The 52,867-nt window shown below is 62.2% G+C and carries 49 protein-coding genes and 1 pseudogene (1 of these 50 running past the window's edge); 37 read left to right on the forward strand and 13 right to left on the reverse strand.

Going from position 1 to position 52,867, the window contains the following annotated elements:
- The 4 genes from RY831_RS08750 to RY831_RS08765 all read left to right on the forward strand — a co-directional run.
- Positions 1–275: the 3' end of a ribonucleotide-diphosphate reductase subunit beta gene (locus RY831_RS08750; protein ID WP_326505942.1), read on the forward strand. Its footprint begins 901 nt before the window's first position; only the last 275 of its 1,176 coding nucleotides appear in the window; its start codon lies beyond the left edge, outside the window; the stop codon is at positions 273–275.
- A 110-nt stretch (positions 276–385) separates the two neighbouring features.
- Positions 386–568 carry a hypothetical protein gene (locus RY831_RS08755; protein ID WP_326505943.1) on the forward strand — a complete coding sequence of 61 codons (183 nt, stop codon included), beginning with the start codon at positions 386–388 and terminating at the stop codon, positions 566–568.
- Between the two features lie 233 nt (positions 569–801).
- Positions 802–1,356 carry a histone H1-like repetitive region-containing protein gene (locus RY831_RS08760; protein ID WP_326505944.1) on the forward strand — a complete coding sequence of 185 codons (555 nt, stop codon included), beginning with the start codon at positions 802–804 and terminating at the stop codon, positions 1,354–1,356.
- Between the two features lie 96 nt (positions 1,357–1,452).
- A complete protein-coding gene (locus RY831_RS08765) occupies positions 1,453–1,995 on the forward strand; it encodes a YggT family protein (protein ID WP_326505945.1) in 543 nt (180 codons plus the stop codon).
- 283 nt (positions 1,996–2,278) lie between these two features.
- Here RY831_RS08765 and RY831_RS08770 read toward each other — a convergent pair whose 3' ends face one another.
- The 9 genes from RY831_RS08770 to RY831_RS08810 form a co-directional block, all read right to left on the reverse strand.
- On the reverse strand, positions 2,279–2,734 hold the full coding sequence (locus tag RY831_RS08770; RefSeq protein ID WP_326505946.1) for an outer membrane lipoprotein: 456 nt from the start codon (positions 2,732–2,734) through the stop codon (positions 2,279–2,281).
- 29 nt (positions 2,735–2,763) lie between these two features.
- Positions 2,764–3,699, reverse strand: a complete 936-nt coding sequence (locus tag RY831_RS08775) for a carbohydrate kinase family protein (protein WP_326505947.1) — start codon at positions 3,697–3,699, stop codon at positions 2,764–2,766.
- 54 nt (positions 3,700–3,753) lie between these two features.
- Positions 3,754–4,968: a DUF3426 domain-containing protein gene (locus RY831_RS08780; protein ID WP_326505948.1), complete on the reverse strand. Its 1,215-nt coding sequence runs from the start codon at positions 4,966–4,968 to the stop codon at positions 3,754–3,756.
- 12 nt (positions 4,969–4,980) lie between these two features.
- Positions 4,981–5,895: a 50S ribosomal protein L11 methyltransferase gene (prmA, locus tag RY831_RS08785; protein ID WP_326505949.1), complete on the reverse strand. Its 915-nt coding sequence runs from the start codon at positions 5,893–5,895 to the stop codon at positions 4,981–4,983.
- A 30-nt stretch (positions 5,896–5,925) separates the two neighbouring features.
- Positions 5,926–7,305 carry an acetyl-CoA carboxylase biotin carboxylase subunit gene (gene accC, locus RY831_RS08790; protein WP_326505998.1) on the reverse strand — a complete coding sequence of 460 codons (1,380 nt, stop codon included), beginning with the start codon at positions 7,303–7,305 and terminating at the stop codon, positions 5,926–5,928.
- Between the two features lie 101 nt (positions 7,306–7,406).
- Entirely contained in the window at positions 7,407–7,880 is a 474-nt protein-coding gene (accB, locus tag RY831_RS08795; protein ID WP_326505950.1) for an acetyl-CoA carboxylase biotin carboxyl carrier protein, read from the reverse strand.
- A gap of 79 nt (positions 7,881–7,959) precedes the next feature.
- On the reverse strand, positions 7,960–8,397 hold the full coding sequence (gene aroQ / locus RY831_RS08800; protein ID WP_326505951.1) for a type II 3-dehydroquinate dehydratase: 438 nt from the start codon (positions 8,395–8,397) through the stop codon (positions 7,960–7,962).
- Positions 8,398–8,478: 81 nt separating this feature from the next.
- On the reverse strand, positions 8,479–9,003 hold the full coding sequence (locus RY831_RS08805) for a TlpA family protein disulfide reductase (RefSeq protein WP_326505952.1): 525 nt from the start codon (positions 9,001–9,003) through the stop codon (positions 8,479–8,481).
- A complete protein-coding gene (locus RY831_RS08810) occupies positions 9,000–9,614 on the reverse strand; it encodes a hypothetical protein (RefSeq protein WP_326505953.1) in 615 nt (204 codons plus the stop codon). Before RY831_RS08810 ends, RY831_RS08805 begins: the two co-directional genes overlap by 4 nt.
- A 202-nt stretch (positions 9,615–9,816) precedes the next feature.
- On the opposite strand from RY831_RS08810, the gene mpl reads away from it, so the two are divergent.
- The 8 genes from mpl (at position 9,817) to corA (ending at position 18,397) form a co-directional block, all read left to right on the forward strand.
- Entirely contained in the window at positions 9,817–11,208 is a 1,392-nt protein-coding gene (gene mpl, locus RY831_RS08815) for a UDP-N-acetylmuramate:L-alanyl-gamma-D-glutamyl-meso-diaminopimelate ligase (RefSeq protein WP_326505954.1), read from the forward strand.
- Positions 11,205–11,789, forward strand: a complete 585-nt coding sequence (locus tag RY831_RS08820) for a YqiA/YcfP family alpha/beta fold hydrolase (RefSeq protein ID WP_326505955.1) — start codon at positions 11,205–11,207, stop codon at positions 11,787–11,789. Before mpl ends, RY831_RS08820 begins: the two co-directional genes overlap by 4 nt.
- Positions 11,786–12,388, forward strand: a complete 603-nt coding sequence (locus RY831_RS08825) for a chorismate--pyruvate lyase family protein (protein WP_326505956.1) — start codon at positions 11,786–11,788, stop codon at positions 12,386–12,388. The genes RY831_RS08820 and RY831_RS08825 overlap by 4 nt, the downstream gene beginning before the upstream one ends.
- A gap of 15 nt (positions 12,389–12,403) precedes the next feature.
- Positions 12,404–14,392 (forward strand): ribonuclease catalytic domain-containing protein, encoded by a 1,989-nt coding sequence (locus RY831_RS08830; RefSeq protein WP_326505957.1) that lies wholly within the window; start codon positions 12,404–12,406, stop codon positions 14,390–14,392.
- 101 nt (positions 14,393–14,493) lie between these two features.
- On the forward strand, positions 14,494–15,366 hold the full coding sequence (locus RY831_RS08835) for a TonB C-terminal domain-containing protein (RefSeq protein WP_326505958.1): 873 nt from the start codon (positions 14,494–14,496) through the stop codon (positions 15,364–15,366).
- Complete coding sequence (gene aroE, locus RY831_RS08840) at positions 15,363–16,184, forward strand: shikimate dehydrogenase (protein ID WP_326505959.1); 822 nt, start codon at positions 15,363–15,365, stop codon at positions 16,182–16,184. The genes RY831_RS08835 and aroE overlap by 4 nt, the downstream gene beginning before the upstream one ends.
- A 5-nt stretch (positions 16,185–16,189) precedes the next feature.
- Positions 16,190–16,885 (forward strand): monofunctional biosynthetic peptidoglycan transglycosylase, encoded by a 696-nt coding sequence (gene mtgA, locus RY831_RS08845; RefSeq protein WP_326505960.1) that lies wholly within the window; start codon positions 16,190–16,192, stop codon positions 16,883–16,885.
- 546 nt (positions 16,886–17,431) lie between these two features.
- The gene (corA, locus tag RY831_RS08850) at positions 17,432–18,397 is read left to right on the forward strand and encodes a magnesium/cobalt transporter CorA (RefSeq protein ID WP_326505961.1); all 966 of its coding nucleotides are present in this window, start codon (positions 17,432–17,434) and stop codon (positions 18,395–18,397) included.
- A 54-nt stretch (positions 18,398–18,451) separates the two neighbouring features.
- Here the strand turns inward: corA and hemL are convergent, their stop codons facing one another.
- Both hemL and thiD read right to left on the reverse strand, forming a co-directional pair.
- Positions 18,452–19,735 (reverse strand): glutamate-1-semialdehyde 2,1-aminomutase, encoded by a 1,284-nt coding sequence (gene hemL, locus RY831_RS08855; RefSeq protein ID WP_326505962.1) that lies wholly within the window; start codon positions 19,733–19,735, stop codon positions 18,452–18,454.
- Positions 19,736–19,748: 13 nt separating this feature from the next.
- Positions 19,749–20,600, reverse strand: a complete 852-nt coding sequence (gene thiD / locus RY831_RS08860; protein ID WP_326505963.1) for a bifunctional hydroxymethylpyrimidine kinase/phosphomethylpyrimidine kinase — start codon at positions 20,598–20,600, stop codon at positions 19,749–19,751.
- Positions 20,601–20,696: 96 nt separating this feature from the next.
- On the opposite strand from thiD, the gene RY831_RS08865 reads away from it, so the two are divergent.
- The 6 genes from RY831_RS08865 to RY831_RS08890 all read left to right on the forward strand — a co-directional run bounded on the left by RY831_RS08865 (position 20,697) and on the right by RY831_RS08890 (position 31,363).
- Complete coding sequence (locus tag RY831_RS08865; protein ID WP_119767731.1) at positions 20,697–20,849, forward strand: rubredoxin; 153 nt, start codon at positions 20,697–20,699, stop codon at positions 20,847–20,849.
- A gap of 191 nt (positions 20,850–21,040) precedes the next feature.
- On the forward strand, positions 21,041–21,442 hold the full coding sequence (locus tag RY831_RS08870) for a response regulator (RefSeq protein ID WP_326505964.1): 402 nt from the start codon (positions 21,041–21,043) through the stop codon (positions 21,440–21,442).
- 24 nt (positions 21,443–21,466) lie between these two features.
- Positions 21,467–21,832, forward strand: a complete 366-nt coding sequence (locus tag RY831_RS08875; RefSeq protein WP_326505965.1) for a response regulator transcription factor — start codon at positions 21,467–21,469, stop codon at positions 21,830–21,832.
- Positions 21,833–21,839: 7 nt separating this feature from the next.
- Entirely contained in the window at positions 21,840–22,415 is a 576-nt protein-coding gene (locus tag RY831_RS08880) for a chemotaxis protein CheW (protein WP_326505966.1), read from the forward strand.
- A 63-nt stretch (positions 22,416–22,478) separates the two neighbouring features.
- A complete protein-coding gene (locus RY831_RS08885; protein ID WP_437126238.1) occupies positions 22,479–24,869 on the forward strand; it encodes a methyl-accepting chemotaxis protein in 2,391 nt (796 codons plus the stop codon).
- A 170-nt stretch (positions 24,870–25,039) separates the two neighbouring features.
- A complete protein-coding gene (locus tag RY831_RS08890; protein ID WP_326505967.1) occupies positions 25,040–31,363 on the forward strand; it encodes a hybrid sensor histidine kinase/response regulator in 6,324 nt (2,107 codons plus the stop codon).
- 102 nt (positions 31,364–31,465) lie between these two features.
- Here the strand turns inward: RY831_RS08890 and RY831_RS08895 are convergent, their stop codons facing one another.
- Entirely contained in the window at positions 31,466–33,001 is a 1,536-nt protein-coding gene (locus tag RY831_RS08895) for a cryptochrome/photolyase family protein (protein ID WP_326505968.1), read from the reverse strand.
- 86 nt (positions 33,002–33,087) lie between these two features.
- Here RY831_RS08895 and RY831_RS08900 point away from each other — a divergent pair, with 86 nt between their 5' ends.
- From RY831_RS08900 to RY831_RS08925, 6 genes are read left to right on the forward strand one after another with little or no spacing between them, the layout of a single operon-like run.
- Positions 33,088–33,753: a YqgE/AlgH family protein gene (locus RY831_RS08900; protein WP_326505969.1), complete on the forward strand. Its 666-nt coding sequence runs from the start codon at positions 33,088–33,090 to the stop codon at positions 33,751–33,753.
- 2 nt (positions 33,754–33,755) lie between these two features.
- The gene (gene ruvX, locus RY831_RS08905) at positions 33,756–34,145 is read left to right on the forward strand and encodes a Holliday junction resolvase RuvX (protein ID WP_326505970.1); all 390 of its coding nucleotides are present in this window, start codon (positions 33,756–33,758) and stop codon (positions 34,143–34,145) included.
- The gene (gene pyrR / locus RY831_RS08910) at positions 34,132–34,638 is read left to right on the forward strand and encodes a bifunctional pyr operon transcriptional regulator/uracil phosphoribosyltransferase PyrR (RefSeq protein ID WP_326505971.1); all 507 of its coding nucleotides are present in this window, start codon (positions 34,132–34,134) and stop codon (positions 34,636–34,638) included. The genes ruvX and pyrR overlap by 14 nt, the downstream gene beginning before the upstream one ends.
- Positions 34,631–35,590, forward strand: coding sequence for an aspartate carbamoyltransferase catalytic subunit (locus tag RY831_RS08915; protein ID WP_326505972.1), 960 nt, complete (start codon positions 34,631–34,633; stop codon positions 35,588–35,590). The genes pyrR and RY831_RS08915 overlap by 8 nt, the downstream gene beginning before the upstream one ends.
- A gap of 3 nt (positions 35,591–35,593) precedes the next feature.
- A complete protein-coding gene (locus tag RY831_RS08920; RefSeq protein WP_326505973.1) occupies positions 35,594–36,880 on the forward strand; it encodes a dihydroorotase in 1,287 nt (428 codons plus the stop codon).
- Between the two features lie 5 nt (positions 36,881–36,885).
- Complete coding sequence (locus tag RY831_RS08925; protein ID WP_326505974.1) at positions 36,886–37,644, forward strand: lysophospholipid acyltransferase family protein; 759 nt, start codon at positions 36,886–36,888, stop codon at positions 37,642–37,644.
- A 175-nt stretch (positions 37,645–37,819) separates the two neighbouring features.
- Here the strand turns inward: RY831_RS08925 and RY831_RS08930 are convergent, their stop codons facing one another.
- Entirely contained in the window at positions 37,820–38,644 is an 825-nt protein-coding gene (locus tag RY831_RS08930; RefSeq protein ID WP_326505975.1) for a symmetrical bis(5'-nucleosyl)-tetraphosphatase, read from the reverse strand.
- A 228-nt stretch (positions 38,645–38,872) separates the two neighbouring features.
- Here RY831_RS08930 and rfbB point away from each other — a divergent pair, with 228 nt between their 5' ends.
- The 13 genes and pseudogenes from rfbB to RY831_RS08995 form a co-directional block, all read left to right on the forward strand.
- The gene (rfbB, locus tag RY831_RS08935) at positions 38,873–39,952 is read left to right on the forward strand and encodes a dTDP-glucose 4,6-dehydratase (protein ID WP_326505976.1); all 1,080 of its coding nucleotides are present in this window, start codon (positions 38,873–38,875) and stop codon (positions 39,950–39,952) included.
- Positions 39,949–40,836 carry a glucose-1-phosphate thymidylyltransferase RfbA gene (gene rfbA, locus RY831_RS08940; RefSeq protein ID WP_326505977.1) on the forward strand — a complete coding sequence of 296 codons (888 nt, stop codon included), beginning with the start codon at positions 39,949–39,951 and terminating at the stop codon, positions 40,834–40,836. The genes rfbB and rfbA overlap by 4 nt, the downstream gene beginning before the upstream one ends.
- Positions 40,833–41,390 (forward strand): dTDP-4-dehydrorhamnose 3,5-epimerase, encoded by a 558-nt coding sequence (gene rfbC / locus RY831_RS08945; protein ID WP_326505978.1) that lies wholly within the window; start codon positions 40,833–40,835, stop codon positions 41,388–41,390. Before rfbA ends, rfbC begins: the two co-directional genes overlap by 4 nt.
- On the forward strand, positions 41,387–42,268 hold the full coding sequence (rfbD, locus tag RY831_RS08950) for a dTDP-4-dehydrorhamnose reductase (RefSeq protein ID WP_326505979.1): 882 nt from the start codon (positions 41,387–41,389) through the stop codon (positions 42,266–42,268). The genes rfbC and rfbD overlap by 4 nt, the downstream gene beginning before the upstream one ends.
- Before the next feature lie 79 nt (positions 42,269–42,347).
- Positions 42,348–43,757, forward strand: coding sequence for a mannose-1-phosphate guanylyltransferase/mannose-6-phosphate isomerase (locus tag RY831_RS08955; RefSeq protein ID WP_326505980.1), 1,410 nt, complete (start codon positions 42,348–42,350; stop codon positions 43,755–43,757).
- On the forward strand, positions 43,757–44,554 hold the full coding sequence (locus RY831_RS08960; RefSeq protein WP_326505981.1) for an ABC transporter permease: 798 nt from the start codon (positions 43,757–43,759) through the stop codon (positions 44,552–44,554). Before RY831_RS08955 ends, RY831_RS08960 begins: the two co-directional genes overlap by 1 nt.
- 347 nt (positions 44,555–44,901) lie before the next feature.
- Positions 44,902–45,945: a GDP-mannose 4,6-dehydratase gene (gene gmd / locus RY831_RS08965; protein WP_326505982.1), complete on the forward strand. Its 1,044-nt coding sequence runs from the start codon at positions 44,902–44,904 to the stop codon at positions 45,943–45,945.
- Complete coding sequence (locus RY831_RS08970) at positions 45,929–46,843, forward strand: GDP-mannose 4,6-dehydratase (protein WP_326505983.1); 915 nt, start codon at positions 45,929–45,931, stop codon at positions 46,841–46,843. Before gmd ends, RY831_RS08970 begins: the two co-directional genes overlap by 17 nt.
- On the forward strand, positions 46,840–47,976 hold the full coding sequence (locus RY831_RS08975) for a glycosyltransferase family 4 protein (RefSeq protein WP_326505984.1): 1,137 nt from the start codon (positions 46,840–46,842) through the stop codon (positions 47,974–47,976). Before RY831_RS08970 ends, RY831_RS08975 begins: the two co-directional genes overlap by 4 nt.
- Positions 47,977–47,980: 4 nt before the next feature.
- Complete coding sequence (locus RY831_RS08980; RefSeq protein ID WP_326505985.1) at positions 47,981–49,129, forward strand: glycosyltransferase family 4 protein; 1,149 nt, start codon at positions 47,981–47,983, stop codon at positions 49,127–49,129.
- Between the two features lie 473 nt (positions 49,130–49,602).
- A complete protein-coding gene (locus RY831_RS08985) occupies positions 49,603–51,060 on the forward strand; it encodes a flippase (protein WP_326505986.1) in 1,458 nt (485 codons plus the stop codon).
- Positions 51,061–51,254: 194 nt separating this feature from the next.
- Positions 51,255–52,397, forward strand: a complete 1,143-nt coding sequence (locus RY831_RS08990; RefSeq protein WP_326505987.1) for an MraY family glycosyltransferase — start codon at positions 51,255–51,257, stop codon at positions 52,395–52,397.
- 76 nt (positions 52,398–52,473) lie between these two features.
- Positions 52,474–52,867 (forward strand): annotated as a pseudogene (locus RY831_RS08995) (phosphomannomutase/phosphoglucomutase); the annotation flags it as partial.

The following is a 52,867-nucleotide window of genomic DNA, read 5'->3' on the forward strand; positions in this document are numbered from 1 at the left end:
AATCGTTGTTTTTGCGCGCCGTGGAGTTGGAATATCGCTACGCAGAGGATACAATGCCGCGTGGAGTGCTTGGTTTGAATGCGCCGATGTTCAAAGGGTATCTGAGGTTCATCGCGAATCGTCGAGCACAACAGATCGGTCTTGATCCGATGTTCCCGCAGGAAGAGAATCCCTTCCCGTGGATGAGCGAGATGATCGACCTGAAGAAGGAGCGCAACTTCTTCGAGACTCGCGTGATCGAATACCAGACCGGTGGTGCACTGAACTGGGAATAAAAACTCTCGACTCGTAATGAGCGAGCTGATGGAGATAAAACGGTCGGCCGACAAAGTATCGGATACGGAACACGACGAAGCTGACCGATCACCAAGGACTATCACCAAATTTGATGGACAGTAGACGAACGACAGGATCATCACTGTTAACGCCGCTGACCCCGACGCTGTCGGGCAAGGCGGCTTTTTCTCTGAAAAACCTGGTGGTTTTTCAGAAAGCGTATTCCCGCGCCGGCTTTGTTGCCGGCGTTTTTTTTGGCTACGGCAACCGCAGCGCCATTTGCGCGCGGTAAGAAGTCCTCCGTCATTGCTGACGCGCAGCAGTGATTTTCAAAAGAGAGGCGTAGCTGAAAGAGGCTGAAGTGCTGCATGTTTGAGGTGATGCAGCAGTTCAGCTGGTGCCGAATTCATTAGCGCAAGCAGACGCTTGCTTGTGCCGATGAATAATCCGCATGGCTCATCGCGATGGGACAGGCGGGTTTCCAACCTCGAAGTTTGAATTTTCCATCACGTGAAGGAGAAACAAATGGCAACAGCAAAGAAAACGGCTGCTAAGAAGGCAGCCCCGGCGAAGAAGCCGGCAGCAGCTAAGAAACCTGCAGCGAAGAAGGCAGCAGCTCCGAAGAAAGCAGCAGCAGCCAAGAAGCCGGTAGCGAAGAAGGCAGCAGCTCCGAAGAAAGCAGCAGCAGCCAAGAAGCCGGTAGCCAAGAAAGCGGCAGCTCCGAAGAAAGCAGCAGCAGCCAAGAAGCCGGTAGCCAAGAAAGCGGCAGCTCCGAAGAAAGCAGCAGCCAAGAAGCCGGTAGCCAAGAAAGCAGCAGCTCCCAAGAAGGCCGCTGCAGCCAAGAAGCCGGTAGCTAAGAAAGCCGCAGCTCCCAAGAAGGCCGCTGCAGCCAAGAAGCCTGCCGCCAAGCCTGCTGCAAAAAAGGCAGCCGCTTCTAAGAAAGCAGCCGCTCCGAAGAAGGCCGCTGCCGCCAAGAAGCCTGCAGCAAAACCTGCCGCCAAACCGGCAGCAGCACCTGCAGTAAAGACTGTGTTGAACCCGGCAGCGGCTTGGCCGTTTCCGACCGGCACACGTCCTTAACGCTTAGCTTGCTCACGCGCCTGATTAAGTTCAGGCAAAATGCCCGTTGCGTGGCCCTTAGCCGCACAACGGGCTTTTTCATGTGGAGACCAGATAGTGCTGACTAGCATACTTACCTTGATCGTCGATACCATTGCAAGCGTTTTGGGTGGTGTCCTGTTACTGCGGTTCTGGATGCAGGTAGTAAGGGTAAGACCCCCGACAACCCTCGGGCAGTTCATCTTTCAACTGACCGACTGGCTCGTCCGGCCACTGCGGCGTCTGCTGCCGGGCGTGGGCGGCTACGACTGGGCAAGCTTGATCGGCGCAATCCTGATCATCGTTCTCTCGATCGCCATCAATCTTGCGATCGCGTCCCGCTTCGCACCGGAATTCCTTGTCGTATTGTCCCTGCTGCGTTTCTTCGAGTGGATCTTCTACGGCTTCATCGGCCTGCTGATCATCGAAGCCATTTTCAGCTGGGTGAATCCGCATGCGCCGCTCGCGCCGTTCATCCGAGCATTGAACGATCCTCTGTTGCGACCGCTGCGCCGTATCGTGCCTCTGGTGGGTAATATCGACCTGAGCCCGCTGGTCGCCCTGATCCTTCTGCAGATTGCGATGATGGTGACGAGGGCGGTGATCACTTCCCTGCTGTGAGGCGAGAGTAATACCAATCCCAAGTCATAACATGACAAATGAGATCGATGAATTTTTTCGCCTGGCGAGGCCGAAGTGCGGATCAGGAATCCATAGCGGGCTATGGATGACGAGTGCAACGCGGCCAGACGGAAAAAGACGCGATCTCATGTCATGGAATGGCTTGGGATTGGTATAAGGTAGGGGCTTGATGACGGGCCTGCGCGGCGATGCTACCGGATCGCAAGTGCAGGCAGCGTCGCCGGATGGCTCATCCAGAGCCGTAGCCGCATCGATGCGGCCATCAGCGCGTCACGCGCACCACGCCGTTGTTGGTGGACACGCGTACCGTCTCGCCGACGCGGAAATTGTCTTCCGGGGCAACGGCAAAAGTCCGCGCCTCTCCATTGTCCAAGCGCACCGTGAGTTCGGTGCTGTTCCTGCTCGAATTCGACTGTTCCGCGTGCTGGCCCGCCATGCCGCCTGCAATCGCGCCGCCGATGCCGGCCACGGCACTGCCGGTGCCGCTGCCGATGTTGCTGCCCGCGATGCCGCCGAGAATGCTGCCGATGAAGGAACCGAGTCCGGTGCTGCGGCCGTCATGCCGGGTAACGTCCTTTACCTCCGTCACCTGGCCGGTCTGGACGACGGTAACGCCCTGGGTCGACGATGTGACGGGTGACGACGAAGGCGCAGACGTGCAGGAAGCGAGCGTTAGCGCCGCGACCACGGCGGCCCATGACAGACTTCTGACGTGCATGCTGCCTCCTGCAAAATGATGGATGACGCCTACTGGAAGCGGTAGCCGAAAGCCCGTTCGAACTGCGCGTCGATATCGGCACGCGTCGGCGCGTGATTCTGTCCGCCCTGGTGTGCGATCTTGATGGCGCCCATCAGGCTTGCAAGACGACCAGTGGTTTCCCAGTCCATGCCATGGGTCAGGCCGTACAGCAGCCCGGCGCGGAACGCATCGCCGCATCCGGTCGGGTCAATCACGCTCTCCGCTGTCACGCAGGGGATTTCGATATGCTTGCCGCCCGTGAAAATGTCGGCTCCCTGTTCGCCGCGTGTCACGATCAGGGCCGACACGCGCTCCGCGATCCTTTCAAATGACAGGCCGGTACGTTCGGTCAGCAGCTCCGCTTCATAATCATTGACTGCTACATAGGTAGCCAGTTCAATGAAACGTTCCAGTTCGGCGCCGTTGAACATGGGCAGACCCTGACCCGGATCAAAGATGAATGGGATTTTCAATTCCGCGCAATCCCGCGCATGCTCCAGCATGCCGTCGCGGCCGTCCGGCGCGACGATCGCAATCTTGACCTGGCCGGCATCGGCGACCCTGTTCCGATGCGACATGGACATGGCGCCCGGGTGGAAGGCGGTAATCTGGTTGTTGTCGGCATCGGTCGTGATGAAGGCTTGCGCCGTGTAGGCATCGTCGACAACGCGCACGCAGCGGCGTGATATCTGCAGCCGGTCGAGCCGTTCGATGTAGGGTGCGCTGTCCTGGCCGACCGTGGCCATGATCAGCGGATCGCCGCCGAGCAGCTTCAGGTTGTAGGCGATGTTGCCGGCACAGCCTCCGAACTCGCGCCGCAATGCCGGCACCAGGAAGGACACGTTGATCTTGTGCAGCTGGTCGGCAAGGAGCGCTTCGGAAAAGCGCCCGCCGAACTGCATGATGGAATCGAACGCCAGCGAGCCGCAGATGAGGGAGGTCATGATGAGTAATCCAGTGATGGGAAGGAACGGAAACTGAGAAGGCCGAGGAATCGGTCAGGGATAGAACACATAGACGCGGTAACCGGCCGCCTTCAGCTGCGTTAGCCGGAAGTGGAGTTTGAGCGCCTGTTCGGATTTTGCCGCAAAGCCCTGGTTCAGATCCTGGCCCGCCGGAAGGTAGTCGCGCGGCCCGAAGACGCGGCGCAGCAGCGGTTTCTCGGCAGCGTCGTTGAGCGTCAGTTCGATGCTCGGCCATGCCTGCGCGGTCGTGCTGCGATTGCGCAGCAGCAGCGTCAGGCTGAAGCTGTCGCTGTCCGGCGCCAGAGCTTGCAGTTCGCTGGATTCTATCGACACCGAGTCGACTTCCGCCGGCAAGCCGACCTGGCATCCGCTGTGCTCGCAGGCCGCCGCGAGCAGCGGCTGGGCCTGAGGAAAATAGGCTGCGATCTGGTCGCGGAAGACATAGGCTGCCTGGGCCAGCAATATGCCAAGCAGCAGCGCCGACGCCAGCACCATGAAGACGTTCAGGCCGCGCGTCATGCGCTGCTTGCGACGCGCTTCGCGCACGAAGCCGGGTTCTTCATAATCGGCGGCGTCGGCCTGGTCGAGCGCATCCGCGCCGTCCGATTCCTCGGGCTTGCTTCTCCATGGTTTGGATTGCAGGTCATCGATCGCCTGTTCCACGGGGTCGTGCCCGGCATCCGTTTCCGCTTCGGCGGGTTGCGCTTCATCGCGCGACGGACGCAGCGGCAGGTGCGCAATGTCCATCAGCGTCATGCGCAGAAGCGGGTCGGGCCTGCCGCCGGTGTCGTCCTCCGGGGGCGTCGGGCTTGCCGTGTCTTCCTTCGCCGGAATGGATGCGGGCGGTGCGATCGACGGTTCCGGAGTTGCCGCCGCTGGTTCGGCTAGGGTATCCGGTGAGCCAGGCAGATCGGGCAAATCGGATGAGTCGGGCTGGGCCGGATGCGGTGAAGGAGACCCATCCGGTCCGCGACTGGATTGAGCGGACTCTGTCGACTCCGGAGACTCCGCCGGCACTGGCGAAGCCGCAGCAGGGGAGGGAGAGGAAAGCGGCGTGGCCGGCGCACCGCGCGCCGGGCTCTGCGGCTTGCCTGCAGCCTGCAATTCCTCCGGCCGTAGCAGGTTTTCAATGCCGTTGAAGATCTGCTTGCAGGCGCCGCAGCGTACCAGTCCGGCGCGCAGCTTCAGTTGATCATGCGCGACCCGGAATGTCGTGTGGCAATGCGGACATTGGGTAGCGAGCGCCATTGTGATCGGCGATCAGCGATTAGCGACGGCCAATCGGCCGGCGAGAACGATCCAGCCATCATGTTCCGCCCAGACCGACATGGAAATGAAAGGCGCGTAGGCGGCAGCGACTTCATCGGCCTGGCGGGCCAGGATGCCGGATAGCACCAGCATGCCGCCGGGCGCCACGCGCGAGGACAGCATCGGCGCCATCAGCTTCAGCGGGCTGGAAAGAATATTGGCGACGACGACGTCGAAGGTCTGCGGATGACCTGCGCCCGCGAACTCCTCCGGCAGGTAATATTCGATCTCGCAACGATTGCGCTCGCTGTTGTAGCGGGCCGATTCGATGGCCTGCGGATCAATGTCGACGCCATAGACGCTGGCCGCGCCGAGCTTCTTGGCCACCAGCGCCAGGATGCCGGAGCCGCAGCCGTAATCGAGCACAGTCGCGCCCTGCGGCGGATGGCTTTCCAGCCACTCCATGCACAGGCGGGTGGTCGGATGGCTGCCGGTGCCGAAGGCGAGGCCGGGATCGAGCTCGAGCACCAGGCCGTTGGGGTCGGGAGCGTCGTGCCAGCTCGGTACGACCCAGATGTTCTTGCCGATATGGATGGGCTCGAACTGCGACTGCGTCAGCCTGACCCAATCCTGCTCGGCCACCGGACGCAGCGCGAATTTCGGCGCCTCGATGCCGCAGGCGGCAGCCGCCTCGGCGACGATTGCCGCATGGTCGGCATCCGTTTCCGACAGCGCCACCACTCGGCTGTGGTCCCAGGCCGCCTCGGTCGGCTCCATGCCGGGCTCGCCGAATAGCGGGCGCTCGGCATCCGTGCCCTCGTCGGCATCCTCCACGGACACCGACAATGCGCCTGCTTCCATCAGGGCGTCGGACAGCGCCTCCGCATGGTCGCGTGCCACTTCGATGACGATTTCAGTCCAGCTCATGATGCGCCTTGTTCGGTTGACTTTCTGCTCTTACTTGCCACTCTTCGCGTTGGCCTTTTGCAGATCGGGCTTGGCGGCCAGCTTCTGTTCAAGATAGTGGATATTGGTGCCGCCTTCAAAGAAGCGCGCATCCACCATCAGCTCGCGGTGCAGCGGAATATTGGTCTGGATGCCTTCGACCACCATTTCGGACAATGCGATCTGCATGCGGCGGATGGCCTGCTCGCGGGTCGCGCCGTAGGCGATCACCTTGCCGACCATCGAGTCGTAGGTCGGCGGCACGAAATAGCCTGCGTACGCATGCGAATCGACGCGGATGCCCGGCCCGCCCGGCGCATGCCAGGCGATGATCCTGCCCGGAGAAGGCGTGAACTTAAACGGGTCTTCCGCATTGATGCGGCATTCGATCGCATGGCCGGACAGTTCGATGTCCCGCTGGCGGAAGCGCAGCTTCTCGCCGGCGGCCACGCGGATCTGTTCCTGCACCAGGTCGACGCCGGTGATCATTTCGGTAACCGGATGCTCCACCTGGATGCGGGTGTTCATCTCGATGAAATAGAACTCGCCGTTCTCGTACAGAAACTCGAAGGTACCCGCGCCGCGATAGCCGATCTTGCGGCAGGCTTCCGCGCAGCGGTCGCCGATGCGCTCGATCAGCTTGCGCGGAATGCCCGGCGCCGGTGCTTCCTCGATCACTTTCTGGTGGCGGCGTTGCATCGAGCAGTCGCGCTCGCCGAGCCAGATCGCGTTCTTGTACTCGTCGGCCAGGATCTGGATTTCCACGTGGCGCGGATTCTCCAGGTACTTCTCCATGTAGACCTCGGGATTGCCGAAGGCCGTACCGGCTTCGCTCCGGGTCATGGTCACGGCATTGAGCAGGGCGGCCTCGGTATGGACCACGCGCATGCCGCGTCCGCCGCCGCCGCCGGCCGCCTTGATGATGACCGGATAGCCGACCTTGCGGGCGATGCGGACAATTTCCTTGGGATCTTCCGGCAGCGCGCCGTCGGAGCCCGGCACGCAGGGCACGCCGGCCCGGATCATTGCCTGCTTGGCCGAGACCTTGTCGCCCATCAGGCGGATCGATTCGGGACGCGGGCCGATGAAGACGAAACCGGACTTTTCCACGCGTTCGGCAAAGTCAGCGTTTTCGGACAGGAATCCGTAGCCGGGATGGATCGCCTCGGCATCGGTGACTTCCGCGGCGCTGATGATGGCCGGCATGTTGAGATAGCTTTGCGCCGACGGCGCCGGGCCGATGCAGACGGACTCGTCCGCGAGCTTGACGTATTTCGCCTCGCGGTCGGCCTCGGAATGGACGACGACGGTCTTGATGCCCATTTCACGGCACGCGCGCTGAATGCGCAGCGCGATTTCACCACGATTGGCAATGAGAATTTTTTCGAACATGGTGGGGTGGATTGCGTTGTGAAGCGTTGGTGTGCGTTCGGGGATTGTCTTGCGGTGCGGCAGGCTCCATGACGGATTCATGGATTCCTGCTGCCGAACGCTCAACCGATCACAAACAGCGGCTGGCCGTATTCCACCGGCTGACCGTTCTCGACCAGAATTTGCTTGATGACGCCGGAAGCATCGGCATCGATCTCATTCAGAAGCTTCATCGCCTCGATGATGCACAGGGTATCGCCTTCCTTGACTGTCGCGCCGACTTCGACGAACGGAGGATTGCCGGGAGCGGAAGCACGGTAGAAAGTGCCGACCATCGGCGACTTGACCACGTGGCCTTCCGGCTCGGCGGCGACAGCGGGAGCGACCGGCGCACTGGCGGCTTGCGGTGCTGCGGCCGGCGCGGGAACCGAAACCGTTTGCGGCATCGACTGCGGCTGCATCATCACGACCTGGCTTTGCGGCGCTCCGGAGGATTTGACGATACGGACTTTGCTTTCGCCTTCTGTCACTTCCAGTTCGGCGATGTCTGATTCGGCCACGAGGTCGATCAGCGTCTTGAGTTTTCGTAGATCCATATGAAATCCCTCAGATTAATATTTTTTTACCAATTGGAGCCGCCACGATTATAAGTGGTTCGTGGCGAGATAAGGAAACTTAAAGCTTTTTGAGCGCGAAATCGATGGCTGCGCCATAACCGTCGATCCCGAGGCCGCAGATCACGCCGACGGCGATCCCGGACAGGAAGGAGTGATGGCGGAATTCTTCGCGCTTGTGGATGTTGGAGATGTGGACTTCGACGAAGGGAATGGCGACGCCGGCCAGCGCATCACGCAGAGCGACGCTGGTGTGCGTCAGGCCGCCGGGGTTAATGATGATGGCATCGATCCCTTCAGCGCGGGCGGCATGGATGCGGTCGATCAGCGCGCCCTCATGATTGCTTTGAAAGCTGGCAAGGACTGCTCCCGCAGCCGCAGCCTGCGCTGCAGCGGCGCGTTCCACATCGGCAAGCGTCGCCGATCCGTATACCTCCGGTTCACGTGTGCCCAGCAGATTCAGGTTCGGGCCATTGACCAGAAGAAGTTTTTTTGCCATCGAGGTTTGATTTCGTTTGACGAAGATGCCGCATTTTGCCGCCAAATAATGCTGATTGGCAAGAAAAAGATGGATTTCGGTTTATAGGCTGGCAATATCGCGGCGCAATTCATCCATTTTCAATCGGCCCAGGTAGGATTTGCGGACCTTGCCGGACTCATCGATCAGTACGGTGAATGGCAAGCCGCCAGCCTGGTTCCCAAGCTGCCGCGAGAGTTCCGTCCCGCTCATCCCGCCGACATAGATCGGATAAGTGATTTTGTATTTGCCTACGAATTCGGCGATGTTCGATGGCGAATCGATGCCGATGCCGATAATCTGGACTTTTTTTCCGCCGTCGAGCTCGGTTTGCAGCGCCGACAATTCCGGCATTTCCTCGACGCAGGGGGCGCACCAGGTCGCCCAGAAATTCACGACCAGAGGCCGGTTTTTCCATTGCGCCAATGGCTGCGTCTTGCCTTGGGCATCCGGCATGGCCTGGGCGAGCAGCGCGGAGACCGCGGCATTGTCCGCCTGGGCTGGTGAGGTCTGCTTATTTCCTATGTATACGCCTAATGCAACGCAAAAAACGGCAACTGCTGCGAAAATCACCCAATTTTTCTTCATGTCCCTTCGCTTTCCGCGATTAATTGAAGCACGGCTTCCATGTTGGCGCGCGCCATTTTACCGTCTGATGGCAATTTCAGTGCGCCGCGCAGATCGTTGGTCTCATAAAGGGCAAGATGCACCCCCTCGTTGTGCCACATGAAGCTCACCGTTTCCACCGGTTCGCCGCGGCCCTTGAAGTGCTGCGTCTCCGAGACCTCGAAATCCACGTTCTTGTTGATCAGGAAAATTTCGACGTCCTTGGCGCTTTCCGCGAACAGCTGCAGATGAATGTCGGAATGTTCGCCGGCGGTACCGTTGAGGACGGCACCGGTTAGGTAAGGGGAGAATGCCTGCAAATCCGTCATCAGGCGGACTGCGAGCTTGCGCAGGTGCAGCAGTCTGGCCGGCTGGGTGTCGCCGAAGAACAATTCATTGTAGGCGCGGACTTCGTCCTCGATCTGTGCATTGTCGGGCATGACTTCGCCGCGCACCTTGGTGTTGCCCAGCAGCTGCTTTGCCGCCTTGCGCTTGGCGGTTGCATAGTCGGCACCGTCCTCGGCGATCATGCGGGCGGCGGCGGCCGCGATTTCCGCACGCAGGGTCTCTAGATTATTTGCAAATTGACTCATGGCGCTGATGATACTCCGTAAGGCTCCACGACAAGTGGACGCAAAGAACGTAACCGAATGCAACTGAACGCGGGCCGGCCCCGGTCGGGTAAAATTCCGGATTCGCTGAACTCCGCCGGATTTGACCACGCGCCATTGGACCTTTCATTGGACCTTTCTTTCGGCAATCCAGTCAGATTTCCTTTTCATTTGAAACAGCACAATGCATATCCACATTCTCGGCATCTGCGGCACCTTCATGGGCGGACTTGCGGTCTTGGCAAAACAGGCCGGTCACAAGGTCACTGGCTGCGACGCCAATGTCTATCCGCCGATGAGCACGCAACTGGAGGCGCAGGGCATCGAGCTGATCGAGGGTTTCGATCCCGGCCAGGTCAGCCTCCAGCCCGACCTGTTTGTGATCGGCAATGTCGTCTCGCGCGGCAATCCGCTGATGGAGGAAATCCTCAACCGCGGCCTGGCCTATGTTTCCGGCCCGCAGTGGATAGGCGAGCACATCCTGCGCAACAAGTGGGTGCTGTCGGTCGCCGGCACGCACGGCAAGACCACCACCTCGTCGATGCTGGCCTGGATACTGGAAGATGCCGGATACGATCCCGGGTTCCTGATCGGCGGCGTGCCGATGAATTTCGGCATTTCCGCGCGGCTGTCCGGCAAGGGCGGCGAATCGCCGTTCTTCGTGATAGAGGCCGATGAATACGACACCGCCTTCTTCGACAAGCGCAGCAAGTTCGTCCACTACCGCACCAAGACGGCGGTCCTGAACAATCTTGAGTATGACCATGCCGATATCTTCCCCGATCTCGGTGCCATCGAAACCCAGTTTCATCATCTGGTGCGCACCGTGCCCGGCGTCGGGCGCCTGATCGTCAATGGACGGGAAGAGTCCCTGCGGCGCGTCGTGGCCCGCGGATGCTGGAGCGAACAGGAATGGTTCGGCGTCGCCGGTGAGGAAGCCGCCCAGGGCTGGTCGCTGCGGGAACACGACGAGGACCAAGGCCGTTTTGACGTGCTGTTCAATAATGAGCTGCAGGGCACCGTCGACTGGTCGCTCACCGGCGAACACAACCGCATGAATGCACTGGCCTCGATTGCCGCGGCGCGCCATGTCGGCGTAGTGCCCTCGGTGGCGATCGAGGCGCTCTCGAAGTTCGAAAGCGTCAAGCGCCGCATGGAAGTGCGCGGCACCGTGCGCGACATCACGGTCTACGACGACTTCGCTCATCATCCCACGGCGATCGCCACCACCGTCGCCGGCCTGCGCCGGAAAGTCGGATCGTCGCGCATACTGGCCGTGCTGGAGCCGCGCTCGAACACGATGAAGCTCGGCACCATGAAGGAAGCGTTGCCGGGCAGCCTGGTCGATGCCGACCTGGTATTCGGCTATGGCGCCAGGTCGGGCAAGGATGCGCTCGGCTGGAACCTGGGCGAGGCGCTCGCGCCGCTCGGCCAGAAGGCGACCGCCCATGACGATATCGGCACGCTGGTGCAGGCCATCGTGAAGGCCGCGCAGCCGGGCGACCATGTGCTGGTCATGAGCAATGGCGGATTCGGCGGCGTACACCAGAAGATCCTGGACGCGCTGGCCCGATGATTCTCTACCTGCACGGTTTCCGCTCGTCGCCGCAGTCTTTCAAGGCGCGCATCCTGGCGCAGAGAATGGAGGCGCTCGGCCGGGCTTCGGAATACCGGTGCCCGCAGCTGCCGGCTTCGCCGCGCGAAGCCATCGCGCAGGCCCGTGAAATTGCCGGCAACGTCAAGCCCGAGGAATTGAGCCTGATCGGTTCGTCATTGGGCGGCTATTACGCCACGCATCTCGCCGAAGCGCTGGGCTGCCGCGCGGTACTGCTCAATCCCGCCGTACAGCCGCCGCGCGACCTGGAAAAATACGTCGGCGTCACCACCGCCTATCATTCGGAAGAACGCTTCGAATTCAAGCATGAATATATTGACGAGCTGAAATCGCTTGCCGTCCACAGGATCAGCTTGCCGCAGCGATATTTCCTGATCGCCGCGACCGGCGACGAAGTGCTCGACTGGCAGGAAATGGTGGCGCATTATCCGGGAGCGCGGCATGTCGTCATCAACGGCAGCGATCACGGCATTTCGGAATTCGACGCGTATGCCGATCGCGTATTGCAATTCTGCGGTATCGAGTCGGGATCGCCGCAGTGACGGCACGTTGCCTGACGCATGCGCGCTGGAGCACGCATGTCAACGCGGTGCGCCCCGGGCGCGCCATGCGCGACTGGCTCGTGGACGCCATGTCGCTGACGCAAAAGCTCGGCGCGCGCAGCGGGCAGTTCCGCGTGCAGCGCCTACGCCAGGCGCGCGGCCTTTGCCTGCGGGATGAACATGAGATCGCAGGCTTGCCGCGCCGGCTGAAGGTGCAGGAGCGGGAAGTGCTGCTGCGCTGCGACGGCAGGCCGGTGGTGTTCGCGCATACCATCGTTCCGCTGGATGCAAGCGCGGCCGACTGGCCTTTCTTCGGCACCCTCGGCGAGCGTTCGCTGGGCACCACGCTGTTCGGCGATCCGCGCGTCGTGCGCGGCGGCCTGCAGTATGCGCGCCTGCCCGCGCAGCATCCGCTGACACGCCGCGCCAGCCGCGCACTCGAAGGACAAGTATTCGCATCGCCGCTGTTTGCGCGCCGGTGCCTGTATCAGAGAAACAAGGGCGTATTGCTGGTGACAGAAGTCTTTCTTCCCGCCATCGCCGACCTCGGGTCGCTTCCATCGCAGCCGCATGGACGACATAACGAATCAACACGCTGAACAGCGAAGCAATCCATGAATCTATTCTTTGAAGAGTCCGGCGATTTCAAGGCCGGCGCGGTACTTTCCCAGCAAGGCGAGGCATATCAGGTCGAAATGCAGTCCGGCAAGCGAACCAAGGTCAAGGCACGCGACGTGCTGCTGCAGTTTTCCTCGCCCGACCCGGCGCAGCTGCTGGTCGATGCAAAGGCGATTGCCGACGACATCGATCTCGACTTTCTGTGGGAAGTGGCCGGACAGGAAGAATTCGGATTCGCCGAACTCGGCACGGAGTATTTCGGTCATGATCCCAAGCCGCATGAGGCGGCAGGATTGCTGCTGCGCCTGCACAACGCGCCCATCTATTTCTACAAGAAGGGCAAGGGCCGCTACAAGGCGGCGCCGGAAGATTCGCTGAAGGCGGCGCTGGCCGGCATTGAAAAGAAGAAGCAGCAGGCGCTGGTGCAGGCGCAGTATGCGGAAGAACTGAAAGCCGGCCGCCTTCCCGACAGCTTCAGGCCCATCGTGATGCAGCTGCTGTTCAAGCCCGACAAGAACGGCATCGAATACAAGGCGCTCGAAGCAGCCTGCGCCGAGCTGCAGACCACGCCGCAGCGGCTGATGCTGGCCACCGGCGGCATCGCGTCGGCAAAGCAGCTGCACATGATGCGCTTCCTGCAGGAGTATTTTCCCAAAGGCACCGGCTTCCCCGGCATTGCGATACCCCAGACACCGCAGCTGCCGATGGCTCAGGTCCAGGCATTTTCCATCGATGATGTCACCACCACCGAGATCGACGATGCCTTTTCGGTGACGGAACTGGGCGACGGCAAGATCCGGGTCGGCATCCATATCGCGGCACCCGGGCTTGGCATCCATCGCGGCGACGCGATCGATGCCATTGCCCGCCAGCGCATGTCGACCGTCTACATGCCGGGCGACAAGATCACGATGCTGCCCGATGAACTGGTCGACGCCTTCACGCTGGCCGAGGGCCGCACCTGTCCCGCCCTGTCGCTGTATGCCACGCTTAATACCAGCGATTGGACCATCGTTTCGACAGAAACGCGCGCCGAAGCGGTGCCGATCGCGGCCAACCTGCGCCACAACGACCTCGACGCGCTGGTGACCGAGGAGAATCTCGCTGCCGGCGCCGGCGAATATCCGTACAAAAGCGATATCGCATTGCTGTGGCAATGGGCGCAGGTGCTAGAACAGGGGCGCATGGCCAAGCGCGAGAGCTTCGGCCTCAAGCCCGAGCAGAACAACCGCGTCGACTTCAATTTCTATGTCGAGGACGATATCGTTTCCATCGTGCGCCGCAAGCGCGGCGCGCCGCTCGACAAGATCGTCGCCGAATTGATGATCTTCGCCAACAGCACCTGGGGCAAGCTGATGCATGACCACGGCGTGCCCGGCATCTATCGCACGCAAGGGGCGTCCGGCGGGGGCTGGGCGGCCAAGATGCAGGTGCGCATGCTTACCCATGCGGCGCCGCACCAGGGACTGGGCGTCGACCAGTATGCATGGAGCACCTCGCCGCTGCGCCGCTATACCGATCTCGTCAACCAGTGGCAGATCCTGTCCTGTGTCGAACACGGCGTGACCGCACCGCTGGCCGCGACGTTCAAGCCCAAGGACGCCGACCTGTTTGCGGTAGTGTCCGCCTTCGATGCCGCCTACGGCGCCTATGCCGATTTCCAGAACAACATGGAGCGCTTCTGGTGTCTGCGCTGGCTGTCGCAGGAAAACGCCAAGCATGTGGACGCGGTCGTGCTCAAGGATGAAGTCCTCAGGCTGGTTGACATTCCGCTCATCATCCGCCTGCCTGGCATGCCGCAGGCGGCGCGCGGCACCCAGGTCAAGCTGGACCTGATCCGCTGGGACGAGGTCGACCTGCATATCGAGGCGCGCCTGATCGAACTGACAAGCGCAGCCGCACCTGAAGTTGAAAGTACGGAAACGATCGATGGCGAAATCGCCACAAGCGAGACGGAAGCGGGCGCCGAGTCTGTTTCCGAGTGAAAAAGAGCGGTCGGGCAGGGGCAGCTTTATCGTAAAATCCCAAGCTTCTGCAACCGCTCTTTCCTAGCCGCGTGAAGTTACTCTTTCCACAAAACCGTACCTTGTCGATTGCCATCGCTGCATCCGTGCTGGTGCATGGAGCGCTGCTGGCAGTGCGGTTCGCGGCCCCGGACTCCTTCAGGTTCAAGCCGGCGGACCCGGGCCTTGAAGTCATCTTGGTCAATGCGAAGCACGACCGCGCGCCGCTGAAGGCCGAAGCGCTCGCGCAAGCCAATCTCGACGGCGGCGGCAATGCCGAAGCCGGACGCTCGACCTCGCCCCTGCCCGACATGCGGCGCAGCGAAGACGGTGACGGCATGAAGACCATGCAGCGCCGCATCGAGGAACTGGAAAGACAGCAGCGCATGCTGACCCAGGCGAGCAAGAAGTCGAAGGTGGCGGCTGCGCCGAGCAAGGACCAGCCGAATCCCCAGGTCAGCCAGCCGCGGCCCGACGCCGCCGATGCCAGCGAAAGCGCGAAGGAAATCCTGCGGCGCGAGGCGGAAATCGCCAAGCGCATCGAGGATGAAAACAAGCGCCCGAAGAAAACCTTCATCTCGCCCAGCACGCGCGAAGTCGGCTATGCGATGTATTTCAACAGCGTGCGCGAGAAGATCGAAAAGGTCGGCACCGTCAATTTTCCGCAGAAGGATGGCAAGAAGATGTACGGCGAACTGACGCTGTCCATCTCCATCTTCCAGGACGGCAGCATCTACGTCAAAGACAAGGACGACGGCATCGCGGTCGAGCGGTCTTCCGGCAATTCCGCGCTCGACGATGCGGCCCGTCGCATCGTGCGCCGCGCCGCGCCGTTCGGCGCCTTCGCCAAGAACATGCGGTCGAGCGGCAAGGATGATGTGTGGGTCATGACCACGCGCTTCAAATTCACAAGAGAAAACGAACTCGAAGCGGTAATGCAGGGGAGCAGTCATTGAGCGCAGCAGCAGACCGTTACGGCGTGATCGGCAATCCGGTGGCGCACAGCAAATCGCCGGATATCCATGCGGCTTTCGCCAGGCAGACGGAACAGGCGTTGACCTACGAAAGACTGCTCGCTCCGCTTGACGGTTTTGCATCCACGGTGCGCACGCTGATCGAGCAGGGCTTCAAGGGGGCCAATGTCACCGTTCCGTTCAAGCTCGAAGCCTTTGCGCTCGCGGGCATGCTGAGCGAGCGGGCCGAGGCGGCGGGCGCGGTCAATACCCTCAAATTCCAAGGCGGCGCGATTGTCGGAGACAACACCGACGGTATCGGCCTGGTCACGGATATCGTTGTCAATGCCGGCGTCCCCATGCGCGGCAAGCGCATCCTGCTGCTAGGCGCAGGCGGCGCCGCGCGCGGCGTGGTGCTGCCCATACTGGCCCACGCCCCGGAGCAGCTGGTGATCGCCAACCGCACGGAGTCGAAGGCGGTGGAACTGGCTGCCCGCTTTGCCGGCAAGGGCACCGTCGCCGCGAGCGATTTCCGGTCGCTGCAGTGTGCCTTCGATGTCGTTATCAATGCCACTTCCGCCAGCCTGTCGGCCGACCTGCCGCCAGTGCCGCCTGCCGTGTTCGGCGAGGGCTGCCTGGCCTATGACATGATGTACGGCCCGGCGCCGACGGTCTTCATGGCATTCGCGCAACAGCATGGCGCGGCAACCCGCGACGGGCTCGGCATGCTGGTGGAGCAGGCGGCCGAATCCTTCCAGTGCTGGCGCGGCATGCGTCCCGATACCCGGACGGTGTACGCCGGCTTGCGCGCCAAGCTCTGAGCGCGATGAAGCTCCTGCGCAAACTGCTGCTGTGGCTGGTCGTCGCGCCGATCGTGGCCGTGCTTGTGATGCAGCTGTATTTCTTCGTGCAGATCTGGTGGTGGATCGATCACAATCCCGGCTCGACCAGTTTCATGGACCGGCAGCTGTCGGTGCTGCAGGAAAAGAATCCGAATGCCCGGCTCAAGCACAAGTGGGTGCCGTATGACCGCGTCTCCAACCACCTGAAACGCGCCATCATTGCCGCCGAGGATTCGAATTTTTCCGAGCATGAAGGCGTGGACTGGAACGCGATGCAGAGGGCCTACGAAAGGAACACCAAGAAGGGCAAGGTCATCGCCGGCGGCTCCACCATCACCCAGCAGCTTGCCAAGAATCTCTTCCTTTCCGGGGAGCGCAGCTACCTGCGCAAGGCCCAGGAGGTGGTGATCACCTACATGCTGGAACACCTGATGGAAAAGGAAAGGATCTTCGAGATCTACCTGAATGTGGTGGAGTGGGGCGTGGGCGTGTTCGGTGCGGAAGCCGCCGCCCAGCATTACTATGGCGTGTCCGCCGCAAACCTGAGTGCCCACCAGGCCGCTCGGCTGGCCGTAATGCTGCCGCGTCCGCGTTTCTACGACAAGAATCGCAACTCCGCCTATCTTGCCCGGCGTACGAATCTGATCCTGCGGCGCATGGGCGCGGCGGAATTGCCTTAGAGCGGATTGCGAATCGGCGTACGGTCGCCTCGGCCTGCCTTGGGCGCATGGCAGCGTTGTTCGTCGCTTGTCTGGCCCGTTGTGCGGCCCGCCACACGGCGCTCCTCTCGCCTTGCCCTGCATCCCAAGACAAACCGATTCTTCCCTACACCCTCCCGCAATCCGCTCTAGGCGGCGCGGCACCCTGCATCCGGTGTGAAAGCCGGTCCGCTAGTGACTGCCGCCGCCGTGGCAAGATCCACCGCAAACCCCCGTTCAACTCGTCTGCAACGCGCTTGCCTGCCGCCGCCTATCTCAGTACACTTGCGAAGTTTTCGTTTCCGGAGACCCGTCTTGGGTAGTCCCAGTACATATTGTCAACCGTCGGATAACGGTCGATCGGCGAGTTAGCGCTGCCCTTGCATCTTCAGCGTCTTCTCGCCACACAAGCTGGTGGGCGGACGCGTCCAGGCCAATCCCATGGCCGCGTTCCCTGAAAATCAATCAGCCTGCGGAACTCCTCCGCAGGCGGCTGCGACCTGACAAAGGACGCGGCCGGGAGAGCACATGATTAATGTATTCGTCTTGCAGAACGGGCGCCTGAACCAGGTCAATATTGAATCGCGGAACGATCTGGTGAATGCCGCCCCGGTTTGGGTGGATCTGACCGATCCGAATGATGAAGAGCGCGCGTGGGTCAAGAGCATTTATGGCGTGACGCTGCCCGGCGAAGACGAAGTCAAGGACATTGAAGCCTCGGCCCGATATTACGAAGCCGAGAACGGCGACCTGCACCTGCGCACCGACTTTCTGCTGGAAGAGGACGACGGCCCGTCGCGTGTCATTACGGTGGCGTTCATCCTGGCGCGCAACATGCTGTTTTCGGTGCATACCGATGATTTGCCGGTATTCCGGCTGGTGCGCATGCGCGCGCGTTCGCGCCCGGGTTCGATCGGCGACTACAAGGATGTGCTGCTCGATCTGTATGCCACCGATGCCGAATATTCCGCGGATGCGCTGGAAGGCATTTACCAGAGTCTGGAAGAAGTCAGCCGGCGCGTATTGCAGAAGCAGCTAACCGACCAGGCCGCCGCCGAGGCGCTCAACTCGATCGCGCAAGAGGAAGACTTGAACGGCCGCATTCGCCGCAACATGATGGATACGCGCCGCGCGGTCAGCTTCCTGATGCGCGGGCGCCTGCTCAACACCGAGCAGTTCGAGGAGGCGCGCCAGATCCTGCGCGATATCGAATCGCTGGACGGGCACACCGCCTTTCTGTTCGACAAGATCAACTTCCTGATGGATGCCACCGTCGGTTTCATCAACATCAACCAGAACAAGATCATCAAGACCTTCTCGGTGGCCAGCGTCGCCTTCCTGCCGCCCACCCTGATCGCCAGCATCTACGGCATGAACTTCCGCATCCTGCCCGAGCTGAACTGGGAAATGGGCTATCCGTTTGCGCTGGCGCTGATGCTGGGGAGCGCGATTGCGCCGTTCTGGTACTTCCGTCGCCGCGGCTGGCTGAACTGATGCGGCCATGCCGGCGCTGAAGCGCGGGCATGGCACCGGGTTTGCCGTTCAGGCTCAGGCGATCTGCGCGAACGCCTTGCGTGCAGCCCCGATGGTGGCATCGATCACCTCGTCGTCATGCGCGGCCGAAACGAAGCCGGCTTCGAATGCGGACGGTGCGAGGTAGACGCCCAGGTCCAGCATCGCATGGAAGAAGCGGTTGAACTTCTCCTTGTCGCAAGCCATGATCTCCTTGAAGCTGCCCGGCACTTCGGCGCCGAAGTAAAGGCCGAACATGCCGCCGACGGCATCGGCGCAGAAGCTCACGCCCGCAGCGGCTGCCGCATCCGACAGCCCGCGCGCCAGCTTTGCGGTCTGCGTCGCCAGCGATTCATAGAAGCCCGGCTGCTGTATCAGCTTGAGGGTGCTCATGCCCGCCGCCACCGCCACCGGGTTTCCGGAGAGCGTGCCGGCCTGGTACACCGGCCCCATCGGCGCCAAGAAATTCATCATGTCCTTGCGTCCGCCGAATGCCGCCACCGGCAAGCCGCCGCCGATCACCTTGCCGAGTACGGTCAGGTCCGGCCTGATGTCGTACATTCCCTGCGCACCGGTGAGGCCGACGCGGAAGCCGCACATGACTTCGTCGAAGATCAGCACCGCGCCGTGCTGGCTGCACAGTCGCCGCATGGCTTGCAGGAATTCCGGCGTGGCGCGCACCAAATTCATGTTGCCGGCAACCGGCTCCACGATGACGCAGGCGATCTGGCTGCCCATGCGTGCGAACACGTCTTCGAGCTGCTGCGGATCGTTGTAATCGAGCACCAGGGTATGCTTGGCGAAATCTTCCGGCACGCCGGCCGATGTCGGGTTGCCGAAGGTGAGCAGGCCGCTGCCGGCCTTGACCAGCAGGGAATCGGCATGCCCGTGATAGCAGCCCTCGAACTTGATGATCTTGTCGCGGCCGGTCGCGCCGCGCGCAAGGCGCAGCGCGCTCATCGCCGCTTCGGTACCGCTTGATACCAGGCGCACCTGTTCCACCGAAGGCAGGATGCGGCAGATTTCTTCCGCCATCACGATTTCGCCCTCGGTCGGCGCGCCGAAGCTCAGGCCGCGGGCGGCGGCTTCCTGCACCGCCCTGATCACCTCGGGATGCGCATGGCCGACGATGGCCGGGCCCCAGGAACCGATATAGTCGATGTAGCGCTTGTCGTCGGCGTCCCAGAACCAGGGGCCGTCTGCGCGCGTGATGAAACGCGGCGTGCCGCCGACCGAGCGGAAGGCGCGTACCGGGGAATTGACGCCGCCCGGCGTCGTCGTCTGCGCACGGGCAAACAGGATGTCGTTCTTTGAGGTCATACGTTCAACGTGATTAGGAGGGTTTGGTGTCGGTGTCGGATCCAGGTTCGGACTCGGACTCGCGAGCCCAGAAGTAACGGTCCGGGGTGAGCTTGCCCATCCCGAGCCGATGCGCATTCGACAGCGCGGCGTAGGTGAATTCCTGAGCCTCGAATACCGCTTCGGGTACATCGACGCCATTGGAAAGCAGGGCGGCAATCGTTGCCGACAGCGTGCTGCCTGCACCGCTGAACGATCCGGGCAGGCGCTGCCAGGCATCCTGGCGCACCGCTCCCGATTCGTCGAACAGCGTATTGCTGACTTCATGCACATCACCGGGGGTGCCTGTTATCAGCAGATATTCGCAGCCCATTTCGATGACCCGCATGGCGTCGGCCAGCATGGTGTCGCCGGCGGCGGGCTCGCGCCAGGTTTCGGCGAAGCGGGCCAGTTCCATCGCCGACGCCACGAACACGGTGGTCTGCGGAATCAGCAGTTCGCGGATGGCGATCAGCATGTCCTCGCTGTCCTGCCCCTGGTCCGGCATGGCCGTCAGGAAGGGATCGAGAATCAGCGGCACGTCGGGGTAGTCCGAAACGATTTCGGCGATCACCGAGACGTTTTCTATGCTGGCGACGGCGCCGACCTTGAAGGCGGCCACCGGCATGTCTTCGAGGATGACACGCGCCTGGTCGGCAACCCAGTCGGCATCGACAGCCTGTACATCCTCGATGCGCGCGGTATCGCTGATCAGGATGGAAGTGACGACGGACAGGCCATGACATCCCATCGCCGCAAACGAAGCGAGATCGGCCTGTATACCAATTGCACCTGCCGGATCGGTTGCGCCGAAGGTCAGTATCAGGGGAGGAGTTTGGTTTTGCACGGCGGGTAGATTAAGATATGCGACTTTGCATTTTACTTGATTGAAGGGCAGTCAACTGTGAGTAACGCGACATCGAACGAGGAATTCAAGACCTGGATGTGCCTGATCTGCGGCTGGATCTATGACGAGGAAGCCGGCTTGCCGGACGAGGGCATTGCACCCGGCACGCGCTGGGCCGACGTGCCGATCAACTGGACCTGCCCCGAGTGCGGCGCGCGCAAGGAAGATTTTGAGATGGTGGCAATTTAATATTGTCATTAATTAATATCAAACTTCCACGAAGTAATTCGCCATGATTCTCCATGGCAATGTTATGGTCGGTTTCGTTTTTCGCATAAATACCACGTTGCAAATAAATCAACGCCAATATTGTTCTAAAGCATCTTGCTTTTTGTTACAGTTGGATTCTATTTTCGGCGAACGGCAAACGAGATTGGGTCATGACAACATCCGTGGAGAACAGCAGCCTCAAGATCATGGTGATCGACGATAGCAGCACCATTCGTCGATCGGCAGAGATCTTTCTCGGACAGGCCGGTTACCAGGTGGTTCTTGCAGACGACGGTTTCGACGCGCTTGCAAAGATGAACGACCACCGTCCGGCCCTCATCTTCTGCGACATCCTGATGCCGCGCCTGGATGGTTATCAGACTTGCGCGCTGATCAAGAAAAGCTCCCGCTTCCATTCCACGCCGGTCATCATGCTGTCGTCGAAGGACGGCCTTTTCGACCGCGCCCGCGGGGCAATGGTCGGATCCGACGCCTATCTCACCAAGCCGTTCACCAAGGACAGCCTTCTCAAGACGGTGCGCGAGCACACTGCGCCCGCACTTTCCCGGTAAATTTTCTGCATCAAAGGTAAAAGAATGCCCATACAAAAAATTCTTGTGGTGGATGACTCTCCAACCGAGCGTTACTTCCTTACCGACATTCTGATCAAGAATGGCTTTTCGGTTTCCACTGCGGAAAACGGCGAGGAGGCATTGCTCAAGGTCAAGGCCGACAAGCCGCAACTGATCCTGATGGACGTGGTGATGCCCGGCCAGAACGGCTTCCAGATCACCCGTTCCATCGCCCGCGATCCTGAAACCCAGGAAGTGCCGATCATCATCTGTACCAGCAAGGGCCAGGAAACCGATCGCATCTGGGGTTTGCGGCAAGGCGCGCGCGATTACATCGTCAAGCCGGTCAATCCCCAGGAACTGTTGTCCAAAATCGCGGCGCTCGGCTGAGATTCCCATGAGCGAGTCTTCTCTGGACAGCAGGCCCGGTGCCGCATTGAAGGAAGGCGACGGCGGCACGCGCCGCCACCGGCTGCGCGAGTTCCAGGCGCAGCTGGTCGAACGCATGCAGGCCGCCAGCAGCGGCACGCATACGCAGGCCAGCAAGCTTGGCGTGATGATCGGCGAAACGCGCTGGCTGCTCAACCTGCAGGAGGCGGGCGAGATCGTTTCCGTAGGCGCCGTCACGCCGGTGCCGCTTACCAGGGACTGGTTTCTCGGACTGATCAATGTGCGCGGCAACCTGGTCAGCGTGATCGACCTTGCACGTTTTCGCGGCATGTCCGCGACGCAGATCGAAAAGGACAGCCGCGTGATCGCGTTCGCGCCGTCGCTGTCCTTCAATTGCGGCCTGCTGGTGTCGCGCGTGATGGGCCTGCGCAATGTCGCCGATATGGAAATGCAGCCGCAGCCACCCTCCGGCGACAGCCCCTGGATCGCGCAGCGTTACCTGGATCGTGATTCGCACGTCTGGAACGAACTCAATCTTTCTTTAATCGTGCAGGACCCGCAATTCCTGCAGATCGGTGTCTGACGCGGCCGATACATATCGTATGCCTGCCTTTCACCGCAATCCGTAACACGAGGAGACTCCGCAATGGCGTTCAAAGTACCGTTCATGTCGAAAGAGAAGAAAGGCTCCAACGACGATGCCGTCACGGTTGCCGCAGTCACGATAGACAGCACGCCGGAAGAGGCGCTTGCCAGCATGCCGGCCGGAGCATGGGAAGATCCGGTCCGTGCCGAATCGCCCATCCCTGCGGATGCGCCTTCGGCGCACTTCGCGTCATCGACGCCTTTTGCGTCGGCTGCATCAGCGGCGGCAGCTGCATCGGCCACATCGGACCGCGGCATGAATGCGACCTTCATCGGCGATGTGCTGCAGGACGGCCGCGATATCCGGCTGCCTTTCATTGGCGCCTTGCCCCTGCAGCAGCAGGTGCGGATCCTGCTCGGCACGCTGGGCGCATCGGTGGTGCTCGGCGCCGGCTTCGTCTGGGTCAATTCCAACCATTCATCGATGACGTCGACGCAGACGCAGATTGCCGGTGACGCGCTGATGCATTCCCAGCGTATCGGCAAGGCCGCGCCCAATGCGATCCAGGGCAACCTGGCGGCATTCAAGCAGCTCGAGGAAAGCCGCAGGGAATTCAACCGCGACCTGGGCGTGCTGATCAATGGCGGCGACTACCAGGGCCGCGATGTCGCCACGCCGGATTCGGAAATGGAAAGCCTGCTCAAGGAAACCCGGAAAGTCTGGACCAGTTCCGACAAGGCGGCGGAAACCATTCTCAAGCTCAAGGACGAACTGACCGGTTTCGGCACCACGCTGCAGAAGCTCAACAGCCTGTCGCCGGTGCTGCTCGAACTGACCGAACAGATCGCAACCCTCAAGGCGCAGGGCGGCGCAACGCCGCGCGAGATTTCCGCCGCCGGCCAGCTGGTCATGCTGACCCAGCGCCTGGGCCGCAGCGCGAACGAATTCCTGACATCCGAAGGCGTGAATCCGGAGACCGCCTTCCTGCTCGGCAAGGATACGAATACTTTCCGCGACATCACGGACGGCTTCCTCGAAGGCAGCGAGGTGCTGCGCCTGGCCGCAACCAATGACGCAGACACCCGGGAAAAGCTGGAAGAGCTGAAGAAGGTGTTTGCGGAATACCAGGAATCGGTCGCGGCCATCCTCGGCAACCTGCAAAACTTCATTGCGGCGAAACAGTCGGAGCAGCTGATCTTCGCTGAGAACGAGGCGCTCAAGCAGCGCATCACCAACCTGCAGAACGCCTACCGCGGCGCGGAGGATGCACAGCACTGGTCCGCATTGCTGATGGTCATCGCCGCGGCGACCGCCCTGTTGTCCGCGATCGGCATTGCACTGGTCCTGCTGCAGGACAGCCGCAATCGCACCAGGGAAGCGGACCAGCGCCGCCAGGAAGCGGAAGAGCAGCGCTTGCAGGCGATGCGCCAGGAAGAGGAAGCCAAGCGCGCCAACGACCAGAACCAGGCTGCGATTCTGCGCCTGATGAATGAATTGCAGGAAGTGGCGGACGGCGACCTCACGATTCAGGCAACGGTGTCCGAAGACATCACCGGCGCGATCGCCGACTCGGTCAATTACACGGTGGAGGAATTGCGCGGGCTGGTCGGACGCGTCACCAAGACAGCGGAGCAGGTCACGGCGGCATCCAATCAGGCGCACAACATTTCCAGCGAACTGATGCAGGCGTCGCAGAAGCAGTCGCGCGAAATTCAGGAGACCGGCCAGGCCGTGCTGGAAATGGCGGTGCAGATCACCGACGTTTCCCGCTCGGCGACCGAGTCGGCGGAAGTTGCGCGCCAGTCGGTGTCGGCGGCGGAGCAGGGCGCGCGCGCGGTGGAAGACGCGATCAAGGGCATGAACGAGATCCGGGAGCAGATCCAGGAAACCTCCAAGCGCATCAAGCGTCTCGGCGAATCGTCGCAGGAGATCGGTGAAATCACCGAACTGATTTCCGACATTACCGAGCAGACCAACGTGCTGGCGCTGAATGCCGCGATCCAGGCCGCATCGGCCGGCGAGGCGGGCAGGGGCTTTTCGGTCGTTGCGGAAGAGGTGCAGCGCCTGGCGGAACGTTCCGGCGAGGCGACCAAGCAGATCGGCGCGCTGGTGCGCACCATTCAGACCGACACGCATGACGCCGTGGCCGCGATGGAAAAATCCACGCAGGGTGTGGTCGAAGGCGCGAAGCTGTCCGACGCCGCGGGTGCCGCGCTCTCCGAGATCCGCAGCGTTTCAAACCGTCTGGCGGACCTGATTCAAAGCATTTCCGCCGCAACCGAGCAGCAGGCAACCTCGGCCAACGGCGTGGCGCAGAGCATCCAGAACATTCTGACCGTCACCGAGCAGACGCAGGAAGGCACCAAGCAGACCACCGACTCGATTCGCGAACTGTCGAAGCTGGCGGAGGAACTGAAGAATTCCGTATCGCGATTCCGCGTTTCTGCCTGATGTTTTTCGGTCCTTGCATTGTCGCGTTGGTGCATTGATGTAATGATGCGCTGCCGTCCATGCCTAAAACAGAAACATTGCTGTCCGGGCGCGCATTTCCTGCGCGCCCATTCAAGTTGCATCGCGGTGAACCCGTGCGACGCACCGCTTTTTGACCCCGCGAGGTAGTCATGTCCACCTTTTCGTCCCCCTCACCGCAAGATGCTCGGGAACTCTTCGATACCGGTCCGCTATCCTGGGTAGTGGGAGAGATCCGTGAAGCGCTGAACCGGTCCAGGGATGCATTGCGGGAAGCCGCCGCACAGGATGCGGGCGTGCAGACCACGGCATTGCGCCATGCCAAGAGCTACCTGCACCAGGCACACGGCGCGCTGCAGATCGTCGATGTGGACGGCGTGTCTATCATCACCGAAACGGTGGAGGATCTGCTCGACCGTGCCGACGGCGGCCAGCTGCCGATGAATGCCGAACTGGCCGACGTGATCGGCAATGCCTACCAGGCGCTGACCGAATACCTGGATGAGCTGCTGGCCGGCATGCCGCATCAGCCGGTGCGGCTTTTTCCCTACTATCGGACCTTGCTCGAAGCACGCGGCGCCGAACGCATCCATCCGGCCGATCTTTTCTTCCCCAATCTCGCGGTACGTCCCACCCTTCCCGCGATCAATCCGCCCGCCGAGATAAAGCCGGCACACTACGTTGGCCTGCGCCAGCGCTATGAAAAGGCACTGCTGCCCTTCCTGAAAAGCAGTGACCGCAATGCCGAGCTGGCCAATGCCGCCGTCATGCGCGACGTGGTGGGCGAAATTGAAAACCTGCAGGGCAACCCGCAGGCGCGGGCATTCTGGTGGGTCATGCACGGGCTGGCCGAAGCCGTGGCCGCCGATCAGATTCCGAATGAAATCTACGTCAAGCAGCTCTTTGCCCGCATCAACCTGCAGATCCGCCGACTGTGCCAGGGATCGCCGAGCATTGCCGAGCGCTTGCTGCGCGATGCGCTGTTCTTCATCGCCAGGATCGCCGAGCCCAGCGCCCGCGGCCGGCAGATTCGCCAGACCTACCAGCTCGACGGACTGGTACCGGCCGACTATGAGAAGAAGCGTTACGGTCAGGTGGATCCTGACGCGCTGGCCGGTGCGAAGGACAGGCTGTCCCAGGCGAAGACGATCTGGAACCGCATCGTCGGCGGCGATGCCGGCATGGCGGACTCCTTCGAGCATGAAATGCGCATGCTCGCCGATGCGGGATCACGCCTCAACTCCGCACCGCTGTCGAAGCTGCTGCGGGAACTCAAGGGGATTGCGCGCCACGCCGCCCATGCCAAGCCGGGCGAACTGCTGGGGCTGGAGATGGCGGCCAGCCTCCTGTTCGTCGAGAACTCGCTGAGCCAGATCGGCCACCTGCCCGACAATTTCGCCGAGCGGGCCGATGCCATGACGGCGCGCCTGCTGTCCGTGGTCGCGGGCGATCAACCGCTGCAGGACGCTCCCTGGCTTGACGACATGTCGCGCCAGGCGCTGCAGCAGCAGACCATGACCGCCCTGGCAGGTGAAATGCAGGGCAGCCTGCGCCAGGTCGAGAAGATCCTGGATGAATTCTTCCGCGATCCCGCGCAGCACGACGGCCTCGGACAGCTCGACCAGATATTGCACCAAATCGAAGGCGCCCTGGCGGTCCTCGACCAGGACGACGCCATGCAGGCGGTCCGGCATACGCGCGAAGCAGTGGCGAGCTTCCATTCGCGCGGCAAATCCGGCAGCGCAAGCGCCGATGCCGCAGATAACGCTGATGCCGCAGATGCTGAGGACAGCGCAGCATTCCAGCATGTGGCCCAGAATGTGGGCGCGCTCAGCTTCTTCATCGAAACCCTGCAGCATCAGTCGGATAGTGCAAAGAAGCGCTTCAGCTTCGACCGAGATAAAGGCCTGCTGCGCGCCAACCTGATCGAACCGGGCGGCAAGCAGAATGGGGAAGGGGAAGCGAGTGCCGCCGCGAACTCCGATTCCGATACCAATGCCGCGGATTCCGACCCCGGCGACGAGCCCGAGGGAATGCCGCTGACGACGGTAGAAGACGAACTGGCCTTCCATCAGCAGAAGTCGGCCGAGATCGCCATGTCGCTGAGCGTCGAGCCCGACAACCAGGCATTGCAGGCGCAGCTCAAGGAGTCGCTCGAAAAAATCCGGATGGATGCAACGCTGGTCGACAATCCCGAGGCGAACGACCGTGCCCAGGCCGGCATCGATGCGCTGAAGCGCCCGGATTTCGCCGAATCCACCGACGCACTCGCCGAGATCATCACCGCGACCGTGCCGGCGATGCCCGCCGACGAGGCGTTGCCGCCGGTCGTCGCGCCGTCGACCGATGAAGCCATTGATGCCGAGCTGCTGGAAATCTTCCTGATGGAAGCAAAGGAAGTCCTCGGCGCGGTTCGGCAGACCATGCCGGAAGCGCGCAACCAGCCGCACAACCAGGAACACCTGACCACCTTGCGCCGATCCTTCCATACGCTCAAGGGCAGCGGACGCATGGTGGGCCTGATGGCGTTCGGCGAGGCGGCGTGGAGTATCGAACAGGTGCTGAACCTGCGCCTGGCGGAGTCGCGTGGAGGCGATCCGGAATTGTTCGCCCTGCTCGACAAGGCGGCGGAAGTGCTTGACGCCTGGGTCCGGGATCTCAAAACGCAGGGCCGGTCCGCCTGCACCCCGGATGCCATCGTCGCCGCCGCGGAGCGCATCAAGTCCGGCGGCCAGTTCCACTACGAGGAAACGCTTGATCTTGAGGCGACACCGGTCGCCGTCGATCCGGAAGGGTTGGAGGAGCGGCAAGAACCCGTCGCCGATCCCGCGCAGGACCAGGCCCATACCCTGGACTTACCCGCACCCGCAACTGCGCCCGAGTTCATGGATGCCGGTTTGACCGCTTCACCATCCGAACAGCGGCAAGACGCGGAGGCAGACCTTCCCTTGCCGGATCTCGGCATGGAAGATGCGGCAAGTACTGAAAACGCCAGCGGCGTTTTCGCATCTGCCGAAGTTGCCGCGTTCAGTGAGCCTGCCGAACCCGAGGAATTGCAATTGTCCGATGCCGAAGTCCAGGCCCAGTTTGGCGGGCTCGAAGGATTTGGTGCCCCGGCCTTGAATGAGCTCGCAAGGATTTCTGACGGGGTAGACACGGACGCAAATAAGGCCGCGGATGCCTCCTCTTCATCCGACGAAGCGGTCCAGGTCCAGGCACCGGCGCCGCAGCCGCCATCGGCCGCAACGCCGGCGGCAGGCGCGGAAGTCATCACTTTTCCTACTGTCCATCCGCCCGAGACCAGCAACAACGACAATGTGAAACGCATTGGCGACCTGGAAATCAGCGTGCCGCTGCACAACATATACCTGGCGGAAACCGATGATCTGGTGCGCGTGCTGGCGCAGGACATTGCCGAATGGAGCCACGAGCCGGACCGCGCCGTGAGCGTGCAATCGGTGCATGCCGCGCATTCGCTGGCAGGCAGTTCCGCCACGGTCGGGTTCGCCTCGCTGCATGAGCTTGCGCATGCGCTGGAAATGGTCCTGCAGTTCCTGCTGCGCAAGCCGGTAAGGCTGCAGCCGCATGAATTCGACCTGCTCGCCGAAAGCATCGAACGCCTGAAGCAGATGCTGCAGAAATTCGCTCTCGGCGATATGCCGGAGAACAAGCCCGAGTACGTTCGCCTCCTGCAAAGCCTGCGCCAGGACCTGGACCTGCGGTCCGAGATGGCCGAACTGGCTGCGGCGAGCCACGACGATGCAATCCCCTTCCTCATGGCGGATACCGATTTATCCGCTCCGATTGGCTTGCCGGATGAAGAGCCTGAAGCCACTGGTCAAGACTTCGTTGAGCATGAGTCGGCTGTGCTGCAGGATGACGCGCTTGGCGACGTGCAAGATGTAGCGGACGAGGCCGCCGGCATCGACGGGTTCGACGAGGCTGCCGCCATGACTGCCGCAGTGCCTGTTGAACAGACAGAGCATGCGGAGCCTGATCCGTTCGCATTCTCCGAAGACAGTGTCGAGGAAGCCGGTTCGTCCGGCGCTCCCTCGCTCGACGAGGAAGCCGGCGCGGGTAGCGGCTTTGTCCAGCAAATCCGCGACGAACTCGATGCCGACCTGCTGCCGGTGTTCCTGGAAGAGGGGCGCGACATGTTTCCCCAGATGGGGACTGCGCTGCGCGGCTGGCAGGAGCGTCCTCGTGACATCGTATTGCCGCAGTCGGTACTGCGCCTGCTGCATACGCTCAAGGGCAGCGCGCGCATGGCGGGCGCGATGAGACTTGGCCAGCACCTGCATGAGATGGAAACTCGCATCGAGAACATCATGCACCTCGGCACACCTGAACTGCTGGCCCTGGAAGACGTACTTGTACGCTACGACCAGGCCCTGCAGATGTTCGAGCTGCTCCAGCACCCCGTCCCGGATGCGGTCCTCTCAGGCAACGCCGAAAGCGCCGCCGCCGCTTTGGCGCAGGCATCCCTGCCTGCGGACAAGGGACAGGCTCAGGGCTTGCCGGCAACCGCCGCCCTGCAGGTGCCTCAGCCCCCTCAGATTCCGCTGGCTCCATCGGCGCCGTTATCCCCGCTGGTACGCGTGCGCGCCGACATTCTGGACCGGCTCGTCAACCAGGCCGGTGAGGTTTCGATCTCGCGCTCCAGGCTGGAGAACGAAGTCGGCAGCCTGCAGCAGTCGCTGTCGGAACTGACCGACAACGTGGCCCGCCTGCGGGACCAGCTGCGCGAGATTGAAATGCAGGCCGAAACTCAGATCACCTCGCGCATGGCGCATTCGGCCGACCGCGAATTCGATCCGCTGGAGTTCGACCGCTTCACCCGCCTGCAGGAATTGACGCGGATGATGGCCGAGAGCGTCAACGACGTCGGCTCGGTGCAGCAGAACCTGACCCGCACGCTCGACAGCGCGGTCGCCGATCTCTCGGCGCAGGCGCGGCTGACCCGCGACCTGCAGCAGGACCTGATGCGCGCGCGCATGGTCCAGTTCGCCAGCATTTCCGAACGCCTGTTCCGCGTGACGCGCCAGGCCGCGAAGGAAACCGACAAGCGGGTCAATCTCGACATTCGCGGCGGCGCGGTGGAAATGGATCGCGGCGTACTGGAAAAAATGACCGGCCCGTTCGAACACCTGCTGCGCAATGCCATCGTGCATGGCGTGGAGACGCGCGAAGCGCGCCGCGCCGCAGGCAAGCCGGAAACCGGCGAATTGCTTGTCGAGGTGCGGCAGGAAGGCAATGAAGTCGTCATCCAGTTCTCCGACGACGGCCAGGGTCTGGACCTCGGCCGCATCCGCGACAAGGCAGCCACCCTGGGCCTGCTCGCTGATGGTGGCCGGCTGACGGATGAAGAAGCCGGCGACCTGATCTTCCATCCGGGCTTTTCCACGGCAGACGAAATCACGGAGCTCGCCGGCCGCGGCGTCGGCATGGATGTGGTGCGCTCGGAAGCGGCATCGCTCGGCGGCCGGGTATCGACCTGGACGCAACCGGGCAAGGGTACTCAATTCGCGATCCGCCTGCCGCTGACGCTGGCGGTGACGCAGGTCGTGCTGCTGTCGACCGGCGGCATGACCTACGCGGTGCCCTCGGTGCTGGTAGAGCAGGTGCAGCAGCTCAAGACCAATGCACTGGCAGCCGCTTACAACGAGGGTGCGGTGGTTTGGCAAGGGCAGCGGGTGGCGATGCATTACCTCTCGACCCTGCTCGGCAATACCCGGGCTGTTCCGGTATCGCGGCAGTATTCGTCGCTGCTGATTCTCAAGAGCGGCAACGACCGCGTGGCCGTGCATGTCGACGAGGTGATCGGCAACCGCGAAGTCGTGGTGAAGAACATCGGCCCGCAGCTGTCCAGGATGATCGGCGTTGCCGGCGCGACGGTGCTGGGCTCCGGCGAAATCGTGCTCATCCTCAATCCGGTTCCGCTGGCCCAGCGCCTGGCGCAGGACAGTCAGCGCGCACCGCGCCTGGCGCATGAGGATGTGTCCGATGCGATGGCCATGAGCATGGGCGCGGTCGCCGAAATCCGTGCCGGCGAGCCTTCGGCACCCGACAGCGGCCCGGTACAGGGCTTGCGCCGTCAGCCCATCGTCATGGTGGTCGATGATTCCCTGACGGTGCGGCGTGTCACCCAGCGCCTGCTGTCACGCGAGAATTTCCAGGTGGTACTGGCCAAGGATGGTGTCGATGCGCTGCAGCATCTGCAATCGGTCACGCCCGATGTGATGCTGGTGGATATCGAAATGCCGCGCATGGATGGCTTCGACCTGACGCGCAATGTCCGCGGCGACGAGCGTACGCGGCATATTCCCATCATCATGATCACTTCGCGTACCGCGGAAAAGCACCGCAACTATGCGCTGGAACTGGGCGTCAACGAATACCTCGGAAAACCCTACCAGGAACAACACCTGCTCGGCTTGATCGGCGGCTTCGTGAGCAAGGATGCATCGGTGGATTGAAACCGTCGCACGTCCGGCAACATCCGGTAAAGGCCCGCATGTTCATTTTCATGCGGGCCTTTTTCTTCGGCCTTTTTCTTCGGTCGTTTCCTTCCGGGCTTGTCAAGCGGCTGCGCCGCTGCCTACTTCATCGCCATCGCCGCCTTCATCGCTTCCGGCAACATCGACACGCGCTTTCTTCACCACCGCATAGCGCGCCAGCGTACGCAGCCTCGCCTCGTCGTGCTGCACGACCGGCGCCGGATAATCGCGTCCGATCGCAATTCCCGCCTGCTGGAGTACGCCGGCAGGCGCCAGCCAGGGCGCATGGATATGCTTCGCCGGCAGCGCGGCCAGCTGGGGCAGGTAGTGGCGGATGAACATGCCCTGCGCATCGAACTTCTGCGACTGCGTGACCGGATTGAAGATGCGGAAGTATGGCTGCGCATCGCAGCCTGAAGACGCCGCCCATTGCCAGCCGCCGTTATTGGATGACAATTCATAGTCGGTCAGTTCGCGGGCGAAGTAGCGCTCCCCCCGGCGCCAGTCGATGCCAAGATCCTTGATCAGGAAACAGGCGGTCACCATGCGCAGGCGGTTGTGCATGTAGCCGGTCAGCTTGAGCTGGCGCATTGCCGCATCTACCAGCGGATAACCGGTGCGGCCTTCGCACCAGGCATCGAACAGCTCGTCCGCCTCCGCGCCGCTTTCCCACGGCACCGCATCGTACTCGGGCTTGAACGCACGGTCGACTACGCGCGGATGGTGGTGCAGCACCATGAAATAGAAGTCGCGCCAGATCAGTTCCGACAGCCAGGTCGCCGCGCCCTGGCCGCCCTCCGGCAAGCGCATCAGTTCGACCGCCTGGCGGGCCAGGCCGCGTATCGAGACGGTGCCGAAGCGCAGATGCGCGGACAGGAAGGAGGAGCCTTTCACCGCGGGGAAATCGCGCGCTTCGTGGTAGCGCGCCAGCCGTCCGTGGAAGTCCTCGAACAGCTGTTCTCCGCCCGACATGCCGGGATGGATTCCGATCTGCCGCAGGTTGGTCGCTTCGAATCCGAGCTGCGCCAGCGTCGGTACGGCCGCCGCCAATTCCGCAGGCGGGGGCGCCAGGCGGGATGCATGCTGCGCTATCGGGTAGGCCTTCAGGTAGAAGCCGTCGTCCTGCGCATGCAGCTTCTTCAGCCATGCGTTCTTGTACGGGGTAAAGACGGAAAACGGCTTGCCTGCCAGCGACAAAACCTCATCCTTTTCGAAAATGACCTGGTCCTTGCAGCCATGGAAGGCGATGCCTTCCCGCTGGAGTTCGGCGGACACCCGCGCATCGCGTTGCACCGCGGCAGGTTCGTAATCACGATTGGTGAACACGGCGCCCACCGAGAGCCGCCTGGCCAGCTGCGGAATTTCCCGTTCCGCATGGCCGTGCAGCACGATCAGTCCGCCGCCCATCCCGCGCAGCGCCTGCGCGAGTTCACCGATGCTGCTCAGAATGAACTCCACCCGGCGGTCGGCGCGCGGCAACGCATCCAGGATTGCCTTGTCAAAAATGAAGGCGCAATAGACGCCCCGGCTCTGTCGCAGCGCGTGATAGAGCGCTGCATGATCGAAGTCGCGCAGGTCGCGGCGGAACCAGACGAGAGATCTGTCATAAGCTTGCATGAAACCCCTTTGACCGGAAGCCAATCTCCGGAAGTTCGCGTCCCGTTTCGGGAAAGTCGCGGATCAAAACTGTTAAAATGCCCATTATGGTGAAACCAAGCAAGTCACGCTCAAGTTCTCTGCGTCCCGGAAGCGCCCGGGAGGCTACCGGCTATGCCGCATCCGCCGAAGAGGCGCCGGCTTACCAGTTCAATCTTGTCGACCATTTCCTGATCGCGATGCCATCCATGCTCGACCCCGTGTTCGGCGGTACGGTAGTGTATATCTGCGAGCACAATGCCGAAGGAGCGCTCGGCGTCATTGTCAACAAGACAACCGACATGACGATGGACGTGCTGCTGGAACGCATCGATCTCGGCGCCGATCCGGCCGCGGGCAGGATTGCGGCGGATAAAAAGCCGGTCATGTTCGGCGGCCCGGTGCAGGTGGAGCGCGGTTTCGTATTGCATTCGCCGCACGGTGACTATTCCTCGATGATGAAAGTCAACGAACGCGTCGCCCTGACCACGTCCAAGGACGTGCTGGAAGAAGTGGCCGCCGGCCGCGGGCCGGAGCGCATCCTGGTCACGCTGGGCTGCGCCGGCTGGAGCGCGGGGCAGCTGGAGGAGGAAATCGTGCGCAACGGCTGGCTGACCGTGCGGGCCGAACCCGCAGTCATCTTCGACCTGCCGGCGGAGCAGCGCTTCACGGCCGCCATGAAACTGCTTGGCATCGATCCCATGATGCTCACCGGCGACGCGGGGCATGCCTGACGGTGGAAACGGTACTGGCATTTGATTTCGGCCTCAAGCGTATCGGCGTGGCAGTCGGCAATACCCTGCTCAGGCAGGCCCAGCCGCTGACCGTCATCACTTCCCTGACCAATGATGCCAAATTTGCGGACATCGCCGCCCTGATCGCGGAGTGGCAGCCCGCACGCTGCGTGGTCGGCCTGCCGAGCCATCCCGATGGCGCGGAACATGAAATGACGGTGCGCTGCCGCCGTTTCGCCAATCAGCTCAATGGCCGTTTCGGCGTCGCCACCACCCTGGTCGACGAGCGCTACTCTTCCGCGGTGCTGTCGCAGCGCAGGGGAGAGGTGATCGATGCCGAAGCCGCCGCAATCATCCTGCAACAATACTTCAATGAACATGCCGAATCCTGATTTCGATGCCGAAGCGCTGTACCGGAAACTTTCCGAGAGCGTCAAGGCTGGCCTGGAACAGGCCGAGAACGTTGCCATCGTGGGTATTTATTCCGGCGGCGCCTGGCTGGCCGAACGGCTCGCCGCCGAGATGAACCTGGGCGCGCGCCTGGGCTTCATCGATGTGTCGTTCTACCGGGACGACTACGCGGCCAAGGGCTTGCACGCCGAGGTGAAGCCGACCCAGATCCCGTTCGAGGTCGAGGGCGCCACCATCCTGCTGGTCGACGACGTGCTGTACACCGGGCGCACCACCCGGGCGGCGATCAACGAACTCTTCGACTACGGACGCCCGGCGAAAATCCAGCTGGCGGCACTGGTGGACCGCGGCGGCAGGGAACTGCCGATTGCAGCCGATTTCGTCGCCCATACCGTCGCGCTTCCGGCAGAACAGCATCTCGTACTCGACCGCGCCGACGACGGCCGCTTCTCCCTCACGGTGGACCATGCATAACCCGCAACTGAACAAGAACGGCGAGCTCCAGCACCTGCTCACCATCGAAGGCCTGCCGAAGGCGGTCATCACCCATATCCTCGATACCGCATCTTCCTTCGTCAGCGTCAGCGACCGCGAAGTGAAGAAGGTGCCGCTGATGCGCGGCAAAAGCGTCTTCAACCTGTTCTTCGAGAATTCCACCCGCACCCGCACCACCTTCGAGATCGCGTCCAAGCGCCTGTCGGCCGATGTCATCAACCTGAACATTTCCGCCTCCAGCACCAGCAAGGGCGAATCGCTGCTCGACACCATCGACAACCTGGCGGCGATGCACGCCGACATGTTCGTCGTGCGGCATGCCCAGTCCGGCGCGCCCTACCTGATCGCCAAGCACCTGATCGACACCGCGCAGTCGCATGTCCACGTCGTCAATGCCGGCGACGGCCGCCATGCGCATCCGACGCAGGGCCTGCTCGACATGTACACCATCCGGCACTACAAGAAGGATTTCAGCAACCTGACGGTGGCCATCGTCGGCGACATCCTGCACAGCCGCGTCGCCCGTTCCGACATCCATGCGCTGACCACGCTGGGCGTGCCCGAAGTGCGCGCCATCGGCCCGCGCACGCTGCTGCCCGGCGGGCTGGAGCAGATGGGCGTGCGCGTGTTCACCGACATCAACGAAGGGCTGAAGGATGTCGACGTCATCATCATGCTGCGCCTGCAGAATGAGCGCATGTCCGGCGCGCTGCTGCCATCGGCGCAGGAATTCTTCAAGAGCTACGGCCTGACGCCCGAGCGCCTGGCGCTCGCCAAGCCGGATGCCATCGTGATGCATCCGGGACCGATGAACCGCGGCGTGGAAATCGATTCCGCGGTGGCCGACGGCGCGCAGGCGGTGATCCTGCCGCAGGTGACCTTCGGGATTGCGGTACGCATGGCGGTCATGAGCATTTTGGCGGGAAAGTAAGCAATGAAACTTCAAATCAAGAATGGCCGCGTGATCGACCCGGCCAATGGCATCGATGCGCAGATGGATATCCATGTCGCCGACGGCAGGATCGCCGCGCTCGGCACCGCGCCGGACGGCTTTGCGGCGGACCGCATCATCGATGCCGGCGGCCTGGTGGTGGCGCCCGGACTGGTGGACCTGAGCGCCCGCCTGCGCGAGCCGGGCTATGAATACAAGGCGACGCTGGAATCGGAAATGCAGGCGGCGATGCAGGGCGGCGTGACCAGCCTGGTCTGCCCGCCCGATACCGACCCGGTGCTCGACGAGCCCGGCCTGGTCGAGATGCTCAAGTACCGCGCCAGGGGCCTGAACCAGGCGCACGTCTATCCGCTCGGCGCGCTGACCATGGGACTCAAGGGCGAGGCCCTGACCGAGATGGCGGAGCTGACCGAGGCTGGCTGCATCGGTTTCGCGCAGGCGGAGGAACCCATCGTCAACACGACGGTCCTGCTGCGCGCGCTGCAGTACGCGAAGACCTTCAACTTCACCGTCTGGCTGCGGCCGCAGGACCCGCATATCGGCCGCGGCGGCATCGCCCACAGCGGTCCGATGGCTTCGCGCCTCGGCCTTTCCGGCGTGCCCGTGATGTCGGAAACCATCGCGCTGCACACCATCTTCGAGCTCGTGCGCATGACGGGCGCGCGGGTCCATCTGTGCCGCATGTCGTCGGCCGCCGGGCTGGAACTGGTGCGCGCTGCGAAAAAGGAGGGCTTGCCGGTCACCTGTGACGTGGGCGCGCATCATGTGCACCTCACCGATGTCGATATCGGCTTCTTCGATTCGAATGCCCGTCTGACGCCGCCGCTGCGTGCGATGCGCGACCGCGATGCCATCCGCCAGGGCCTGCTCGACGGCACCGTGGATGCGATCTGCTCCGACCATACGCCGGTCGACGACGATGAAAAGCTGCTGCCGTTCGGCGAAGCCTCGCCCGGCGCGACCGGCCTGGAACTGCTGCTGCCGCTGGCCCTGAAATGGGCCGACGAATGCCTCGGCAAGGCCGAAAACCAGCTCTCCCGGGCGATTGCCAAGATCACCGCCGATGCCGCCAAGGTGGCCGGCCTGCCGTTCGGCGGACTGGCGGCCGGCAGCATCGCCGACATCTGCGTATTCGATCCGGCCGCGCGCTGGAAGGTCGATGCCAGGGCGCTCGCGAGCCAGGGCAAGCACACGCCTTTCCTCGGCTATGAAATGCAGGGGCAGGTAAGGGCAACCATCGTATCCGGCGGCGTCGCCTACGAGCGCTGAGCCCTATGCTGGCATTTCGCCTGTTGCGGGTGGCGCTGCATTTGTTCCGGGGGCTCGCCACCTGCGCATTCGCGTTTCCGCGGCTCGGCCATGCGGCCCGCCAGCAACGCATCCAGCGCTGGTCCGCCAGGCTGGTGGCGCTGGCCGGTGTCGAGGTGCGGGTTTCCTGCCGCCCCGGACTGCAGCCGGCGGCACGCGCACTGATCGTTTCCAATCATGTGTCCTGGCTCGATATCTTCGTGATCAATTCCGTCGGGCCGTGCCGCTTCGTCGCCAAGTCTGATATCCGCGACTGGCCGCTGATCGGCTGGCTGTGCGAAAAGACCGGGACCATCTTCATCTCGCGCGGCAAGCTGCGCGACGTCCGCCGCATCTACCAGGGCCTGGTTGCAAGTCTTCACGCGGGAGAGCGGGTTGCGTTCTTCCCGGAAGGCACCACCGCGGCGCAGGGCACGCTGCTCCCTTTTCATGCGAACCTGTTCGAGGCCGCGGTCGAGGCGGAAGTGCCGGTCCAGCCGTACGCGGTGCGCTATACCGGAAAGTCCGGCGAGTTGCATGCCGCCGCCGATTTCATCGGCGACATGACCTTCGTGCAGAGTCTGGTCAGCGTGCTCCGGTCCGGCGGCATGACCGCGCACCTGGAACTGCTGGCACCCATCGAAACCCGTCCCGATACCCACAGGCGCGAGCTGGCGGATGCGGCCCGGCGCGAAATTGCGGATGCCCTCGGGATGCCGGAAGGGCGTGAAGCGAACCGGGCCTAGAGCGGATTGCGAATGGGTGTGCGGTCATCTCGGCCTGCCTTGGGCTCACTTCACCATGGCAGCGTTGTTCGTCGCTTGTGTGGCCCGCCACACGGCGCTCCTCTCGCCTTGCCCTGCATCCACCCGCAATCCGCTCTAGCCTGCCTGCTGCCTGTACCCGGCGCGTCGCCCGGCGTCAGATCGATCCGGGCCGCTGGTACTGCGGGCATTCCACCTGGACGACGCGGCGGTCCTCCAGGCAGACCGCGCTCAGCTTGCCGCCCCACAGGCAGCCGGTGTCGAGGCTGATGATATTGGGCAGCATGGTGAGCCCCAGCGTCGACCAGTGTCCGAACACCACGGTGACATCCTCGGTCCTGCGGCCGGGCACGTCGAACCAGCGCATATACCCGGGCGCCTCGATTTCCGCTCCCTTGGAAGTGGCCAGATCCATGGTGCCGTCCGCCGTGCAGAAGCGCAGGCGCGTCAGCGCGTTGACGACGCAGCGCAGCCTGTCGGCGCCGCGCAGGGAATCGTCCCAGCGCGCCGGTTCGTTTCCGTACATCTGGCGCAGGAAGTCGACCCAGCCGGGTCCCTGCAGCACGGCTTCGACTTCCGCCGCAAGCTCCATGGTCTGCTGCGCTGTCCACTGCGGCAGCACGCCGGCATGCACCAGCAGGTGATTGTTTTCGAACAGGGCGAGCGGCCGGTGTCGCAGCCAGTCGAGCAGTTCATCCCGGTCGGGAGCGTTCAGGATGTCATTGAGCGTGTCGGACGGATGGGCGCGGCGGATGCCGTGCGCGACCGCCAGCAGATGCAGGTCATGGTTGCCGAGTACCACATTTGTGGTATCGCCGAGCGCCCTGACTTCGCGTAGAGTCTCGAGCGATTGCGGTCCGCGGTTGACGAGGTCACCGACAAAAACGAGGCGGGGGTCTGGAGTGGAAAGCCGGATCTTGTCCAGCAGTTCGGCGAGCTTGCTGCGGCAACCTTGCAGGTCGCCGATGGCGTACGTAGGCATGGATTTCTTATTCAATTGACAAGTGGGATGCCTTGTACGAAGGCGATCAAACCAAGCATTATAAAAAATCGGCCCACATCCTGCCCGCTACAAACAATATACAAGCAGGTAACAATCCATTACGCCTGCCGAAATGCTTTTCTGCTGTAATGCACAAAATCATCGATCGGGTTAATAATTTAGTAAAATCATGGGTTTATCGGAAATTCCCGAGTCGGAAGGAGTTGCATGATTCTAGTGACAGGCGGAGCAGGCTTCATCGGCGCCAATTTCGTGCTGGACTGGCTGGCATCATGCGATGAGCCCGTTGTCAATCTCGACAAGCTCACCTACGCCGGCAACCTCGGCAACCTGGCCGCGGTCCGGAACGACGCCCGTCACCTGTTCGTCCAGGGCGATATCTGCGACGGCGGCCTGGTGAGCTCCCTGCTCGACAGGCATCGTCCGCGCGCGATCGTGCATTTTGCCGCCGAAAGTCATGTCGACCGCTCGATCCATGCCCCGGAAGATTTCATCGCCACCAACGTCAACGGCACCTTCAGCCTGCTGGAGGCCGCGCGCGCGCATGTTTCACGCCTGCCGTCCGGCGAACAGTCCGTGTTCCGTTTCCTGCACGTGTCCACCGACGAGGTGTACGGCTCGCTCAATCCCGGCGACCCGGCCTTCACCGAAAACAAGGCATATGCGCCCAACAGCCCTTATTCGGCGTCCAAGGCCGCGTCCGACCACCTGGTGCGGGCCTATCATCATACCTATGGCCTGGCGACGCTGACCGGCAACTGCTCCAACAATTACGGTCCCCGCCAGTTTCCGGAAAAGCTGATTCCGCTGATGATCGCCAATGCGCTGGACGGCAAGCCGATGCCGGTCTACGGCGACGGCGGCAACGTCCGGGACTGGCTGTATGTGGGTGACCACTGCGCCGCAATCCGCCGCGTACTGGAAGCGGGCAGGCCGGGCGAGACCTACAATATCGGCGGCTGGAACGAAAAAACCAATCTCGAGGTGGTGCATACCCTGTGCGACATTCTCGACAGCCTGGCGCCGGCGCAGGAAAGTTACCGGCGGCAGATCCGCTTCGTCCAGGACCGTCCCGGCCACGACCGCCGCTATGCGATCGATGCGCGCAAGATCGAGCGGGAACTCGGCTGGCGGCCTGCCGAAAGCTTCGAGACCGGCATCCGAAAAACTGTGCGGTGGTACCTCGATCACCAGGACTGGGTGAAGGATATCCAGTCGGGCGCCTACCTGCAGTGGGTCGAAAAGAACTACGGCGAGCGTCCCGCCGTGGCGGGGGCCGGCGCATGACGATTCCCCGCAAGGGCATCATCCTGGCCGGCGGCTCCGGCACCCGGCTGTACCCGGTCACGATGTCCACTTCCAAGCAGCTGCTGCCGGTGTACGACAAGCCGATGATCTACTATCCGCTGTCGACCCTGATGCTGGCCGGCATACGCGACATCCTCGTCATCACCACGCCGGCGGACCTGTCGCGCTTTTCCGATCTGCTGGGCGACGGCAGCCAATGGGGCCTCAGCCTGAGTTATGCGGCGCAGCCGGCGCCGGAAGGCCTGGCCCAGGCATTCATCATCGGGCGCGAATTCATCGGCGGCGCGCATTCCGCGCTCATCCTGGGTGACAACATCTACTACGGCCACGACTTTGCATCCCAGCTGCAGGACGCCTGCAGCACCGTGAGCGGCGCCACCGTGTTCGCCTATCACGTGCAGGATCCCGAGCGCTATGGCGTGGTCGAGTTCGACAGCGGCAGCCGCGCGGTCAGCATCGTCGAGAAGCCGGCGGTGCCGAAATCCAATTACGCAATCACCGGCCTCTACTTCTACGACGAGCAGGTGTGCGACATCGCCGCCAGCATCCGGCCTTCCGCGCGCGGCGAATTCGAAATCACCGATATCAACCAGACTTACCTGGATCGCGGCCAGCTCAACGTCGAGGTCCTGGGCCGCGGCGTGGCCTGGCTCGACACCGGCACGCACGACTCGCTGCTCGATGCCGCGCAGTTCATTGCCACGCTGGAAAAGCGGCAGGGCCTGAAGGTCGCTTGTCCGGAGGAGATCGCCTACCGCATGGGCTATATCACGGCCGAGCAGCTGGAAGCGCTTGCGCAGCCGCTGAAGAAGGTCGGTTACGGGCAATATCTGTTGCACATACTCAGGGACAGGGTGTTTTGATCATGCAGGTGACAGCAACCGCCATCGCCGACGTCAAGATCATCAAGCCGGACGTGTTCGGCGACGAGCGCGGCTTTTTCTTCGAAAGCTTCAACCGGCGGCAATTCGCCGCGCTGGTCAACGGCGGGCAGGCCGTGGACTTCGTGCAGGACAATCACTCCCGGTCGGCGGAAGGGGTATTGCGCGGACTGCACTACCAGATCCGTCAGGCCCAGGGCAAACTCGTCCGCGTCATCGCCGGGGAAGTGTTCGATGTGGCGGTCGACCTGCGCAGGAGTTCTCCGACCTTCGGCCAATGGGTCGGGGCGATTCTTTCCGCCGAAAACAAGCTGCAGATGTGGGTGCCGCCGGGCTTTGCGCATGGCTTCGCGGTGACCAGCGAGTCCGCCGAATTCCTGTACAAGACCACCGATTACTGGGCGAAGGAGCATGAACGCTGCATCGCGTGGAACGATCCCGCGATCGGCATTCAATGGCCGCTCGGCCTGGAACCGGTGCTGTCGGAGAAGGACCGCGGCGGCAGGCTGCTGAAGGACGCCGAGGTGTATGCATGAGGATACTGCTGACGGGAAGGAGCGGCCAGGTCGGATACGAACTGGAGCGCAGCCTGCAGGGCCTTGGCGAAGTCGTCGCGCTGGACCGCGCCGGCATGGATCTCTCCAACCTGGACCAGGTCAGGGAGACGATACTCGGCCTGCGCCCGGCGCTGATCGTCAACCCGGCGGCGTATACCGCGGTGGACAGGGCCGAATCCGAGCCCGAACTGGCCATGCGCATCAATGGCGAGGCGCCGGCGGTCATGGCCGAGGCGGCGCGCAGGATCGGCGCCGCGATGATCCATTATTCGACCGACTACGTGTTCGACGGCAGCAAGCCCGGTCCGTATTCGGAAGACGATGCCACCGCGCCGATCAATGTCTACGGCCGCACCAAGCTCGCCGGCGAGCAGGCGATCGAAGCCAGCGGCATACCCTACCTGATCTTCCGCACCAGCTGGGTGTACGGCGCCCGGGGACACAATTTTCTGCTGACCATGCAGCGCCTGGCGCGCGAACGGGATGAATTGCGCATTGTCGCCGATCAAACCGGCGCGCCGACCTGGTGCCGCACGATTGCCGACACCACCGCGCATGTTGTAACTGCCCTACAATGCGCACCGGCGCAGGCCGGCCTCAACGAGCCACGTTGGCGCGAAAAGACCGGCCTCTACCATCTTGCTGCGCAAGGTCAAACCACCTGGCATGGTTTCGCGCAGACTATTGTTGCACATGGGTCATCAATCAGGAAGCCGCGGGTTTTACCCATAACGACACAGGATTACCCGCTGCCGGCAAGGCGTCCGGCCAACTCCGTTTTGTCCTGCGACAAGCTGATCCGCGAATTCTGCGGTCTGCCTGCCTGGGACGATGCATTGAAACTGTGTCTTGAATAACGATGGCAATGCCGAACCGAGTGCCGTGTATCACGCGGTACTGCGAGCCCGAATGAATCATAAACAGTGAGATAACATTATGCTGATTCCTATCATCCTTTCCGGCGGCGCCGGCACCCGGCTCTGGCCCGTCTCCCGCGAAGCGCATCCCAAGCCCTTCATGCGCATCGGCGACGGCAAGAGCCTGCTGACGCAAACGCATGAGCGCGCGCTGGCGGTTTCCGGCAACACGCCGCCGCTAATCGTCACCAATCGCGACTATTACTTCCTGTCGCATGACGAACTGGAGAGCCAGGAAGTCAAGCCCAACTATCTGCTGGAGCCGTCCGGACGCAATACCGCGCCGGCCATCGCGCTGGCCGCGATGTGGGCCATGCAGCAAAAGCCCGACGCCTGCATGCTGGTATTGCCGGCCGATCACCTGATCAAGGACACGCCGGGTTTCTATACCGCCGTGCAGCATGCGGAGAACCTCGCCAAGGACGGCTTCCTGGTCCTGTTCGGCATCAAGCCCAAGGCGCCGGAAACCGGCTTCGGCTATATCGAGATGGGCAACAAGGTGAGCGAGCACGCCCAGGTAGTGCAGCGCTTCGTCGAGAAGCCGGACGCGGTCACCGCCGCCCGCTATCTCGCCGAAGGCAACTATGTCTGGAACAGCGGCATGTTCTGCTTCAAGGCCAGCACCATCCTCGATGCCTTCGCCACCTACAACCCGGCCCTGCTGGAAGCGGCGCGCACTGTCTTCAACAGCACCAAGGCCGTCGGCGACAAGATGGAGCTGCCGGCTTCGTTCAATGCGCTGGAAAACATTTCCATCGACTATGCGGTGATGGAAAAGGCGAAGAACATCGCGGTCATCCCCGGCGATTTCGACTGGAGCGACATCGGCGCCTGGAAAGCCGTGGCCGAAGCCATCCCCGCGGATGCGGCGGGCAATACCAACAACAATTGCCAGACCATCGTCATCGACAGCCGCAATACCCATATCCAGACCACCGACCGCCTGGTTGCGGTGATCGGACTGGACAACCTGCTGGTGATCGACACGCCGGACGCCCTGCTGGTGGCCGACAAGGCGCGCAGCCAGGAAGTCAAGGAAGTGGTGACCCGGCTCAAGGCCGCAGGGCATGAGGCCCACAAGAATCACCGCACCGTGTCCCGTCCCTGGGGCACCTACACCGTGCTGCAGGATGCGCCCAGCTTCAAGATCAAGCGCATCGCCGTCAAGCCCGGCGCCTCGCTGTCGCTGCAGATGCATCATCACCGCAGCGAACACTGGGTCGTGGTGTCCGGCAAGGCCGAGGTCGTCAACGGCGACGCCACCGTGGTCCTCGAGCCCAATGAGTCGACCTATATCCCCGCCGGTAACAAGCACCGCCTCACCAACGTCGGCGACACGGAGCTGGCCCTGATCGAGGTACAATGCGGCTCCTATCTGGGCGAGGATGACATCGTCCGTTTCGAAGACATATACGGCAGGGCACAATAATGGCAGTAGGCATGTTGCGCTCGGTATGGAGCTATCGCGGCTTCATATCGGGCAGCGTCAAGCGGGAGTTTCAGTCGCGTTACCGCAATTCGCTGTTGGGCGCAGCATGGACGGTTCTCAATCCGCTGGCGATGATCGTGGTGTACACGGTCATCTTTTCCCAGGTGATGAAGGCAAAGCTGCCGGGCGTCGACAACAGCTTTGCCTACAGCATCTACCTGTGCGCAGGGGTGCTGACCTGGGGCCTGTTCGTGGACATCGTCAGCCGTGCGCAGAATGTGTTCCTGGAACATGCGAACCTGATCAAGAAGATCAGTTTTCCTAAAATCTGCCTGCCTATCATTGTCGTGCTCAATGCCGGCATCAGTTTCGCCATCATCTTCACCCTGTTCATCGCATTCCTGCTGCTTTCCGGGTCGTTCCCGGGCATCAGCTTCATTGCCATCTTTCCCGTCCTGGCCATACAGATCGGGTTCGCCATCGGGCTTGGCATCATCGTCGGCGTCCTGAATGTATTCTTTCGCGACGTCGGCCAGTTCTTTTCCGTTCTGCTGCAATTCTGGTTCTGGCTCACCCCCGTGGTTTATCCCACCACCATCCTACCCGAAGGCGTGCGCGGCTACTTGGACCTGAACCCGATGGCGACGCTCGTGATGGCCTACCAGAACATACTGGTGCACGGCAAATGGCCGGAGTGGTCCACACTGGTCGTGCCGGCGGTGCTCAGCATCACGCTATGCGCGATCGGCATGCGGCTTTTCCGCCGCCGTGTCGGCGAAATCGTCGACGAGCTCTGATCCGGTTTTCCTCCGGCGAACACAAAAATGGCGAAACCGGCTTGCCGGAGTTATATAATCGCGATCTCACGAAGCGGCATCGTAAGCCGAAAAGCGGCTGATGAAGCAGGGCGATGGCGAACCGGTCTAAAGGCGCAGGGAAGTAAAAGCGTAAAGACGTAAGGACGTGAACGGAATGTCATGCAATCTTGAAACAACTTTGATTTCCGTTATCACGAGCAATATTGATTTCCACTAATTTGTGCAGGTGCCCCCGGAAGCAGTTTAAATAATTGCCATGAAGTGCGGCGCCGCCGACGCAAGTTGGTTTCCTCTTTTTCCTTTTTTCAGATTTCACCAAGCTTAAAATGACTAAACCATCTATCGCAGTCATCACCGGCATCACCGGTCAGGATGGCGCCTATCTCGCTGAACTCCTGCTCAACAAGGGCTACATCGTCTACGGCACCTATCGCCGTACCAGCTCGGTCAATTTCTGGCGCATCGAAGAACTGGGCATCGACAAGCATCCCAGCCTGCACCTGGTTGAATACGACCTGACCGACCTCGGCTCGAGCATCCGCCTGCTGCAGAACACCGGCGCCACCGAGGTATACAACCTCGCCGCGCAGAGCTTCGTCGGCGTGTCCTTCGACCAGCCCGCCACCACCGCCGAAATCACCGGCATCGGTCCGCTCAACCTGCTCGAAGCCATCCGCATCGTCAATCCGAACATCCGTTTCTACCAGGCATCGACCTCCGAAATGTTCGGCAAGGTGCAGGCCATACCGCAGATCGAAGACACGCCTTTCTACCCGCGCAGCCCGTATGGCGTGGCCAAGCTGTACGGCCACTGGATCACGATCAACTACCGCGAGTCGTACAACATCTTCGGCTGCAGCGGCATTTTGTTCAATCATGAATCCCCGCTGCGCGGCCGCGAATTCGTCACGCGCAAGATCACCGACACCGTCGCCAAGATCAGTCTCGGCAAGCAGGACGTGCTTGAGCTCGGCAACATGGATGCCAAGCGCGACTGGGGTTATGCGAAGGAGTACGTGGAAGGCATGTGGCGCATGCTGCAGGCCGATGAGCCCGATACCTTCGTGCTCGCCACCAACCGTACCGAAACCGTGCGCGACTTCGTCACCATGGCCTTCAAGGCCGCCGACATGCCGCTCGAATGGCGCGGTTCGGGCGAGGAGGAAGTGGCGGTCAATGCCAACAACGGCAAGATCGTGGTGCGCGTCAATCCCAAGTTCTACCGTCCCGCCGAAGTCGATCTGCTGATCGGCAACCCGGCCAAGGCCAAGGAAAAGCTCGGCTGGGCACCCGAAACGACGCTGGAGCAGTTGTGCCAGATGATGGTACAGGCCGACCTGCGGAGAAACGAGCGTGGGTTCTCCTTCTAATGCGGCAACCGGCCAGCGCGGCCGGGTGCTGCTCACCGGCGCCAACGGCTTCACCGGCAAGTATGTCCGGGCGGAGCTGGAGGCAGCCGGCTATTCGGTCTGCGGCGCGCTGGTGGGCGCCGCCAAGGGGCCGCATGAAATGACGCTGGATATCACGTCGCTGGATGATTGCCGGCGCGTGATGGAAAAGGTTCAGCCGGACTACCTGGTACACCTCGCCGCGATCAGTTTCGTCGCGCATGCCGATGCCGACGCCTTCTACCGCGTCAATGTGATCGGCACCATGAACCTGCTGCAGGCGTTCGCGGACTTGAAGCTGTCGCCGAAGCGGGTACTGGTCGCCAGCAGCGCCAACGTGTACGGCAATGCCACCGAAGGCATGATTTCCGAAACCCAGCCGCCGCAGCCGGTGAACCACTATGCGGCCAGCAAGCTGGCGATGGAGCACCTGGTGCGCACTTGGTCGGACCGCATGCCCATTGTCATTTCCCGACCGTTCAACTATACCGGCGTGGGGCAGCAGCCCAATTTCCTGGTGCCGAAGATCGTCTCCCATTTCGTCCAGCGCGCGCCGGTGATCGAACTGGGCAACCTGGATGTCGAACGCGATTTTTCCGACGTGCGCATGGTGGCATCGGCCTATCACGGCCTGCTGGAAAACGATTGCGCCGGCGAAACCGTCAATGTCTGCAGCGGCAAGCCTTATTCCCTGCGTTCCATCATCGAGATGATGCAGGAAATCGCCGGCTATGAGATAGAAGTGCGAGTCAATCCTGCCTTCGTGCGGCAGTCGGAAGTCAAGGTCCTGATCGGCTCGCCGCAGAAACTGCGCGCCATCGTCGGCGACATGGAAACCTATACCCTCGAAGAAACCCTGCGCTGGATGACCGCGGCATGAAATTTTTGCGCGTAGGTCTCAGCACGACGACGATCGAGCCGGTATTGACTGGCGGGCGGCTGGATGGAATCGGCGTATATACGACCGCATTGATGAAAGGTCTGCCGGAGGTCGGATGCTCGGTGACCGGATGGTCTTTCCCGCCACCTTTCAAGACCGTGAGAGCCGGCATGTTCTCGGCGGGAGAAAAAATGCCGCGCTCCTTCGAGGCATGGTCGCTGCGCGATCTGGTATTGCCGACCGGACGCGGACGTCTTCCGATGGACCTCTTTCACGCCACGGACTATCGAATTGTCCGCATGCAGTGTCCGGTGGTAGCCACCTTGCATGATGCCATTCCGCTCAAGCATCCGGAATGGACCAGTCCGCGGCTGCGAGGTCTCAAGAACTGGCTGCAGAAGACAGCGGCCGGCAAGGCGGATCATGTCATCGCGATCTCGAAATTCGCGGTGGCGGAACTGGTGGAATATTTCCATATCGACGAACGGAACATCACGGTAGTGCACGCCGGTGTCGGTTCGGAATGGTACGTGCCGCCGCCGCCGGAAGACGTGGATGAAACACTGCGTGCAAACGGTTTGCAAAGCGGCTACTTCCTGTTTGTCGGTACATTGCAGCCGCGTAAAAACGTGGAACGCATCATTGACGCTTACAAGAGCCTGCCGGCCGCTGTGCGCCGCGCCCGCCAGCTCGTGATCGTCGGCCATGCCGGATGGCGCTGCGATGACCTGATCAACAAAATCCGCACTATGGTTCAGAACGGCGAGCAAGTGATCTGGCTAAGCAATCTCGCGCAGAAGAATCAGCTCAGGCATGTTTATAAAGGCGCGGGCGTTTTTGTGTTTCCGTCACTGCACGAGGGATTCGGCATTCCGGTTGTCGAGGCCTTCGCATCTGGCGTCCCTGTGGTCACGTCGAATACGACGTCTCTGCCCGAAGTGTCTCAGGGCGCCGCCCTGGAAGTCGATCCGCTGGCGGTCGACGATATTGCCGCCGCCATGCTGGCTCTGGCAACGGATGATGCGCTCAGGCAGCGCTGCATCGATGCCGGCCGCCGCCGTGCCGCGCAATTGACCTGGAACCAGGCGGTCGAAAAGACCGCGGCGGTGTACCGCAAGGTTCTCGGACGCTGACGATATGCAAAGGAATCTGCGCGTTCTGCACGTCACCAAAACATATTACCCCGATACCTTCGGGGGGGTGGAGCAGGTAATCCGTCAGCTCAGCACCGCTACCAATCAGATGGGCATCGAAAACCATGTGTTCACGCTGAGCCGGCAAGCTTCGGAAATGCCGGAAGTGCATGACGGCGCAACGCGTATCACGCGGGTGCCGGTTCACCTGGATATCGCATCGACCCCGATGTCGGCCAGCGCCCTGTCGCGCTTCCGCCAGGCGGTCGATCAGGTCGATGTCATTCAATATCACTATCCGTGGCCGTTCGGCGACTTGCTGCATATGCTGGGCGGCCGCTCCAAGCCGGCGGTATTGACCTACCACTCGGACGTGGTGCGGCAGCGCCTGTTGATGCCGATGTATCAGCCGCTGCTGCGCAGGTTTTTTTCCGAGCTCAAGGCAATCGTGCCGACATCGCCGAATTACGTGCAAAGCAGCGAACTGCTTCAGGATTATCGAGACAAGACGGAAATCATCCCGATCGGACTCGATGAACACAGCTACCCGGTCGCCACGCCGGATCGCCTGGAGTATTGGCGGCAACAAGCGGGCGAGGACTTTTTCCTGTTCGTCGGCATGCTTCGTTATTACAAGGGATTGCATATCCTGCTGGATGCCTGCTCGGGCAGCAGCAGAGTGGTCATCGTGGGCGCCGGACCGGTCGAAGCCGACCTCAAGCAGCAGGCCGAGCGCCTGGGTCTGAAAAACGTGGCATTCCTCGGCGCCGTGTCGGAGGAAGACAAGGTCGCCCTGCTCAAGCTCTGCAAGGCGGTGGTTTTTCCATCGCACCTGCGTTCCGAGGCCTTCGGGGTTACCTTGCTGGAAGGCGCAATGTATTCAAAGCCGCTGATTTCCTCCGAAATCGGGACCGGGAGCAGCTACGTGAATGTGAACGGCCTTACCGGCATGGTGGTGCCGCCCAACGATCCGGCCGCGCTGCGCGACGTCATGCGTCGTTTCGATGCCGACAAGGCCCTGGTCGAGACGATGGGGCGGCAGGCCAGAGCCCGTTTCGAAGAACTTTTCACCGCGCATCAAATGGCGCAGTCCTATGTGAATCTGTACAGGCGAGTGCTTGCGGAGGCAGGCACATCATCAAGGAGCGCGTGAGCGGCAATACGGCAGCTGTCTCTATTGCAGACTTGTAATGATGTAATACCAATACCAAGCCATAACATGCCGTGAAATCGCGCCTTTTTCCGTCTGGCCGCGTTGCACTCGTCATCCATAGCCCCGCTATGGACTCCTCCTGCGCCTCGCCAGCCGAAAAAATCCATCAATTTCATCTGTCATGTTATGACTTGGTATTGGTATAAGCTGCGTTTTTACGGATTGCCGTCCATACTTTCTTTCCAGCTTGGCGATCGGCGCCCGGTCTTCCCGGATCGTCATAAGAACATGTCCTCATTCTTCATCAGTTTCATCGCGGCGGCGTTTATGCTCCTGGTGGTTGTCCGGCAGGCGAAGCGGCGCGGCGCCGCCCTCGATTCTGGCCTGTCTGGCGTTCGGCGCGCGCATCTTCCTGCCGCGCCCCGCCGCCGCCGGTTCGCCAGACGGCCGGCGCGGCCCGGACGATAGTCCCGATGGCGACGGTGCGCTTCTTTGCCTTCAATCTGCTCGGCCATGTCCTGCCGATGGTAGTTGCCTTGCTGTCGGTGCCGGTGATCGCGCATGCGGCGGGTGTCGAGCGGCTGGGAGCGCTTGGCGTCGTCTGGGCACTGGTCGGTTATTTCGGCTTCCTCGACTTCGGCCTGGGGCGTGTCGTGACGCGGCGCGTTGCGAGCGCCGCGCAGGAGGGCAGATTGGCCGATGAACTTGGCAAGCTGCGCGGCTTTCTCTGGCAGAAGGCGCTGCCGGGACTGATCGTCATCGGTCTGCTGATCATCGGCGCGCGCCTGTTGTTCGCGGGCCTGCTGCCCGCCGGTCCGCTGGGACGGGAAATGGCTGCCGGATGGGACTGGATCGCCATCGGCGTACCGGCCACGCTGGCCACCAACTGGCTGCGAGGCGTGCTCGAAGGCGTGCACCGCTTCGCACGCGTCAACCTGCTGCGCACCGTGTTCGGCGCCTGGACCTATGCCGCGCCGGCGCTGGCGGCGGTGGTGTGGTCGACCCTGGACATGCTCATCGCGGCCATCGTGATCGGCCGCGTGCTGTCGATGCTCGCCCACGCGCTGACCTGCCTGAGCGTGGACCGGGGCATCCTGCTCGGCCCGCTGCAGCCGGCCAGCCTGCGCTCCTTCTTCCAGGAAGGCGGCTGGATCACCGTGTCGAACATCATTGGTCCGCTGATGGTCTATTCCGACCGCTTCGTGCTGGCGGCGCTGCTCACGCCCACGGCGGTCGCCTGGTATGTCACCTCGCAGGAAGTGATGCTGCGCACCTTGGTGATTCCTGGCGCGCTGGCCGGAGTGCTGTTTCCGAAGTTTGCCGGACGTCAAGGCGAGAACAGCGTGCCGCTGTCGGCGCTCTACCAGCGCGGGATGAGGGTGGTGGCGGCACTGATGCTGCCGCTGTGCACGCTGGCGGCGGTCGGCGCCTATGACGGCCTGCGCCTCTGGCTGGGGCCGGCCTTCGCGCAGAACGGCTACCAGGTGGTGGAAATCGTTGCGGTCGGCATCTTCGTGAACGCCGTGTCCTTCCTGCCGTTCGCCTGGCTGCAGGCGCATGAGCGCTCGGAAATCGCGGCCAAGCTGCACATGATCGAATTGCCTCTTTATGCCATCGGTTTGGCGGCCGCCGTCGCCACCTGGGGCATCGTTGGCGCCGCCGTTGCCTGGACCCTGCGGGTGTCCATCGACTGCCTGCTGCTCCTGCGGCTGGTGGGGCCGGACAGCGCGAAACCGGCGATCCGGCCCCTGGTGCTCGGCACTGTGCTGATCGCTGTCGCGGGCATCGGTTCTCAGCCGGACTGGCCGCTGCAATGGCGGGCGCTGACGAGCGCGGCGGCCGTCGTGGCGGGAGGCGTGCTGGCCTGGCTGGTGTTCCTGAACGCGTCCGACCGCCGACAGCTCCTGAGACGCTCGGGAGCAGTCCATTAGCAGTCTGTTAAGTCGTTGAAATATTGCGTAAAAATCTATCTTTTTGATGATAAACGCGTGGCAATAATTTAGACTGTCACCTTTCTTCGCCCGGCCCGCCGCAATCAGTCCACGCTGTCTTCCGTAGTTCGTCAGCCCGCCCCGCCTGCTGCCGGACTGCAGCAGCGCGATCGCATCGGCCATTCCAGGTATTCATGTCGTCTTTTCTCATCAGCTTCATCGTCTCCGTCCTACTGACGCTGTTCATCATCAAGCACGCCCGCAGGCATCCGGCCCTGCTTGACTATGATCTGGACAGCGTGCAGAAAGTGCATCCGCGCGCCGTGCCCCGCATCGGCGGCGCAGGCATCTTCATCGCAGTCATCATCACGGCCGCCATCGCCATGCTGCGCACGCCCCACATCGGGCAGGGCATCCTGATGCTGCTGGTCTGTTCCAGCGTCGCGTTCGCCGGCGGTTTCGTGGAAGACCTGACCAAGAACGTCAGCCCCGCGCGACGGCTGCTGCTGACCATGCTGGCCGCCGTCATGGGCTTCTATCTGCTCGGCGCCCGCATCGAGCGCATCGACTGGTTCTCGTCGAGCTGGCACTTCAATGTCGTCTGGCTGGCGCTGCCGCTGACGGTGCTGGCGGTGGCCGGCATCGCCAACGCGGTCAATATCATCGACGGCTTCAACGGGCTTGCCACGGTGGTCAGCATCAGCATGCTGCTCTCGCTCGGCTACGTGGCGCTGCAGGTCAACGACACCTTCATCGTGGTGGCCGCGCTGGTGGTGGCAGGCGCGGCGGCCGGCTTCCTGATCTGGAACTATCCGGCCGGCCTGATCTTCCTCGGCGACGGCGGCGCCTATTTCCTCGGTTTCATGCTCGGCGAACTGTCGATATTGCTGGTGATGCGCAATCCCGAAGTCTCGACCTGGTATGCGGTCCTGCTGTTGATCTATCCGGTCTTCGAGACCCTGTTTTCCGCCTATCGCCGCCTGTTCCTGCGCGGCCAGTCGCCCGGCGCGCCGGACGGCATCCACCTGCACAGCCTGATCTTCCGCCGCGTCGTGGTCTGGGCCGTCGGCCGGCGCGATGCGCGGGCGCTCAATCTCCGCAACGCGATGACCTCGCCCTACCTGTGGATGCTGTCGCTGATGGCCGTGGTGCCGGCCACGCTGTTCTGGCGCCATACATGGATACTGATCGGGCTGACGCTGCTGTTCGTCGTCAGCTACGTCTGGCTCTATGCCCGCATCGTGCGTTTCCGTTCGCCGCGCTGGATGATCATGCAAGGCAAGAAATCGCCGCACGGCAAGAAATCCGGCTCGAAAGACGACCCGAGGCACGATTAGCGCAGTTCATCGTCGCCGCTTCCTGCAGCAATCCTCCGCATTCCGTATAGTTTCCCTTTTTTGCCCTTCATCGATTATGGCCACTCTCTCCCAAAGCATCTTCAAGGCATACGACATCCGCGGCATCGTCGGCAAGACACTCGACGCCGATGTTGCACGCCAGATCGGACAAGCATTCGGCACCGCCGCCGCCGGCAAGGGCGAGCAGACCGTGGTCATCGGCCGCGACGGCCGCCTGTCGGGCCCCGAACTTTCCGCCGCGCTGGCCGAGGGCCTGCAGAGCGCCGGCGTCAACGTCATCGACCTCGGCGTGGTCGCCACCCCCATGGTGTACTTCGCCACCCATGCGCTCGAGGCACGGTCCGGCATCATGGTCACCGGCAGCCACAATCCGCCCGACTACAACGGCTTCAAGATGGTGCTGGCCGGCGAAGCCATCTACGGCGATGCCATCCAGGGCCTGTACCAGA

This window comes from Noviherbaspirillum album, assembly GCF_035916955.1.
In the GTDB taxonomy this organism is placed as follows: domain Bacteria; phylum Pseudomonadota; class Gammaproteobacteria; order Burkholderiales; family Burkholderiaceae_D; genus Noviherbaspirillum; species Noviherbaspirillum album.

Excerpts from the sequence above, each read along its gene's own strand:
- RY831_RS08875 (WP_326505965.1), top strand. The coding sequence starts at position 21,467 with ATGCCCATACAAAAAATTCTTGTGGTGGATGACTCTCCAACCGAGCGT.
- RY831_RS08880 (WP_326505966.1), top strand. The coding sequence starts at position 21,840 with ATGAGCGAGTCTTCTCTGGACAGCAGGCCCGGTGCCGCATTGAAGGAA.
- accB (WP_326505950.1), bottom strand. The coding sequence starts at position 7,880 with ATGGATCTACGAAAACTCAAGACGCTGATCGACCTCGTGGCCGAATCA.
- RY831_RS08865 (WP_119767731.1), top strand. The coding sequence starts at position 20,697 with ATGTGCCTGATCTGCGGCTGGATCTATGACGAGGAAGCCGGCTTGCCG.
- RY831_RS08810 (WP_326505953.1), bottom strand. The coding sequence starts at position 9,614 with ATGAGTCAATTTGCAAATAATCTAGAGACCCTGCGTGCGGAAATCGCG.
- RY831_RS08830 (WP_326505957.1), top strand. The coding sequence starts at position 12,404 with ATGAATCTATTCTTTGAAGAGTCCGGCGATTTCAAGGCCGGCGCGGTA.
- RY831_RS08760 (WP_326505944.1), top strand. The coding sequence starts at position 802 with ATGGCAACAGCAAAGAAAACGGCTGCTAAGAAGGCAGCCCCGGCGAAG.
- corA (WP_326505961.1), top strand. The coding sequence starts at position 17,432 with ATGATTAATGTATTCGTCTTGCAGAACGGGCGCCTGAACCAGGTCAAT.
- hemL (WP_326505962.1), bottom strand. The coding sequence starts at position 19,735 with ATGACCTCAAAGAACGACATCCTGTTTGCCCGTGCGCAGACGACGACG.
- RY831_RS08895 (WP_326505968.1), bottom strand. The coding sequence starts at position 33,001 with ATGCAAGCTTATGACAGATCTCTCGTCTGGTTCCGCCGCGACCTGCGC.
- RY831_RS08890 (WP_326505967.1), top strand. The coding sequence starts at position 25,040 with ATGTCCACCTTTTCGTCCCCCTCACCGCAAGATGCTCGGGAACTCTTC.
- aroQ (WP_326505951.1), bottom strand. The coding sequence starts at position 8,397 with ATGGCAAAAAAACTTCTTCTGGTCAATGGCCCGAACCTGAATCTGCTG.
- RY831_RS08955 (WP_326505980.1), top strand. The coding sequence starts at position 42,348 with ATGCTGATTCCTATCATCCTTTCCGGCGGCGCCGGCACCCGGCTCTGG.
- RY831_RS08980 (WP_326505985.1), top strand. The coding sequence starts at position 47,981 with ATGCAAAGGAATCTGCGCGTTCTGCACGTCACCAAAACATATTACCCC.
- RY831_RS08925 (WP_326505974.1), top strand. The coding sequence starts at position 36,886 with ATGCTGGCATTTCGCCTGTTGCGGGTGGCGCTGCATTTGTTCCGGGGG.
- RY831_RS08885 (WP_437126238.1), top strand. The coding sequence starts at position 22,479 with ATGGCGTTCAAAGTACCGTTCATGTCGAAAGAGAAGAAAGGCTCCAAC.
- RY831_RS08985 (WP_326505986.1), top strand. The coding sequence starts at position 49,603 with ATGGCGACGGTGCGCTTCTTTGCCTTCAATCTGCTCGGCCATGTCCTG.
- rfbB (WP_326505976.1), top strand. The coding sequence starts at position 38,873 with ATGATTCTAGTGACAGGCGGAGCAGGCTTCATCGGCGCCAATTTCGTG.
- mtgA (WP_326505960.1), top strand. The coding sequence starts at position 16,190 with ATGAAGCTCCTGCGCAAACTGCTGCTGTGGCTGGTCGTCGCGCCGATC.
- RY831_RS08975 (WP_326505984.1), top strand. The coding sequence starts at position 46,840 with ATGAAATTTTTGCGCGTAGGTCTCAGCACGACGACGATCGAGCCGGTA.
- pyrR (WP_326505971.1), top strand. The coding sequence starts at position 34,132 with ATGCCGAATCCTGATTTCGATGCCGAAGCGCTGTACCGGAAACTTTCC.
- RY831_RS08775 (WP_326505947.1), bottom strand. The coding sequence starts at position 3,699 with ATGACCTCCCTCATCTGCGGCTCGCTGGCGTTCGATTCCATCATGCAG.
- rfbD (WP_326505979.1), top strand. The coding sequence starts at position 41,387 with ATGAGGATACTGCTGACGGGAAGGAGCGGCCAGGTCGGATACGAACTG.
- accC (WP_326505998.1), bottom strand. The coding sequence starts at position 7,305 with ATGTTCGAAAAAATTCTCATTGCCAATCGTGGTGAAATCGCGCTGCGC.
- RY831_RS08900 (WP_326505969.1), top strand. The coding sequence starts at position 33,088 with ATGGTGAAACCAAGCAAGTCACGCTCAAGTTCTCTGCGTCCCGGAAGC.
- RY831_RS08990 (WP_326505987.1), top strand. The coding sequence starts at position 51,255 with ATGTCGTCTTTTCTCATCAGCTTCATCGTCTCCGTCCTACTGACGCTG.
- mpl (WP_326505954.1), top strand. The coding sequence starts at position 9,817 with ATGCATATCCACATTCTCGGCATCTGCGGCACCTTCATGGGCGGACTT.
- rfbA (WP_326505977.1), top strand. The coding sequence starts at position 39,949 with ATGACGATTCCCCGCAAGGGCATCATCCTGGCCGGCGGCTCCGGCACC.
- RY831_RS08820 (WP_326505955.1), top strand. The coding sequence starts at position 11,205 with ATGATTCTCTACCTGCACGGTTTCCGCTCGTCGCCGCAGTCTTTCAAG.
- RY831_RS08915 (WP_326505972.1), top strand. The coding sequence starts at position 34,631 with ATGCATAACCCGCAACTGAACAAGAACGGCGAGCTCCAGCACCTGCTC.
- RY831_RS08770 (WP_326505946.1), bottom strand. The coding sequence starts at position 2,734 with ATGCACGTCAGAAGTCTGTCATGGGCCGCCGTGGTCGCGGCGCTAACG.
- RY831_RS08920 (WP_326505973.1), top strand. The coding sequence starts at position 35,594 with ATGAAACTTCAAATCAAGAATGGCCGCGTGATCGACCCGGCCAATGGC.
- gmd (WP_326505982.1), top strand. The coding sequence starts at position 44,902 with ATGACTAAACCATCTATCGCAGTCATCACCGGCATCACCGGTCAGGAT.
- RY831_RS08960 (WP_326505981.1), top strand. The coding sequence starts at position 43,757 with ATGGCAGTAGGCATGTTGCGCTCGGTATGGAGCTATCGCGGCTTCATA.
- RY831_RS08870 (WP_326505964.1), top strand. The coding sequence starts at position 21,041 with ATGACAACATCCGTGGAGAACAGCAGCCTCAAGATCATGGTGATCGAC.
- RY831_RS08930 (WP_326505975.1), bottom strand. The coding sequence starts at position 38,644 with ATGCCTACGTACGCCATCGGCGACCTGCAAGGTTGCCGCAGCAAGCTC.
- prmA (WP_326505949.1), bottom strand. The coding sequence starts at position 5,895 with ATGAGCTGGACTGAAATCGTCATCGAAGTGGCACGCGACCATGCGGAG.
- RY831_RS08805 (WP_326505952.1), bottom strand. The coding sequence starts at position 9,003 with ATGAAGAAAAATTGGGTGATTTTCGCAGCAGTTGCCGTTTTTTGCGTT.
- RY831_RS08780 (WP_326505948.1), bottom strand. The coding sequence starts at position 4,968 with ATGGCGCTCGCTACCCAATGTCCGCATTGCCACACGACATTCCGGGTC.